52 protein-coding genes and 1 tRNA gene (1 of these 53 running past the window's edge) are annotated in these 57671 nt (G+C 34.2%); 28 read left to right on the top strand and 25 right to left on the bottom strand.

What is annotated here, in order from left to right; genetic code table 11:
* Window positions 1–124: 124 nt before the first annotated feature.
* Window positions 125–1537 carry a hypothetical protein gene (locus ACM55I_RS08220; protein WP_416846286.1) on the bottom strand — a complete coding sequence of 471 codons (1413 nt, stop codon included), beginning with the start codon at window positions 1535–1537 and terminating at the stop codon, window positions 125–127.
* 117 nt (window positions 1538–1654) lie between these two features.
* Here ACM55I_RS08220 and ACM55I_RS08225 point away from each other — a divergent pair, with 117 nt between their 5' ends.
* Window positions 1655–2719 (top strand): sialidase family protein, encoded by a 1065-nt coding sequence (locus ACM55I_RS08225; RefSeq protein WP_416846287.1) that lies wholly within the window; start codon window positions 1655–1657, stop codon window positions 2717–2719.
* Window positions 2720–2783: 64 nt separating this feature from the next.
* Here the strand turns inward: ACM55I_RS08225 and ACM55I_RS08230 are convergent, their stop codons facing one another.
* From ACM55I_RS08230 to ACM55I_RS08245, 4 genes are all read right to left on the bottom strand, one after another.
* Window positions 2784–3242: a sensor of ECF-type sigma factor gene (locus ACM55I_RS08230; protein ID WP_416846288.1), complete on the bottom strand. Its 459-nt coding sequence runs from the start codon at window positions 3240–3242 to the stop codon at window positions 2784–2786.
* 49 nt (window positions 3243–3291) lie between these two features.
* Window positions 3292–3705, bottom strand: coding sequence for a hypothetical protein (locus ACM55I_RS08235; RefSeq protein WP_416846289.1), 414 nt, complete (start codon window positions 3703–3705; stop codon window positions 3292–3294).
* Between the two features lie 33 nt (window positions 3706–3738).
* Entirely contained in the window at window positions 3739–4281 is a 543-nt protein-coding gene (locus tag ACM55I_RS08240) for an RNA polymerase sigma factor (protein WP_416835659.1), read from the bottom strand.
* A 62-nt stretch (window positions 4282–4343) separates the two neighbouring features.
* The gene (locus ACM55I_RS08245) at window positions 4344–5588 is read right to left on the bottom strand and encodes an SRPBCC family protein (protein ID WP_416846290.1); all 1245 of its coding nucleotides are present in this window, start codon (window positions 5586–5588) and stop codon (window positions 4344–4346) included.
* A 291-nt stretch (window positions 5589–5879) separates the two neighbouring features.
* On the opposite strand from ACM55I_RS08245, the gene ACM55I_RS08250 reads away from it, so the two are divergent.
* Window positions 5880–7916, top strand: coding sequence for a dipeptidyl-peptidase 3 family protein (locus ACM55I_RS08250; protein WP_416846291.1), 2037 nt, complete (start codon window positions 5880–5882; stop codon window positions 7914–7916).
* A 340-nt stretch (window positions 7917–8256) separates the two neighbouring features.
* A complete protein-coding gene (locus ACM55I_RS08255; RefSeq protein ID WP_416846292.1) occupies window positions 8257–8640 on the top strand; it encodes a pyrophosphohydrolase domain-containing protein in 384 nt (127 codons plus the stop codon).
* A 176-nt stretch (window positions 8641–8816) separates the two neighbouring features.
* Here ACM55I_RS08255 and ACM55I_RS08260 read toward each other — a convergent pair whose 3' ends face one another.
* On the bottom strand, window positions 8817–9884 hold the full coding sequence (locus tag ACM55I_RS08260; protein ID WP_416846293.1) for a branched-chain amino acid aminotransferase: 1068 nt from the start codon (window positions 9882–9884) through the stop codon (window positions 8817–8819).
* Between the two features lie 306 nt (window positions 9885–10190).
* On the opposite strand from ACM55I_RS08260, the gene mnmC2 reads away from it, so the two are divergent.
* Together mnmC2 and ACM55I_RS08270 are read left to right on the top strand one after the other, a co-directional pair.
* Entirely contained in the window at window positions 10191–10853 is a 663-nt protein-coding gene (gene mnmC2 / locus ACM55I_RS08265; protein WP_416846294.1) for a tRNA (5-methylaminomethyl-2-thiouridine)(34)-methyltransferase MnmC2, read from the top strand.
* A 150-nt stretch (window positions 10854–11003) separates the two neighbouring features.
* Window positions 11004–11201 (top strand): hypothetical protein, encoded by a 198-nt coding sequence (locus ACM55I_RS08270; protein WP_416846295.1) that lies wholly within the window; start codon window positions 11004–11006, stop codon window positions 11199–11201.
* 32 nt (window positions 11202–11233) lie between these two features.
* On the opposite strand, the gene ACM55I_RS08275 is transcribed toward ACM55I_RS08270, so the two are convergent.
* Window positions 11234–12175 (bottom strand): LysR substrate-binding domain-containing protein, encoded by a 942-nt coding sequence (locus ACM55I_RS08275; protein WP_416846296.1) that lies wholly within the window; start codon window positions 12173–12175, stop codon window positions 11234–11236.
* 96 nt (window positions 12176–12271) lie between these two features.
* Here ACM55I_RS08275 and ACM55I_RS08280 point away from each other — a divergent pair, with 96 nt between their 5' ends.
* Window positions 12272–12751: a Dps family protein gene (locus tag ACM55I_RS08280; RefSeq protein WP_416846297.1), complete on the top strand. Its 480-nt coding sequence runs from the start codon at window positions 12272–12274 to the stop codon at window positions 12749–12751.
* Window positions 12752–12862: 111 nt separating this feature from the next.
* A complete protein-coding gene (gene can / locus ACM55I_RS08285) occupies window positions 12863–13498 on the top strand; it encodes a carbonate dehydratase (RefSeq protein WP_416846298.1) in 636 nt (211 codons plus the stop codon).
* 25 nt (window positions 13499–13523) lie between these two features.
* On the opposite strand, the gene ACM55I_RS08290 is transcribed toward can, so the two are convergent.
* From ACM55I_RS08290 to ACM55I_RS08300, 3 genes are all read right to left on the bottom strand, one after another.
* Window positions 13524–14726, bottom strand: coding sequence for an LETM1-related biofilm-associated protein (locus tag ACM55I_RS08290; RefSeq protein ID WP_416846299.1), 1203 nt, complete (start codon window positions 14724–14726; stop codon window positions 13524–13526).
* Between the two features lie 86 nt (window positions 14727–14812).
* A complete protein-coding gene (locus ACM55I_RS08295; protein WP_416846300.1) occupies window positions 14813–15382 on the bottom strand; it encodes a YdeI/OmpD-associated family protein in 570 nt (189 codons plus the stop codon).
* A 16-nt stretch (window positions 15383–15398) separates the two neighbouring features.
* A complete protein-coding gene (locus tag ACM55I_RS08300; RefSeq protein WP_416835647.1) occupies window positions 15399–15926 on the bottom strand; it encodes a superoxide dismutase family protein in 528 nt (175 codons plus the stop codon).
* A gap of 234 nt (window positions 15927–16160) precedes the next feature.
* On the opposite strand from ACM55I_RS08300, the gene ACM55I_RS08305 reads away from it, so the two are divergent.
* From ACM55I_RS08305 to ACM55I_RS08315, 3 genes are all read left to right on the top strand, one after another.
* Complete coding sequence (locus ACM55I_RS08305) at window positions 16161–17075, top strand: YihY/virulence factor BrkB family protein (protein ID WP_416846301.1); 915 nt, start codon at window positions 16161–16163, stop codon at window positions 17073–17075.
* 143 nt (window positions 17076–17218) lie between these two features.
* Entirely contained in the window at window positions 17219–17647 is a 429-nt protein-coding gene (locus tag ACM55I_RS08310) for an META domain-containing protein (RefSeq protein ID WP_416846302.1), read from the top strand.
* 98 nt (window positions 17648–17745) lie between these two features.
* Window positions 17746–18261: a DUF4251 domain-containing protein gene (locus ACM55I_RS08315; protein ID WP_416846303.1), complete on the top strand. Its 516-nt coding sequence runs from the start codon at window positions 17746–17748 to the stop codon at window positions 18259–18261.
* A gap of 83 nt (window positions 18262–18344) precedes the next feature.
* Here ACM55I_RS08315 and ACM55I_RS08320 read toward each other — a convergent pair whose 3' ends face one another.
* The 10 genes from ACM55I_RS08320 to ACM55I_RS08365 all read right to left on the bottom strand — a co-directional run bounded on the left by ACM55I_RS08320 (window position 18345) and on the right by ACM55I_RS08365 (window position 35810).
* Window positions 18345–20135, bottom strand: coding sequence for an acyl-CoA dehydrogenase family protein (locus ACM55I_RS08320; protein WP_416846304.1), 1791 nt, complete (start codon window positions 20133–20135; stop codon window positions 18345–18347).
* Window positions 20136–20311: 176 nt separating this feature from the next.
* Window positions 20312–21493, bottom strand: coding sequence for an acetyl-CoA C-acyltransferase (locus tag ACM55I_RS08325; RefSeq protein ID WP_416846305.1), 1182 nt, complete (start codon window positions 21491–21493; stop codon window positions 20312–20314).
* Window positions 21494–21559: 66 nt separating this feature from the next.
* Window positions 21560–23950, bottom strand: a complete 2391-nt coding sequence (locus ACM55I_RS08330; protein ID WP_416846306.1) for a 3-hydroxyacyl-CoA dehydrogenase/enoyl-CoA hydratase family protein — start codon at window positions 23948–23950, stop codon at window positions 21560–21562.
* 133 nt (window positions 23951–24083) lie between these two features.
* Entirely contained in the window at window positions 24084–24596 is a 513-nt protein-coding gene (locus ACM55I_RS08335; protein WP_416846307.1) for a MarR family winged helix-turn-helix transcriptional regulator, read from the bottom strand.
* A gap of 136 nt (window positions 24597–24732) precedes the next feature.
* Window positions 24733–25125 (bottom strand): hypothetical protein, encoded by a 393-nt coding sequence (locus ACM55I_RS08340; RefSeq protein WP_416846308.1) that lies wholly within the window; start codon window positions 25123–25125, stop codon window positions 24733–24735.
* 326 nt (window positions 25126–25451) lie between these two features.
* Window positions 25452–26504 (bottom strand): proline iminopeptidase-family hydrolase, encoded by a 1053-nt coding sequence (locus ACM55I_RS08345; RefSeq protein WP_416846309.1) that lies wholly within the window; start codon window positions 26502–26504, stop codon window positions 25452–25454.
* 24 nt (window positions 26505–26528) lie between these two features.
* On the bottom strand, window positions 26529–28304 hold the full coding sequence (locus ACM55I_RS08350; RefSeq protein WP_416846310.1) for an AMP-dependent synthetase/ligase: 1776 nt from the start codon (window positions 28302–28304) through the stop codon (window positions 26529–26531).
* Window positions 28305–29423: 1119 nt separating this feature from the next.
* Window positions 29424–30329, bottom strand: coding sequence for a class A beta-lactamase, subclass A2 (gene bla / locus ACM55I_RS08355; RefSeq protein WP_416846311.1), 906 nt, complete (start codon window positions 30327–30329; stop codon window positions 29424–29426).
* Window positions 30330–30524: 195 nt separating this feature from the next.
* A complete protein-coding gene (gene purL / locus ACM55I_RS08360) occupies window positions 30525–34199 on the bottom strand; it encodes a phosphoribosylformylglycinamidine synthase (RefSeq protein WP_416846312.1) in 3675 nt (1224 codons plus the stop codon).
* Between the two features lie 84 nt (window positions 34200–34283).
* Window positions 34284–35810: a hypothetical protein gene (locus ACM55I_RS08365; protein ID WP_416846313.1), complete on the bottom strand. Its 1527-nt coding sequence runs from the start codon at window positions 35808–35810 to the stop codon at window positions 34284–34286.
* A 139-nt stretch (window positions 35811–35949) separates the two neighbouring features.
* Between ACM55I_RS08365 and ACM55I_RS08370 the strand changes: the two genes are divergently transcribed.
* From ACM55I_RS08370 to ACM55I_RS08395, 6 genes are all read left to right on the top strand, one after another.
* The gene (locus tag ACM55I_RS08370; RefSeq protein WP_416846314.1) at window positions 35950–36387 is read left to right on the top strand and encodes a PaaI family thioesterase; all 438 of its coding nucleotides are present in this window, start codon (window positions 35950–35952) and stop codon (window positions 36385–36387) included.
* The gene (locus ACM55I_RS08375; RefSeq protein ID WP_416846315.1) at window positions 36387–37463 is read left to right on the top strand and encodes a chorismate-binding protein; all 1077 of its coding nucleotides are present in this window, start codon (window positions 36387–36389) and stop codon (window positions 37461–37463) included. The genes ACM55I_RS08370 and ACM55I_RS08375 overlap by 1 nt, the downstream gene beginning before the upstream one ends.
* 34 nt (window positions 37464–37497) lie before the next feature.
* A complete protein-coding gene (gene bshB1 / locus ACM55I_RS08380; protein WP_416846316.1) occupies window positions 37498–38214 on the top strand; it encodes a bacillithiol biosynthesis deacetylase BshB1 in 717 nt (238 codons plus the stop codon).
* A 74-nt stretch (window positions 38215–38288) separates the two neighbouring features.
* Window positions 38289–38364, top strand: a tRNA-His gene (locus ACM55I_RS08385).
* Window positions 38365–38674: 310 nt separating this feature from the next.
* Window positions 38675–39871 (top strand): PAS domain-containing sensor histidine kinase, encoded by a 1197-nt coding sequence (locus ACM55I_RS08390; RefSeq protein WP_416846317.1) that lies wholly within the window; start codon window positions 38675–38677, stop codon window positions 39869–39871.
* 239 nt (window positions 39872–40110) lie between these two features.
* Window positions 40111–40995: a sulfurtransferase gene (locus tag ACM55I_RS08395; RefSeq protein WP_416846318.1), complete on the top strand. Its 885-nt coding sequence runs from the start codon at window positions 40111–40113 to the stop codon at window positions 40993–40995.
* 182 nt (window positions 40996–41177) lie between these two features.
* Here ACM55I_RS08395 and ACM55I_RS08400 read toward each other — a convergent pair whose 3' ends face one another.
* The 3 genes from ACM55I_RS08400 to ACM55I_RS08410 all read right to left on the bottom strand — a co-directional run bounded on the left by ACM55I_RS08400 (window position 41178) and on the right by ACM55I_RS08410 (window position 43818).
* Entirely contained in the window at window positions 41178–42191 is a 1014-nt protein-coding gene (locus ACM55I_RS08400; protein WP_416846319.1) for a M28 family peptidase, read from the bottom strand.
* Between the two features lie 290 nt (window positions 42192–42481).
* The gene (locus tag ACM55I_RS08405) at window positions 42482–43255 is read right to left on the bottom strand and encodes a dienelactone hydrolase family protein (RefSeq protein WP_416846320.1); all 774 of its coding nucleotides are present in this window, start codon (window positions 43253–43255) and stop codon (window positions 42482–42484) included.
* Between the two features lie 110 nt (window positions 43256–43365).
* The gene (locus tag ACM55I_RS08410) at window positions 43366–43818 is read right to left on the bottom strand and encodes an Lrp/AsnC family transcriptional regulator (RefSeq protein ID WP_416846321.1); all 453 of its coding nucleotides are present in this window, start codon (window positions 43816–43818) and stop codon (window positions 43366–43368) included.
* Window positions 43819–44051: 233 nt separating this feature from the next.
* Here ACM55I_RS08410 and rocD point away from each other — a divergent pair, with 233 nt between their 5' ends.
* Entirely contained in the window at window positions 44052–45302 is a 1251-nt protein-coding gene (gene rocD, locus ACM55I_RS08415; RefSeq protein ID WP_416846322.1) for an ornithine--oxo-acid transaminase, read from the top strand.
* A gap of 10 nt (window positions 45303–45312) precedes the next feature.
* Window positions 45313–46275 carry an arginase gene (locus ACM55I_RS08420; RefSeq protein WP_416846323.1) on the top strand — a complete coding sequence of 321 codons (963 nt, stop codon included), beginning with the start codon at window positions 45313–45315 and terminating at the stop codon, window positions 46273–46275.
* 170 nt (window positions 46276–46445) lie between these two features.
* Here ACM55I_RS08420 and ACM55I_RS08425 read toward each other — a convergent pair whose 3' ends face one another.
* Both ACM55I_RS08425 and ACM55I_RS08430 read right to left on the bottom strand, forming a co-directional pair.
* Complete coding sequence (locus tag ACM55I_RS08425; RefSeq protein ID WP_416846324.1) at window positions 46446–47246, bottom strand: ferritin-like domain-containing protein; 801 nt, start codon at window positions 47244–47246, stop codon at window positions 46446–46448.
* A 28-nt stretch (window positions 47247–47274) separates the two neighbouring features.
* Window positions 47275–48051 carry a ferritin-like domain-containing protein gene (locus ACM55I_RS08430; RefSeq protein WP_416846325.1) on the bottom strand — a complete coding sequence of 259 codons (777 nt, stop codon included), beginning with the start codon at window positions 48049–48051 and terminating at the stop codon, window positions 47275–47277.
* 627 nt (window positions 48052–48678) lie between these two features.
* Here ACM55I_RS08430 and ACM55I_RS08435 point away from each other — a divergent pair.
* The 10 genes from ACM55I_RS08435 to ACM55I_RS08480 all read left to right on the top strand — a co-directional run.
* Window positions 48679–49851, top strand: a complete 1173-nt coding sequence (locus ACM55I_RS08435; RefSeq protein WP_416846326.1) for a molybdopterin molybdotransferase MoeA — start codon at window positions 48679–48681, stop codon at window positions 49849–49851.
* A gap of 10 nt (window positions 49852–49861) precedes the next feature.
* Complete coding sequence (locus ACM55I_RS08440) at window positions 49862–50605, top strand: sulfite exporter TauE/SafE family protein (RefSeq protein ID WP_416846327.1); 744 nt, start codon at window positions 49862–49864, stop codon at window positions 50603–50605.
* A gap of 18 nt (window positions 50606–50623) precedes the next feature.
* Window positions 50624–51187 (top strand): molybdenum cofactor guanylyltransferase, encoded by a 564-nt coding sequence (locus tag ACM55I_RS08445; RefSeq protein WP_416846328.1) that lies wholly within the window; start codon window positions 50624–50626, stop codon window positions 51185–51187.
* A 5-nt stretch (window positions 51188–51192) separates the two neighbouring features.
* Entirely contained in the window at window positions 51193–51990 is a 798-nt protein-coding gene (gene cobA, locus ACM55I_RS08450; protein ID WP_416846329.1) for a uroporphyrinogen-III C-methyltransferase, read from the top strand.
* Window positions 51987–52223, top strand: a complete 237-nt coding sequence (locus ACM55I_RS08455) for a MoaD/ThiS family protein (RefSeq protein WP_416846330.1) — start codon at window positions 51987–51989, stop codon at window positions 52221–52223. Before cobA ends, ACM55I_RS08455 begins: the two co-directional genes overlap by 4 nt.
* Before the next feature lie 96 nt (window positions 52224–52319).
* A complete protein-coding gene (gene moeB / locus ACM55I_RS08460; protein ID WP_416846331.1) occupies window positions 52320–53399 on the top strand; it encodes a molybdopterin-synthase adenylyltransferase MoeB in 1080 nt (359 codons plus the stop codon).
* Between the two features lie 186 nt (window positions 53400–53585).
* On the top strand, window positions 53586–54023 hold the full coding sequence (locus tag ACM55I_RS08465; protein ID WP_416846332.1) for a molybdenum cofactor biosynthesis protein MoaE: 438 nt from the start codon (window positions 53586–53588) through the stop codon (window positions 54021–54023).
* The gene (moaCB, locus tag ACM55I_RS08470; protein WP_416846333.1) at window positions 54024–54938 is read left to right on the top strand and encodes a bifunctional molybdenum cofactor biosynthesis protein MoaC/MoaB; all 915 of its coding nucleotides are present in this window, start codon (window positions 54024–54026) and stop codon (window positions 54936–54938) included. It abuts the gene before it with no gap.
* Window positions 54925–55932 carry a GTP 3',8-cyclase MoaA gene (gene moaA / locus ACM55I_RS08475; RefSeq protein ID WP_416846334.1) on the top strand — a complete coding sequence of 336 codons (1008 nt, stop codon included), beginning with the start codon at window positions 54925–54927 and terminating at the stop codon, window positions 55930–55932. The genes moaCB and moaA overlap by 14 nt, the downstream gene beginning before the upstream one ends.
* A 503-nt stretch (window positions 55933–56435) precedes the next feature.
* A protein-coding gene (locus ACM55I_RS08480) for a hypothetical protein (RefSeq protein ID WP_416846335.1) crosses the window boundary here: on the top strand, window positions 56436–57671 show its 5' portion. Its footprint extends 870 nt past the window's final position; 1236 of the gene's 2106 nt are visible here — the first part of the coding sequence; it begins with the start codon at window positions 56436–56438; its stop codon lies beyond the right edge, outside the window.

Consider the following 57671-nt stretch of genomic DNA (forward strand, 5'->3'; position numbering starts at 1 on the left):
AATTAAAATGAGAACCTATAAAACAAAAAACAGTAGTAAACCGGAGCTTACTACTGTTTAAAAATTGTACTTTTATTTTTTATTAATCCTGTATCGTTTTTTCAGGACTAGACAATAGTGAGTTTTAAGATCTTCTGTTGTCATTTCTTGATGAAGAATTTCCTCTTTGTTGTTCCATTCTTTGTGGAGCTGCTTCTCTTGAAGAATTACCTCTTTGTTGTTCCATTCTTTGTTGTTCCATTCTTTGCGGTGCTGCTTGTGGAGCTGAATTCCCTCTATTTTGAGAATAATCTCTTTGTTGTTGCGCTCTTTGTGGAACGTCTTCTCCAGAAGAGTTACCTCTGTTTTGAGAATAATCTCTTTGTTGTTGCGCTCTTTGTGGAGCGGCTTCTCCAGAATAGTTCCCTCTATTTTGAGAATAATCTCTTTGTTGTTGCGCTCTTTGTGGAACGGTTTCTCCAGAAGAATTTCCTCTGTTTTGAGAGTAATCTCTTTGTTGTTGCGCTCTTTGTGGAACGGCTTCTCCTGAAGAATTCCCTCTGTTTTGAGAATAATCTCTTTGTTGTTGCGCTCTTTGCGAAGTGGCATCATTTGATGAATTCCCTCTGTTTTGAGAATAGTCTCTTTGTGGTGTACCTTCTCTTGAAGGATTATTTCTGTTTTGAGAATAGTCTCTTTCTCTTTGTTGTCCCATTCTTTGTGAAGGGGATTCTCTATAAGGATTAGTTCTGTTTTGGGAATAATCTCTAGATGGACTCGTTCTGTTTTGAGAATATCCATTATCATTTCTTGACCCTCTTCTTTGCTCTAATTCATAACGATTTGTTACTTGTGCATTTCTTCTTGAAAAAGCATAATTTGGATGTTGTCTTTCATATCCATTGGAACGTCTGGAACTATATAACTCAATTGCTATGCTACTTCTTCTATTGTTTACATAATTGTAATTGTTATTTACATTCAAGCAAATGTTGATGTTGTTTCTATATCTAAATACAGGGAATGGGTTCCAAGTGTAATAATAAGATGGATAATAACCCCAATTCCATGTTGAATAATAAGGGCGGTAATTAGAAGCCCAAAATGAAGCATAAATAAGAGGAGTGTTGTAATACACAGGCTCGTAAATGTAATTTTGACCATACATATACACATCTCCTACAACTTGTACATGAACATTGTTGTATCTGTCTTTCTCAACATCGATTGTGGCTACATCTTGATATACATCTTGATCGATAACAGATTGTATGATAATTACGTGGGTTCTATTTTCTACAGATTCTATTACTCGTAAATAATCAACTTCATCATCGTTATTCAAATCTAAATTTGATATTTGAAGTTTTGGATCGTTCAATCGTCTTTCAAAATCCTGAAGATCTCTCGAATCTCCAAAAATGGATGCAACAGCTCGTAAATCTAAGTTGTCACTAATTTCAGTATTCATTGCATTTACTGTAGTTCTATCCTGCGCATTTATTTGTGTGGCGAAAACAGAAGTCAATAGACTTAAAAGGAGTAGTTTAGTTTTCATGATTAATGCTATTAAGTTTAATATTTTTTGATTACCCAATTACTGTGCCAATAAATAAAGAGGCTAGTTTGTATTTATATTTTTAATTGTAAATTAGCCTTTAAAATTTATATATAAATGAGAAGTTTTTTTTTAATTTCAATGAGTTTTGTTTTGTTTGTGTCTTGTAAAACAGTTAGTAATATTGGTATCGATGACAATAACATGGGTTTTAAAGCGGTTAAAATCGATACGTTATTTCAAGATAAAATAAGTATTAGGGCCATTTTGATTGATGCAAATAAAATTTGGTATGCTGCGGATAATTCCAGATTTGGGTTTTATGATTTGACTCAAAATAAAAAAAAGGAAAGCATTATTAGTAATGATAGTTTAAAGTTTGAATTCAGAAGTATTGCGCAAACTTCGGAGGCTGTTTTTATTCTAAACGTTTCCAATCCTGCATTATTATATAAAATCGCCAAAGACGGTTCAGAAGTACGATTAGTGTATCAAGAAAATCATAAAAAAGTATTTTATGATAGTATGCAATTTTGGAATGATAAAGAAGGAATTGCCATCGGTGATCCTATAGAGAATAGTCTTTCAGTTATAATTACTCGTGACGGCGGAAATTCATGGAATAAAATTGCATCGGATAAGTTGCCTAAAATAATTGATGGGGAAGCAGCTTTTGCGGCAAGCAATACTAATATTGTTATTAAAGGAAATAAAACCTGGATTGTTTCCGGTGGAAAAAAAGCAAGTGTTTTTTATTCATCTGATAAAGCAAATACTTGGAAAGTATATAATACACCAATAGTTCAAGGAAAAACTATGACTGGAATTTTTACGGCTGATTTTTACGATTCGAAAATTGGATTTATAGCTGGAGGGAATTATGAATTACCTAACCAAAAATTCGGGAATAAAGCAGCTACAACTGATGGAGGTAAAACATGGAAACTTCAAGCCGAGAGTCAAGGTTTTGGTTATGCTTCTTGCGTGCAATATGTTCCTGATAGTAATGGAAAGGAACTAGTTTCAGTAGGTGCATCCGGATTGTATTACTCATCGGATAGTGGTAAATCTTGGAGGCAAATGGCGCTAGATTCCAGTCTTTTTACGATTCGTTTTTTAGATAATCATACTGCAATTGCTGCTGGAAAAAACAAAATAGTTCGTGTAAATTTTAAAAAATAAAACACCCTAAATAATAGCATGAACCATTAAATAGGGTGTTTTATTGAATTAATAAATCTTAATTTTATCTTCTCGGACCTTTGTCGCGGTATTGTTGCAATAGTTTTCTATTGAAATCTTCTTCGGATTTTCTTAGTTTTATGATTTTAGTCGCAGGAATAACTCCTTTGAGATTTGCGGTAAATTTTTTTCGTAAAAGAAATAATTCTTCATCATTACTTTCCATTTGAGCAAGAAAAGCACTGGCTTCTTTTTCGGTCATTTTATCTAAACCTCCATCATCCATTCTTTTCATCAAAGTTTTCATTTTTTGATGTCTCAATTCAAATTGCTTATCATCAAATGTGTTATAGAGGGGCCAAAATTTTTCGGCTTCACTTGTAGTCAAATCTAGTTCAGTAGTCAAGAAAGCCACTTTCAGCGCTTTAATTTGTTCCTTTTTTTCTTTCATTCTTTCGCCTTGAGCGTAAAAATTAAAGGATAATAGTAAAAAGAGTACGGGTAAAAATTTTTTAATGTTCATTTTTTTATTTTTTTTATTCAATTTTAATAGAAAGAATTCAAATGTATATTTATTCTAATATAAGATGCTCTAAATTAGAGTTTGTAGCTAATATATCTTCTACAGTCTTGTCTTCCAGAACTACTGTCGTTTTCATTTTATTAATATCTTCAGGTTGTAATTCACTGATCAAATCGTATTGTGTCATATTAGATTGTTCCGTCAGATAATTTTCTAAAGTGGCTGAATCTAATTCTTTTGTTTTGGTAGAATGCGTATTTAGAATTGGAACCATCAATGCAAGTATTAAAATAGCCGCTACCATCATAATTACAATTTTATTTTTTTGAAAAATCGAAATTACTTTTGGTTCCTCTTTTGGCAATTGTTGTAAAACTTTTGCTGAAAAATTTTCAAAATAATGGTCTGGAGTTTTAAATCCAGATTCAATTTTTGGTTCGTTTTCTAATTTAAATGCTTTCATAATGTTCATTAGACTTAATTAAACACAAAAGGTTTAATTTGTTGTTACAAATGCTTCAATTTTTTTGACTGCATGATGATAGGATGCTTTCAAAGCACCAACGGATGTTCCTAAAATCTCTGAGATTTCCTCATATTTCAATTCCTGAAAATATTTCATTTTGAAAACTAATTGTTGCTTTTCAGGTAAAAAAGTTATGGCTTTTTGCAGTTTTATTTGAATTTCATTTCCATCAAAGAAAACATCTGCTTTTAGATTATCTATGGTTTTGTTTTGTAATGTTTCAGAAGAAATACCGTTGGTTTTTGCTTTTTGATTCAAAAAAGTTAGTGCTTCATTAGTTGCAATACGATACATCCAAGAAAAAAGTTTGCTCTCGCCTTTGAAGTTTTTCAAATGTTGAAATACCTTTATAAACGTATTTTGCAAAACATCATCAGTATCATCATGACTCAATACTATATTACGAATATGATTGTACAACGGTTTTTGATACTCTTGCAAGAGTTGTTGAAACGCTTCATTTTGCGTTTTTGGGTTCAATAGTTTTTGAATGAATTCCTTTTCCTCTTGCAAAGCTATTATTTATCAGTTAGAATGGGATTTATCAAATAGGTTTAATCTGAAGTGGAAAAATATTAAAATTCAGATTGGTCTTCTTCTTTTTTTGTAGGAGTTGCTTTTTTTACAATTGGTTCTGCTTTTAAGACCGGTTTAGTTTTTACAACAGGATTCGTTTTTACGACAGCTTTAGTTTTTGTAATGGGTTCTGTTTTTGTAACTGGAACAGTATTTACTGCGGGTTCTGTTTTTATCGCTTCATCAGTTTTTATAACTGCTGGTTTGTAAATTTTTACTGCTTCCACTTTTGGTTTTATTGGATAATAAATTTCAGTAACCCATTTTGATGGGTTTTTCACTTCGTTTTTGCTGATTGAATAAATTTCCAGATACGAAATTGTAGCGTCAGGTGCGAGACGATTAGTATTAAGGTATTGTGTAGCTTTATCCAAAGCTTTATCTCTATGGGAATAATCACCCGTTAAAGTCGTTTTTACGGCTTCAAACGCTTCTAATTTTCCTGAATAAAGATCACTTCCTTCACTTGTATAAATTTGATTTTTAATTGGTACACAAATAGATATTTTAGTGAGTTCATTTACAATGTCATAAGTGTGATAAATTATAAAAGGCTTTCCTGTAATTAGAAGGTTGTTTTTTTTACAAAAAGCTATAATTTTTGGAACAACGATTTTAAAGTTCTTAGAGACGTTAGCAATTTTACTGGTAAAAGTTTGATGTAAATAAAACGTTTCCGGTTTTTTTACCAAACCATCTACTTTTACTGAATAGGTATTTATTTCATAATCTAAGGTTTTATCTAAGTTGGCCAAGCTTTTTTCGTACATGCCGCCTATGATTTTTTCAACACCTCCATTAAAGGCAGTATAAATTTTGAAAAGAAAACTCATTTTTCCTTTTGTTCTCCAAGTTACTTTTGTACCTCCAACAGTGTCTTTAAAACTCCAAAAAACATCAGATAAAGTTCCATTATAATTCATTTTTTGAGAAATACTGTCGTTTTCTTTTACAAAAATTGTTTTCATATCACCATTGTCATCTTTTCCTTCCCAAGAATAAGATCCGCCTTTTCCAATCGTGTTTTGAGGATAAGTTATTTTCATTTCAGGATTCTCAACAGCCCAAGAACCAAATTCGCCCCAATTTTTAAAATCATTTACATAATTAAATACTGCTGGTTTTGGAGAATTTATGATTTTACTCCTTTCGACAGTAAAATCTCCTTTTTGTGTAGCGATGAAAATGGATAATGCAACTAAGCTAAGTAATAGTAAAAGAAAGATATATTTTAAAATCCTCATGATAATACGGGTGTTTAGACTTGTAAAGTTAGAAATTTAATTAATATTGTAAAGTAACTATTAAAAAATTATAAAACTTGGTGTTTGAGTTCGCTATAATAGGAACAATTTTGAATTTTAATTTCTATTTTATTTAACCTTGAATAAAAAATAGTGACAGGAAAGCGGAATTATTAGTACATTTATTTATTTTAAAACTGAAACAATAGTCGGGGCGTGTTTTATTATTTATTTAAAGAATATGTATATTTGTTGAATAATAATTTATTAAACATCTAAATAATATTAATAATGAAATTACTTAAAATTGCTGGAATTTTTACGATTCTCGCGGTTTCTGTTATTTGTAATGCGCAAGTAACAAAAAACACAGCAGTAAAAAACACCGAGAAAGCTCCTTTTGATTATGTTGTAGAACAATTCGCCGACATTAAAGTACTGCGTTATCAAATCCCAGGTTGGGAAAATCTAACGTTGAAAGAACAAAAATTAGTTTATTATTTAACACAAGCCGGAACTTCTGGACGCGATATAATGTGGGATCAACATTATAAATACAACCTGAAAATCAGAAAAGCATTAGAAAATATTTACAAAAATTACAAAGGTGATCAAACATCTGGAGACTGGAAAAATTTCGAAATATACCTCAAAAGAGTTTGGTTTTCAAATGGAATTCACCATCATTATTCCAGTGATAAAATTAAGCCAGGATTTTCTGTTGCCTATTTTAACGGTTTGTTGAAAGCTACAAAAACAACTTTATCACCAACGATTGAAGCCATTATATTTAATAATGTCGATGCTAAAAGAGTTAATCTTGACGAATCTAAAGGGTTGTTGGAAGGTTCAGCCATTAACTTCTATGACAAAGGAATTTCGTTAAAAGAAGCGGAAGATTTCTACGCTAAAAAAATAAGTCCAGATCCTAAAAAACCCTATTCTTATGGTTTGAATTCTAAATTAATTCGGAATGCTAAAGGGCAATTAACAGAAAAAGTTTGGAAAAGTGGCGGTATGTATGGAGCCGCAATTGATAAAATTGTTTATTGGTTAGAAAAAGCTAAAACTGTTGCTGAAAATAAAAAGCAAGCGGATGCTTTGGGATTGTTGATCAGTTATTACAAAACAGGAAGTTTAAAAACTTGGGACGATTATAATATTGCTTGGTTGCGTGCAACCGAAGGGAATATTGATTACATCAATGGTTTTATTGAAGTATATAATGATCCATTAGGTTACAGAGGTTCTTATGAAGGGATTGTGCAGATAAAAGATTTTGATATGTCGGCAAAAATGGAAGTGGTTTCTAAAAACGCGCAATGGTTTGAAGATAATTCTCCGCTGATGCCAGAGCATAAAAAGAAAAATGTAGTTGGAGTTTCCTATAAAACGGTTATTGTCGCAGGTGAATCAGGGGATGCTTCACCAAGTACGCCTATTGGAGTAAATCTTCCAAATGCGGATTGGATTCGTGCAGAACATGGTTCAAAATCAGTTTCTTTAGGGAATATTATCGATTCGTATGCGAAAGCTGCCGGAAAAGGAAAATTAGAGGAATTTGCAAATGATGAGCAAGAAATTGCATTGGCAAAAAAATATGGTGAAATAGGAGATAAGATGCATACTGCTTTACATGAAGTGGTGGGGCATGCCTCAGGACAAATCAACCCTGGTGTAGGAACTCCAAAGGAATCATTAAAAAGTTATGCTTCGACACTTGAAGAGGGTAGAGCAGATCTAGTTGGACTATATTATTTATACAACCCGAAATTACAGGAATTAGGCTTAGTAGATGATTGGAAAAAACTTGGGATGGAGTCTTATGATAGTTACATCAGAAACGGATTGATGACTCAGTTAGTGCGTTTAGAATTGGGTGCCAATATTGAAGAAGCACACATGAGAAACCGTCAGTGGGTGAGTTCGTGGGTTTTTGAAAAAGGGCAAAAGGATAATGTTATAGAGAAAATCACTCGTAACGGAAAAACGTATTTCAATATTACGGATTATGAAAAATTACATGACTTATTTGGACAATTATTAAGAGAAGTACAACGAATCAAATCAGAAGGAGATTTTAATGCAGGCAAAGCATTAGTGGAAAATTATGGTGTGAAAGTAGATCAAAAACTGCATGCTGAAGTTTTAGAGCGCAATAAGCAATTCGCTTCGGCTGCTTATAGTGGGTTTGTAAACCCAGTATTGGTTCCAAAATTAGACAAAACGGGTAAAATTATTTCGATTGAAGTACAACAACCAAAAACATTTGCAGAACAAATGTTGAAATACTCTAAAAACTTTGGGTTTCTACCTTTGGAAAATTAGAAGTATAATTTCTAAAAAAAAAATGCCCACTTTTTTAATGGGCATTTTTTTATTGCAAAAAATAAAGGTCTTAACGTTTGAAAAATATTTTTATCATAAACAGAAGTCCAATAAAAATTAAGAAACCTATTAATATTTTGTAATTTCCCTTGTAATACTCTTTGTGTATTCCTAAATCTTTTCGGTAGGAATAAATTGCTGCAATAACAAAAGCAATAAAAAAACAGCCTGCAAATATTAATTGTCCCTGACTAAACATAGTTTAAATTATTTCGGGCAAATTTAGTTAATAGTTTAGAAATAGTTGCTAATTTGCCATTTCATTTAATAAAATAAAAAGATGCAAAAACAAATAGACTCCGTTAAAGAATTTCATACTGCATTTAAAATAGGTCACAAAGAAATTCCAACAGCAGATTTAGGTGAAAATAAACATACACTTCGTTATAATTTAATGAAAGAGGAAAACGAAGAATATCTGGAAGCAGTTCAAAATAATGATTTAATAGAAATTGCGGATGCGCTTGGCGATATGATGTATATTCTATGCGGAACTATTATTGAACATGGTTTGCAGCATAAAATAGAAGCAGTTTTTGATGAAATTCAACGCAGTAATATGAGTAAGTTGGACCAAGATGGGAAACCTATTTATAGGGAAGACGGAAAAGTGATGAAAGGGCCTAATTATTTTAAACCGGATTTTTCGAAAATACTAAAATAGTATTCGTTTCAAAATGCTTTCTATGATTTTGACATCTTTGTCAAAGTTCAAAACTTTGACAAAGATTATTCAAAGGTATGTTTTACCAAATTTAGTTTTTTAGTATTCAGTTAGGCACAAAAAAAAGCGATTTTCAATATGAAAATCGCTTTTTTTATAAATCTAAAATTAGAAATTTATACTTTAACAGTCCATCCAAAAGTATCTTCAGCCAATTTATTTTGAATATTGGTCAATTTATCTTTTAGTTGTAATGCTACTGGATTTTCAAGTTTTGGTAATTCGTAATAAACATCTTGATAAGAGAATCCAGAAATAGGACTAACTACTGCAGCTGTTCCAGCTCCAAAAATTTCTTTTAACGTTCCGTTTTTAGAAGCTTCAACAAGTTCAGAAACTAAAACTGGACGAACGTCTACATTTACACCTTCGCTTTTAGCTAAATCAATCAAGGTTTTTCTAGTTACACCATCAAGAATTCTTTCGCTAACTGGAGCAGTCAATAAAGTGTCATTGATTCTAAAAAAAACATTCATTGTACCCGCTTCTTCTAATTTGGTATGCGTTGCATCATCAGTCCAAATTACTTGTTGGAATCCTTCTTTATTAGCTAAGTTAGTAGGGTAAAATTGTGCAGCATAATTTCCAGCTGCTTTTGCAGCTCCAATTCCACCATTGGCAGCTCTACTAAAATGCTCCGCAATAAGTACTTTTACATCACCAGAATAATAAGCTGATACAGGAGATAAAATAATCATGAATTTATAATCGTCTGACGGATTTGCAATTACTCCAGTACCTGTAGCAATCATAAACGGTCTAATGTACATGGAATTTCCTTTTCCTTTTTTTACCCACGCTTCATCTAATTGTAACAATTGATTTAAACCATTCATAAACACTTCTTCAGGAACTTCTGGCATAGCCATTCTTACTGCTGAAGTATTGAAACGTTTATAGTTTTCATCAGGTCTAAAAAGCCAAATGTCATTATTGTCATCTTTGTATGCTTTCATTCCTTCAAAAATAGCTTGGCCATAATGAAAAACTCTTGTAGATGGGTCTAACAAAAAAGGTGCATAAGGCTTAATGACCGGTTTTTGCCATTCACCATTTTTAAAATCACATTCGAATAAATGATCTGTAAAAACAGAACCAAAGCTTAAGTTTTCAAAATCTACTTCATTTATCTTTGAAGTAGGAGCTTTAATTATTTCAATTTTGCTAGTTTGAGTTGTACTCATAATAAGGTATTGTTTATTTTTATTTTTTATAAGTGATATGCTAGAGTATTAAAATCGTTGTTTTTTACAAAACGAAGTTTAATGTTTGCAAAATTAAATAAAAATCACTGAAATACTTATGATTATTCCATTAATTATAGCATTTAACTGTGATTTATTTATATTTTAAAAAATGGAAATAAATAGAGCCAATTTATATGAAATTTATAAAAAATATAGATTTTTTGAGACTATTACATTTTAGTTTTGATTAAATTTGACCATCTGGGACAACTATAAAATAAAGAATAACCTCAAATTGTAATTTTGAAAAGAGAAATAATCCAAACACTCGACGGTTCTACAACAATCTATTTACAGGAATGGGATGAATGCTATCATTCTAAACACGGAGCAATTCAGGAAGCGCAGCATGTTTTTATCAAAAATGGGTTGTCTTTATTTCAAAACAAGCAAATTTCAATTTTAGAAATTGGTTTTGGAACGGGTTTAAATGCATTTATTACTTTTTTGGAAGCATCCAAAATGAATCAATCAATCGATTATGTAGGAGTGGAGGCCTATCCAATATCAGCAGAAGAAGTGGTATCGATGAATTATGTTGATGAACTGAATGCCAGTAATGAAAGTCCTGTATTTAAAAAAATGCATGAAAGTAATTGGGAAGAAAAGATTGTTTTAAAGGATGATTTCACTTTAACTAAAAGGAAACAATTTTTTAAAGAAATAGATGATTTTGAAAAATTTGACTTGATCTATTTTGATGCTTTTGGTTATCGGGTTCAGCCTGAATTATGGAGTACAGCTATTTTTAAAAAAATGTATAACGCACTTAAGCCCAATAGTGTACTGGTTACTTATGCTGCGCGAGGAGTTGTTAAAAGGAGTATGATAGAAGTGGGTTTTACAGTGGAGAAATTAGCAGGACCTCCTGGGAAAAGAGAAATGTTTCGTGCAACTAAAAAATAGAAAAACAGAAATTTTAGAGTTTAAAAGAGATACTTTTTTTGAAGTAAAATAAAATACTAAAAAGAACGTTAATTTGTTATGTTGTCTGTTTTAAAAATGTACTTTTACTGCAGTTAATAATATTTGATAACCTAAAAATCTTAATTTATTATGTCGAAAATCATGTTTGATTACACAAAATCAGTGCTTGAAAGAGTAAGTTTCGATCCGATGCTTTTTTGCAAAGAATTAGAAAAAGCAATTAAAGCGTTATTACCATACGAAATGGAGCAATTAAGAGAATGGTTATTAAATTTCACGATTGGAAAACCAGAATTAAAACAATGTTTACTGATCGTAAATTCATAAATAAAAAAGGAACCTTAAATCGGTTCCTTTTTTTATTTTTTCTGAATTGGACTAATAATTTCAACATTTTGAAAAACAATAGCTCCTTTTACAACACCTGCAATAGTGCTTCGAAGCGCATCAATTATCTGAATTTTTAATTCACTTTTAGGGAAAATCAAACTGACTTCGCGTGCTGGTTTTGGCTCCTTGAAGTGGCGTAGCTTTATTTTGTCAGATTCTTTCAAATCTAAGGTATGTAAATAAGGAAGCAATGTGGTTCCCAAACCTTCATCGGCCAATTTTATTAAAGTTTCGAAACTTCCACTTTGTATTTGAAAGTGATTCATTTCATTCTTACCGGCACTTTTACATAAGTTTAAAATCCCTTCTCTAAAACAATGTCCGTCTTGCAATAATAGGATTTCATCTAAGTTCAAATCGGAGACTTCTATTTCTTCCTTCTGAAAATTATGATGGCTCTCCGGAATGTAAGCGACAAAAGGTTCAAAATACAAAACAATTTCCTTGATTTTTTCTTCCATCAAAGGAGTTGCTGCAATCGCTGCATCGAGATGACCGTTATTTAGTTTTATAATAATCTCTTCGGTATTTAACTCTTCAATAATGAGTTTTACTTTTGGGTATTTTTTGATGAAATTATTCAAAAACATCGGCAATAAGGTGGGCATAATAGTAGGAATAATTCCTAATCTAAATTCACCTCCAATAAAACCTTTTTGTTGCTCTACAATATCTTGAATTCTATCGGCTTCGGTTACTATATTCTTAGCCTGATTGACGATTTTTTGTCCAATATCCGTAAGCTGAATTGGTTTTTTTGTTCTGTCAAATATTTGAATGCTTAACTCTTCCTCAATTTTTTGAATTTGCATGCTCAAAGTAGGCTGAGTTACAAAACATTTTTCGGCAGCAAGAGTAAAGTTTTTATGTTCGGCTACGGCTAAAACATATTTCAGTTGAGTGATTGTCATTTTTTATAGTAATATCTAATACAAATATAAAAACAATCAATTTAGTTATAGTGTAAAATATTATTTTGTTGTTTAAATTTGTCAAAAAGAACTATCATGAAAACAAATATTTTAGGATTACCCGTTAAAGAAACCGAATTAATTGTAACCGAATTAAATATATTACTTTCTAATTTTCAAGTTTATTATCAAAATTTGCGAGGAATTCACTGGAATATCCGTGGTAAGCGTTTCTTTGACTTGCATATAAAATTTGAAGAATTATACAACGATTCCCAATTAAAGATTGATATGATTGCTGAGCGTGTCCTTACTCTTGGAGGAACTCCGCTGCATACTTTTGAGGATTATATTAAAAACAATCAATTAACTGTTGGAAAAAATATTTCTATTGATGAGAAAGCAATCCATTTAATTGTAAACTCATTGTCTCATTTGTTAAAAATCGAAAGAGAAATCCTTAACAAATCTTCAGAAATTAATGATGAAGGGACGAATTCTATGATGAGTGATTTTATTGCTGAGCAAGAAAAGACCATCTGGATGATGCAGGCTTGGTTAGAAGAAGAATTGTAACAATACTAGAGTTTATGTGAAATAATCAATAAAAATGGCAATGATTTTTTTTAGCAAATAAAACCATTAATTTTTATTTTACATTTGAATGAACTAAGACTGTAATTCTTTATGAGCGATTTTTATAAAAAAATATTAGAAAACAATAAAAAATGGGTAGAAACTTCTCTGGCTAGCGATCCTAATTATTTTGCGGATTTAGCCAAAGGACAAACGCCACCTTTATTGTGGATTGGTTGTTCTGATAGCAGAGTTCCTGCTAATGAAATTGTTGGTGCAAAACCAGGTGAGGTATTTGTTCATAGAAATATTGCTAATATGGTAGTACATTCTGACATGAATATGTTAAGTGTTCTGGATTATGCAGTCAATGTTTTGAAAGTAAAACATGTACTTGTATGTGGTCATTATGGTTGTGGAGGTGTGAAAGCAGCTATGGGAAATGAATCTATTGGAATTATTGACAACTGGATACGCCACATAAAAGACGTTTATAGACTACATCATGAATATTTAGATTCTATTGTAGATGAAAATGAACGGTTTAATGCTTTTGTAGAAATTAATGTAAAGGAACAAGTATTTGATTTGGCTAAAACATCAATCGTACAATCCGCATGGAAAAACGGACAAGAATTAACATTACACGGTTGGGCTTATGGATTGAATTCTGGATTTGTAACGGATTTGAATGTCAATATCAGTTCAGATAAAGATTTAGATAACGTATATCAGTTAAAATTTTAAATTAAATCGCTCTCGGGCGATTTTTTTATTCGATTTCTTCTAGATTTTCATTGAAAGCTGAAGGTAATAGGGTAGGGATGAATTTTATCAAAATAGGTAATAATAAACTTCCGCCTGGTAGTAAAAATATGGTCAAAGAAGGAATAGTTTTACAAATATCCAATAATTGTTTTTTTACTTTTTTCTTTTCTTTTTCATCCAAATCTCTTCGGGTAGAATAGGCTAACAACAGCATTAATTCTTTGCTTTGAACGATTTCCTTTATCAATCTACTTTTATTACGGCTGACTAAAGTAACAACACTTTGGGTGGTCTGGTCGTAAAAGTGTTTGACAGGATTCGAGTAATTGAAGTAGGGAATTTCTTTTTTATGTTTAGTAATGAATTCATTAGTACTGTTTATGCTCTGATTAACAAAATCATCGGGTATAGATAGTGTTTCAGCTAATGAATGTAAAAAATAGGCTTCATTATTTTCAATTATTCCATCACTCCACAGCGCCATTCCGGCAATATCTATTAAATAATATTTTTCTAATTCATTTGTAAAATAATCTAACTGAAGTGTTTCCAGACTTTGAACAGAAACTTTCGAAAATTTGCTGTAACGAATAGAAGCTTCAAAAAGTTTAATTAACAGATCATCATATTGAGATTTGTTTGACTTAATTTTTAGAGCCAATGTGACAAGATTAACAATCGTCTCTTCAATTTTCTTCAAGTATTTCTCAGGAATTACTCCATGAATTAAATATTGGCGAAAAGCAGCAACATCAATAAACAAAAGAGCATTCGTTACAAGATGCGAGAAATTTTTACTGATGATGGTGTCATTGGTTTGAACGCGTTCATCAATTATTTTTTCCAGTGTTAAGGAAAGAGAATTTTTAGGAAGTATTTTTTTGAATAAATTAAATCCTTGAGGATTCATTTGGTTGTAAAAAGTAACCGCTTCTTTTATGAAATTTTCAGGGTTAATTTCTTCCTTAGTAAGGCAAAAAACATCGTATAAAGTATTTAATAACGCAACTTTAGAAATCTCTTCTTTAAACCAGCCTTTGGTTTCTATAGTGTTTACAGTCTCAAAAGTAATGATGTGACCGTATATAAAACCTGTATTTCTAACTTTTTGATAAAATGAATCAGTAGTTTTAGAAACAGTTTTGTTTGAAAATTTTTGTTCAATAAAAAATTTATCTATCCAACCTGATGCCGAAGGGTTAATCATTACTTTAATTTGAAGCTACAAAGCTATGTTTTTTTATGGTTGTCTAGAAAAATTTAGGTTAAGTTTTAATTATTTTAGTGAAAATATTAATCTCTGGATTTTTTATTTTGAGAACAAAGATTAATGATTTCGGCTATCCTATTATTTCTAGTTTCCTCTCTTTTAGCTTGATTGAGCCAATAAAGATAGCTTTTCCTATACGAGGGACTAAAATTTTTGTAGTTTTCGATTGCAGCGCTATTTTGGTTAAAAGCCATTTCAAGATCTGTTGGTATAATCAAATCCTCCACAGCATCTAATGAAGTCCAGGAACCATTTTTTTTAGCAGTTTTAATTTTGGCTAATCCACTTTCATGCATCAAATTTTCTTCGATGAGTTTTTCGATATATGTTTTATTGAGTTTGCTCCAAACGCTTTTATCTTTTCTGGGAGAAAAGACTTGTTTTCTGCGGTCTTCATCCATTTTTCTTACTGTTGAATCGATCCAACCAAAACAAATGGCAACTTGAACTGCTTCTTCCCATCGCATACTTTCAAATTCACTATTTACCTTATAAAAAATAAGATACACCTCTTTTGAAGAATGATGATTTTGGTGCAACCAATCACGCCATTCTTCTGTGTTTTTAAAATAGAGGTGCTCTTTATCTTCCAATTGAAATCTTAAAAAACTACTTAATAATAGCGGAACATGCTACTCTTGCACCAGCATTACCTGCGGGTTGAGAAACATAATCATCAGTTCCTTGGTGAACTATTAGTCCTTTTCCTAAAATATCCTTTGTCGCATCGCCACAACCTATACACCATTCATCAGTTGTTAATGTAATGGTCCCATTTCCTTTTTCATCAGCTGTAAAATTACCTATGTCACCTTTGTGATATTCACCAACGCCCCATTTTCCATGTTTTTTGAATGTTGGGTTCCAGTGTCCACCTGCAGAACTTCCATCAGCGGCAGTACAATCTGATTTCTCATGGATGTGTATCGCATGAATACCCGGTTTTAGCCCGGCTAATTTTGCTACAAAAGTTACTTTACCATTTTTTTCTTCAAAAGTTGCAGTTCCGGAAACGGTACTGTTACTTTTAGGTTCAAAAACAATGTTCAGTTTTTTTGAATTACTTGAATCGCTGCTCGTTTTACAACCTATAATCACAACAACAATTAGGACAATGGATAGAAATATTTTTTTCATGACTCGTTTTATTTCAAAGGTAAGAAAATTTTGGGTTGTACATAATAGAATTAGATTTTTATAATCCAATTTAGTAGGAATTATACAATATTCATTTTAAATTCTTAATCTATTTATTTGTAGTTTTGAATGCAGTGGCAATTGATCTAAAAGTGATTACGAACGATGCTTTCGAATCTAATAAAAGCAACAACCTGAAATTTTCTTATAGAAGAATATAAAATTAGTTTTAAAATGAAGCACAAAGAATTAGCTATTATAAGTTGGAGTTTATTAAAACGAACGTATCAGGAATTTAATGATGATAATGCTATAAAACTTAGCGCCTCATTATCGTATTACACTATATTTTCATTACCACCATTGTTAATTATTATTTTATCTATTTTTAGTTTTTTCTTTGGAAGAGATGCAGTTACCGGAAGGTTTTTTGGACAAATTAATGGAATGGTTGGGAATGAAGCTGCGATTCAAATTCAGGAAACCATTAAGAATATTGAATTGTCTGACAGTATAACATTTGCAACAATACTTGGAGGGATTATGCTGCTAATAGGTGCTTCGGGTGTATTTGCCGAAATACAAAGTTCCATTAATTTTATTTGGGGATTGAAAGCTAAACCTAATAAAGGAATTATGAAATTCATTAAAAACAGACTGATGTCATTTTCTATGATAGCTTCAGTTGGGTTTTTATTGATGGTCAGTTTGATGGTAAACACTGTAATGGATGTTATAAATACTCGATTACTCGTTTATTTTCCTGATGCAATGGTTTATATATTTTATGTTTTTAATATCTTGGTTTTATTTGCAACCACAACCATGCTGTTTTCCATTATTTTCAAAACACTGCCTGATGGCAATATCGCTTGGAAAGATGCTTTGATAGGTGCTAGTTTTACTTCCTTTTTCTTTATGTTTGGTAAATTTGCCATTGGTTTTTATTTAGGAAGTTCAACGGTAGCAACTGTTTATGGCGCTGCAGGTTCAATAATAATAATTTTAATTTGGGTATATTATTCGGCTATAATCTTATATTTTGGAGCTGAATTCACTAAAGTGTATGCCAATGCACATGGAAAAAAAATCATTCCAAATGGGTATGCCGTTGAAATTAAGGTGGAAGTTATAGAGATTAAAAAATAATAAATTGGAGATACTAAATTTTTAGATTTTAAAAGTATTCGATACGATTTTCATAACTCTTTATTTTTTGTACTATTTTTTTAAAACCTGAAAATTGGCAATATTTTTGTTCTATTCTAAAATATAAAATTAAAAACACTTATATGAAAAAAAATATTTTGGCACTAACCGTTTTATGTTTGGCATTTGTTTCTTGTAATTCAGCTAAAACAGCAATGAATAATACGACTTCTCTTGAGGGAACTTGGGAGTTAAATTATGTTACAGGACCAAGAATAGCTTTTGATGGATTATATCCAAATACAAAACCGACAATCACTTTTAACTTGAAAGAAAGTAGTGTTTCAGGAAGCAACAGTTGCAACCGGTATTCAGGGAAATTAAATGTTGAAGGCAATAAAATCAGTTTCAAAGAACCGATGGCTATGACTAGAATGTTTTGCCCCGGAGAAGGTGAGAATATTTACATGTCTACACTTCAGAAAATAGATTTCTATTCCATTTCAGAAGATGGGAAAACATTGAATTTCATCATGGGTGACATCGCAATGATGCGTTTTGAGAAAAAATAAATTCAATTTTTTTAGATTTAATTTTAGAAATTTTGAAAATATATTAAAATGATTCGGAATTATTAAGTCATTATCGTTTACTATTAAAAATAGGTATTATGAAAAAGAAAACAGCAATTTTAGTAATTTTTATTTCACTACTTCTTACAGCAACTTATGCTCAGGAAAAAAGTAAAAAACAAGTAAGAGAAGAACGTAAAATTGAAAAACAAAAACAGATTGCCGCTTTGGTTGATTCTAAAGCGTTTGTTTTTATTGGGCGGACAGCTTTGCCTCAAGGATTCAGGACTATGGATTTGACCACTAATCCTAATTATGTACAATTTGAGCCAAATAAAATTAAGAGTGAAATGCCTTTTTTTGGTACAGCTTATAGTAGTGTTGCTTACGGTAGGGATGGAGGATTAAATTTTGAAGGAAGTCCACAGGAATTTACTATTGAAAAAAAGAAAAAAGCATATCAAATAGAAACTGTTGTTAAGGGAGAGACTGATATATTCACACTGTTTCTTTCCGTTTCTTTTGGAGGTAGCGCAACGCTTACCATTAATTCTAACAATCGAAGTTCGATTTCCTATAATGGAGAAATTAGACCTATAGAAAAAAAGAGGTGAAGTAATTAAAATAAAAAAACCGCGTTGTTTCTTGAAACAACGCGGTTTTTAACAAATAAATAAACTAAAAACTATTTTCTATTTTAGAAACAATATCCATTTTCTACCACTAATTTGGTAGTGATTATTTCTCTTAATCCTACAATATTGGGCATATTCGTATATTTTGTAAAACGGCGTAAACCCATTAACATCATACGTTGTTCATCACCTTCAGCAAAAGAAATTACACTTTCTTTACCTTTTTGAGTAACGGTATCTACTGCTTTATACAAATATAATTTAGCCATGGCAATTTGCTCTTGTACTTTGGCTTCGCCTTCTTTTTTGGCTAATTTTTCAGTTCTAAGAATAGTGCTTTCTGCCATGTAGATTTCAATTAAAATATCTGAAGCAGCCATTAATAACTGTTGGTGTGCATCTAAATCTGGACCGTATTTTTGAACAGCTCCACCTGCAACCATTAGGAATGCTTTTTTCAATTTGCCAATCATTTCCTTTTCTTCTGCAAATAATTCAGAATAATCAGGTGTATCAAAAGAAGGAATTCCCATTAATTCTTCTTGTACTTTTGATGCGGGTCCCAGTAAATCAACGTGGCCTTTCATAGCTTTTTTGATTAACATTCCTACAGATAACATTCTGTTAATTTCGTTAGTTCCTTCGTAAATGCGAGCAATCCTGGCATCTCTCCATGCACTTTCCATTGGAGTATCTTCAGAAAATCCCATTCCTCCAAAGATTTGAATTCCTTCATCCGCACAATTTTGAATATCTTCAGAAACAGCCACTTTTAGAATTGAACATTCAATTGCATACTCTTCAATCCCTTTTAATTCTGCTTCCTGATGGGTAGCTCCTTCAGTTTCACGTGACGCAATTCGATCTTCAATATCTTTTGCTGCACGATAAGTAGCACTTTCTCCGGCATAACAGGAAGTTGCCATTTCGGCTAATTTTGCTCGGATGGCTCCAAACTGAGAAATAGCGGTATTGAATTGTATTCTTTCGTTAGCGTATTTTGTTGCGTTTGAAATAACTCTGCGTTGTGCATCCAAACAGGCTGCAGCCAATTTAATTCGACCTACATTCAAAGCATTCATCGCTATTTTGAAACCATTTCCTCTTTCGGATAACATGTTTTCAACAGGAACTTTTGTATCTGCAAAGAAAACTTGACGCGTAGAAGAGGAGCGAATTCCTAATTTATGTTCTTCTTCGTTCATGGAAATACCATTACTTGGATCATTTTCTACGATAAAGCCAGTTATATTTTTATCATCTCCTATGCGGGCAAAAACAATAAAGACATTACAAAATCCTGCATTTGTAATCCACATTTTTTGTCCTGTAATTTTATAATGCGTTCCATCATCAGATAATACCGCTTTTGTTTTTCCGGAATTGGCATCACTACCAGCGCCTGGTTCAGTCAAACAATAGGCTCCAAACCATTCGCCAGAAGCTAATTTTGTTACGTATTTTTGCTTTTGTGCTTCAGTGCCATACAACGTAATTGGCATTGTTCCAATTCCGGTATGTGCTCCAAAAGCAGAAGAAAATGAACCTGTTGCTCCCGAAATATAATCGCAAACCAAAACAGTATTTACAAATCCCATTCCCATTCCGCCATAAGCTTCAGGAACTGCGATACTTAAAAATCCCATTTCAGCCGCCTTTTGCATACTTTCTACCGTTAAGGCAAAATCTCTTTTTTCAAAACGATCTTTGTTAGGCCAGATTTCTTTGTCTACAAACTCTTTTACAGAGTCACGCATCATTAATTGTTCTTCATTAAAATCTTCAGGAGTGAAGACATCTTCGCACTTTGTTTCTTTTACGAGGAATTGACCTCCTCTTGTTTTGTCGCTCATGACTTATTATTTTGAATTTTAAATTATTTTGTGTTTCCTTCCTGCGAAGTTTTTATTATTTATATTTTTTCCTTCATCTTGTCATTCCGACGAAGGAGGAATCTCATAATATATTGGAAAATTGCTTGATGGGGGATTCCTCCTTCGTCGGAATGACAAAAAGAAGAATGTTTTGTTTACATCAACTCGTAAATCCCCGCACTTCCTTGTCCGGTTCCTACACACATAGAAACAATTCCGTATTTGCTTCCTCTGCGTTTCATTTCGTCAAATAGTTGAACAGAAAGTTTAGCACCTGTACAACCCAGTGGGTGGCCTAATGCAATCGCTCCACCATTGACATTGATGATATCAGGATTTAGGTTTAGTTCTCTCGTTACTGCTAGTGCTTGTGATGCAAAAGCTTCGTTAAGTTCTATTAAATCAATATCATTCAAGGTTAAACCGGCTTGTTTCAATGCTTTTGGAATTGCTTTTACAGGTCCAATTCCCATGATTCTTGGTTCGACTCCAGCCGAAGCAAAGTTGACCAAACGGGCAATAGGAGTAAGGTTGAATTCTTTTACCATTTCTTCACTCATGATTAGAACAAAAGCGGCTCCATCGCTCATTTGGGATGAATTTCCTGCAGTTACGCTTCCGTTCGCTTCGAAAACAGGTCTTAAACCAGCCAAAGCTTCTACAGAAGTTCCTGCTCTTGGACCTTCATCTTTATTAACGATATAAGATTTAGTTTCTTTTTTACCATTTTCATTGATAAACGTTTGTTCTATAGTAATTGGAACAATTTGTTTATCGAATCTGCCTTCAGCTTGTGCTTTCAAAGCTTTCATATGCGATTGGTACGCAAACTCATCTTGGTCCGCACGAGATACATTGAATTGTTTGGCAACCGCTTCTGCAGTTAGTCCCATTCCCCAATAATAGTCTTCGTTTCCTGCTTTTGCAACAGCATAATCCGGAGTAGGTTTGTAGCCTCCCATTGGAATAAAACTCATGCTTTCGGCACCACCGGCAATGATGCAATCGGCCATTCCGGATTGGATTTTGGCTGTAGCCATCCCGATTGTTTCTAATCCTGAGGCGCAATACCGGTTTACGGTTACACCCGGAACATCTTCAATTTTTAATCCCATCAAAGAGATCAATCGTCCCACGTTTAGTCCTTGTTCTGCTTCCGGCATGGCATTTCCTACCATCACGTCATCAATACGTTTTTTGTCGAAATCAGGCAACTCATTCATCATAAACTGAATGGTTTCTGCCGCCAATTCATCGGGTCTTTTAAATCTGAACACTCCTTTTGGGGCTTTCCCCACGGCGGTTCTGTATGCTTTAACTATATAGGCTGTTTTCATAACTATTATTTTGAATTTTGAATTCTAAATTTTAAATGAAGCTCATTCTTAATTTATAATTTAAATTTAATTGCGTAACGGTTTTCCTTTGGTTAACATAAACTGAATTCTCTCCAATGTTTTTCTTTCTGTACACAACGACAAGAAAGCTTCCCGTTCTAAATCCAATAAATATTGTTCGGATACTAATGTTGGCTCTGATAAATCACCACCGGCCATGACATACGCTAGTTTGTTGGCAATTTTTTTGTCATGTTCCGATATGTATTTTCCGGCAACCATTTGGTCCGTTCCCACAAGGAACATTCCTAATGCTTGTTTTCCAAGAACTTTTACATCGGTTCTGAGAATCGGTTGTGTGTAACCCGCTTCCGCCATTAGTAAAGCATGTTTCTTCGCTTCGGCAATTTGACGGTCTTTGTTTACCACGATGATGTCTTTTCCATGTTGTAAAAGTCCGGTATCAAAAGCTTCGTAACCAGAAGTGGATACTTTTGCCATAGCAATAGTCAAGAAATATTCTTGTAATACGTTCAATTCCACATCGTTTTTATGGAATAAATCAGCTGCACGCAATGTCATTTCTTTCGATCCACCACCACCAGGAATTACTCCGACACCAAATTCCACTAGTCCCATATAGGTTTCAGCTGCAGCAACAACTTTGTCAGCATGTAAACTCATTTCGCAACCACCACCAAAAGTCATTCCGTGGGGTGCAACCACAACCGGAATCCCAGAATAGCGTACGCGCATCATCGTGTCTTGGAACATTTTGATCGCCATGTTCAACTCGTCGTATTCTTGCTCCACTGCCATCATAAATATCATTCCGATATTGGCACCAACAGAGAAATTCGCTGCTTGATTTCCAATAACCAATCCTTGGTATTCTTTTTCAGATAAGTCAATTGCTTTATTGATGGCTGCCAAAACATCGCCACCAATCGTATTCATTTTAGATTGGAATTCTAAATTCAAAATTCCGTCTCCTAAATCTTGTATAATCGCTCCGCTGTTGCTCCACACTTTTTTGCTTTCGCGAATGTTGTTCAAGATGATAAATGCATCTTGACCGGGAACTTTATTTTGTGATTTTGTTGGGATATTGTAGAAAAAAGTTGCTCCTTCTTTTATAGAATAAAAACTAGCACTTCCAGAAGCCAACATATCATTTACCCAAGCAGCTGGTTCAAGACCTTCGGCTTTCATGATTTCGATTCCTTTTTCGACACCAATGGCATCCCAAATTTCGAAAGGACCATTTTCCCATCCAAAACCGGCTTTCATAGCATCGTCAATTTTGTATAATTCATCTGAGATTTCAGGAATTCTGTTTGAAACGTAAGCAAACATTCCTGCAAAACTTTTTCGATAAAATTCTCCCGCTTTGTCTGTTCCTTTTACCAAAATTTTAAAACGATCAATTGGTTTGTCAATCGTTTTTGTTAATTCTAAAGTGGCAAATGATGCTCTTTTTGCCGGACGGTATTCTAAAGTGTCCAAATCCAAAGACAGAATATCCTTGTCTACTTTTTTGTAAAAACCTTGACCTGTTTTGCTTCCGAACCATTTGTTTTCCATCATTTTGTTGACGAAATCTGGTAATTTGAACAAATCGTGTTGCTCGTCATTTGGGCAGTTTTCGTAGATTCCGTTGGCTACATGCACCAAAGTATCTAATCCAACAACATCAACCGTTCTGAAAGTAGCGGATTTTGGTCTTCCAATTACTGGACCGGTTAATTTATCCACTTCTTCAATTGTTAATCCCATTTCTTTTACCAAATGAAACAAACTCTGAATCCCGTAAATTCCAATTCTATTTCCGATGAATGCTGGAGTATCTTTGGCTACAACCGAAGTTTTGCCTAAAAATTTTGAACCATAATCAGTAAGGAAATCTAAAACTTCCGTTGCAGTTTGTGGACCAGGTATGATTTCGAATAATTTTAAATAACGCGCAGGGTTAAAAAAGTGGGTTCCACAGAAATGCTTTTGAAAATCGTCACTTCTTCCTTCGCTCATAAAGTGAATTGGAATTCCAGAAGTATTTGAAGTAACTAAAGTTCCCGGTTTTCTGAATTTTTCAATTTGATCGAAAACTAATTTTTTGATGTCTAAACGTTCTACCACCACTTCAATAATCCAATCTACTGCGGCGATTTTCGCCATGTCATCCGTTGTATTTCCCGTAGTAATTCTGCTGGCAAATTTCGAATTGTAAATAGGGGAGGGTTTCGATTTTAGGGAATTAGCCAAATGCTCATTTACCAATCGGTTTCTGATAATTTTGCTTTCTAAAGTAAGCCCTTTTTTAACTTCGGCTTCGGTGAGTTCTTTTGGAACAATGTCCAAAAGTAAAACTTCAACTCCAATGTTGGCAAAATGGCAAGCAATTCCTGAACCCATAATTCCGGATCCAATTACTGCAACTTTTTTAATTGTGCGTTTCATACGTAGTTATTATTTGTTTTTTAAAGGAATGTGGTATCGCCAAGTGTTATTGTTTTTCTATGATATTGATTCATGGCGATTTCATACGTAGTTATTATTTGTTTTTATAGAAATATGGTATCACCATTTTTAATTATTGATTGTTTTTTTGAATCGTGGCGATGTCATTTTCTGGTTTTTCAGTTTGCTCCGTCAGTTCGCTGACGCTCGTGTGATTAAATATATTTTTATCTTGAATTAATTCGTTTATCGTTTCTGCCACTTCAATAAAATGTTGCAGCTTTTCCTCAGAAATGTGGTTTCTCACAGTTTCATTGAATTTCAAAACGGTATTTTTTGACAATTCTCTTTTCTCTTTACCAAAATCGGTCAGGTAAATCAAAACACCACGACCATCATAAGGATTTTTCTTCCTGATAATTAAGCCTTTATCTTCCATTGATTTTAAGGTTCTGGTAAGACTTGTTGCTTCCATACCCATTTTTGGACCTAAGGCGGTAGAAGGTGTGCCTTTTTCCTTATCCATGCTCAGCAGAGCAAAACCCGTTGCCATAGTTGCACCATATTTAGAGGCTTCTTCATTGTACATTCTGGAAACTGCTTGCCAGGTTGCTCTTAATATATAATCTATCGTTTTATCTTTCATAATCTCTAACTATATCGTTTTCAAATATAATAAAAAAATACTATGCATGCATAATAAGTTAAATTATTTTTCAATTTTTTTGTCTAAACTAAAAAACTCCCCATAAAATGAGGAGTTTTTTTGTAAGAATTTGCGTTTATTTTAGTTTTCCATTGACAAGTGCGATGCTAGCACCAGTCAATGCTGACATTACAACAGTGATTGCAATATCCAATGCCATAATCTGAAAGTCAATATTGGGTGTTAATTTCATTGAATTGGCAAAGAAATCCATATAAAAAGCCATAAACAATCCAATGATGGCACCGGCGGTAAAACCAGTTATCCAATTTGAAATCCCTGCCCATTTTGTAAAAATATAAGCTGTAAATAATCCAAATGTAAGGCATCCCAAAAAAATCATTACATAATTTTCATTCCCATTGGACGGAAATGCTTCTTTAAATAGAATCCCGTAAAACAACCATCCATAAAGGAAGTAGATTATACCGCCTACACTACCTGAAACTAAAAAGTTTTTCACATTCATAATGTTTGGTTTTATGGGTTGACACAATAAAGGTATTAAAAAATAATAAAATAACAGATAAAGTGTTAAATAACAATTAAATACATTGTTTCGGATATGGTAGTAAGGAATGTAATCGTTTTGACCTGTTTCTATTTAAGATTTTTTAAAAGCACCTTTATCCACATCCTAAATTGCTGTAAATTCGTGTTTTTCTATAATTTTAGATGTTATTGCCTTGTATTTTTGTGAAAAAGAACACATTATTGCCTTGTATTTTTATCATTTCCCAATAAAACAGAAAAACCACGAACATGAATTCGTGGTTTTCATTTTAAATTATTCTTTTACCCTTTCTTAAACTCCCCATTATCCACATCTTTCAAAAACTTGATCACGCCAGTAAAATAATTTTTAGGATCATCGTATTGCGAAAGGTGGCTTCCGTTAGGACAAAACAAGAAGCGTCCGTTTTGAACTTCGTGGGCAATCCATTTCATGTGTTCCGGATCCATCGTGTCGTATTTAGAACCAATACTCAAGGTAGGAACCGTCAGGGTTTTTAGTCGCGCTTTGACATCCCAATTTTTTAAGGAAGCGTTTCCGGTGATGCCAAATTCACTGTGACCTTGCATAAACACATACACATCTGGATTGATGTGTTTGAAACATCTGTTGATGGATTCTGGCCATTGGTCCAGTGGTTTTCTTAAAATGTGTTCCGTGTAGTAATATTTGAACAATAATTCGCTGTATTTTGGATTATCAAAATCATTGTTTTTCTCGATATCCTGCAATTGCTTTAGGATTTTCGGATCCATCTGTGGTGCCAGAACGTCTTTTGCGTAAGCGTTATATTCCTTAGCACTCGCCATCATATTCGAGATAATCAAGCCTTTCAGGTTTTTTTGATATTTCAAAGCGTATTCCATTGCCAGGATTCCGCCCCAAGATTGTCCCATCAGGTAAAAATTAGAACTGTCTAAGCCTAATGCAATGCGCACTTGCTCGACTTCCTCCACAAAACGTTCGTTAGTCCATAAACTATTGTCTTTGGGCTGGTCACTGTAATACGAACCCAATTGATCGTAATAGATATATTCGATGCTTTCGTTAGGGAAATACCCGTCAAAACATTCATACAATTCATGTGTCAATCCAGGGCCGCCGTGAAGCAGCAATACTTTTATTTTTGGATTGTTACCCACAGTTTTTGTCCAGACTTTAAAAGTTCCTTTCGGTGTTTTAATCGGAATCATTTTGATGCCGCCAGTACTTTGGTCGTCCCGTTGTGAGAAATCTAAATAATTTGCTTTTATGGCATTGTCTTTCGGTTTTTCTTGACAATTAGAAAAAAAGAATATACTTATAACGGAGTAAATTAGGATTTTTAATTTCATGTTTTGGTTGGGGTTTATCAAATGTTAACCGTAGATTTTATGGAATAAATCGATATATTTCTCCATTACTATTTTTCGTTTCAGTTTTAGGGTAGGGGTAAGTTGTCCACCTTCAATGGACCAAACGTCCGGTGTCAATTCAAAGCGTTTGATTTTCTCCCAATTCCCAAATTTTTCATTTAAGGTATCAATCTCGGCTTGAATTCGTTCGATTACTTTTTCGTTCGAAATAATCTCTTCATTGCTTTTTCCAAGATCAATTCCATGAATAACAGCCCATTCCTTAATGAACTCAAAACTCGGCTGAATAATTGCGGCCGGCATTTTTTGTCCGTCACCAATTACCATTATTTGTTCAATGAAACGGGATTGTTTCATTGTATTTTCAATTAACTGGGGGGCAATATATTTTCCTCCGGATGTTTTGAACATTTCTTTTTTGCGATCGGTAATTTTCAAGAATCCGTCTTCATCAAATACTCCAATGTCTCCTGTGTGGAAATAACCGTTTGTAATGACTTCGTTGGTCAATTTTTCATCTTTGTAATAGCCGATCATCACGTTAGGTCCTTTGCAAAGGATTTCCCCATCTTCGGCAATTAACACTTCTACATTATCGATTACTTTGCCCACAGTTCCCACTTTGAAACCGTGATTTCTCATGTCGTTAACGGAGATTACAGGAGACGTTTCGGTCAAACCGTAGCCTTCCATTACGGGAATTTCGGCAGCAGCAAAAACTCTGGCTAATCTGGGTTGCAAAGCGGCACTTCCGGAAACCATCAAATCAAGGTTTCCACCCAAACCTTCTTTCCATTTACTGAAAATTAATTTACGTGCCATTTTGAGTTGGAACTCATACCATAATCCATTTTTTCCATAAGGTTCGTAGATTAATCCCAAATCAATTGCCCAAAAGAACAGTTTCTTTTTGATTCCGGTCAGTGCGGTACCTTTGGCGTAGATTTTATCATATACTTTCTCCAAAAGTCGGGGAACAGCTGTGATAACCGTAGGTCTTACTTCTTTGAGATTATCACTAATTTTATCGATTGATTCCCCAAAATAGATTGAAACGCCATAATATTGGTATAAATACAAAATCATTCTTTCAAAAATATGACAGACCGGCAAGAAGCTCAAGGCACGAGTTTTTCCCGCTTCAAAAGGAATTCTGGAAGCGCTGTCTAGGACATTCGAGACAATATTTTTGTGCGAAAGCATAACTCCTTTTGGTTTTCCTGTTGTCCCGGAAGTATAAATAATAGTCGCTAAATCGTCTGTTTTTATGCTGTTTTTTCTAGCTTCAACTTCATTTTGATTGCTTTGGTCTTCGCCAAGAATTAGCAGTTCTTTCCAATTTTTGCAACCTTCAATTTCGTTGAACGAATAGACTTCTTTAAGTGTTGGTACTTTAGTTTTAATCAAATTTACTTTCCGAAGCACTTCCGCATCAGAAACAAAACAATACATGGCACCGGAATGATTTAAGATATATTCGTAATCATCTTCAGAAATCGTAGGGTAAATAGGAACCGTTTGCGCCCCAGTTTGTAACACCCCAATGTCTATAATATTCCATTCGGTTCTATTATTAGAGGAGATGATAGCAATCTTATCGTCTTTTTGAATGCTTAATTTCATTAATGCTCTTGATACAGCATTGGCTTTAGCAATATATTCTTGGGTAGAAGTTTTTATCCAAACTCCATTTTGCTTTGTTGTTAAAGCATCTGGAATTGAAGTATATTTATCTTGCTGATAATAGGGAAAATCAAAAAGTCTGGTTATAGAAGTCATTATTCGAATGTTGAATTGACTCGCAAATTAAATAAAAATTAATAATAATTATTATTTTTCAAAAATTAAATGGAAAATTAAACTAGAATTATTCCATTTTACGAAAACGTTTTCTTAAAATAAAGTTTAATAGACTGATTTTAAGCTAAAGTGTTTGTGCCGCATGAATTTTGGATTAATAGATTACTCTACATAATCTTTGCTTCTATCTCCTAAAATGAATATTATATTTTGTTAATACGATTGTTTTTGATTGATTAAAGTCCCAAAAATATAGCTTTTTATAAAGCTAAGTTGTAAATTTACAATAGAGTAGGCTACCGTTGTAAGGCAGTTTTTTGAAAGTGATTAATGGTTTGTATTGTGTTTTAGAATATATAAATTCTGTTTAATACTATTGTTACTAATTTGATAGGTTGGCACAATGGCATCAAGTACATAGGGGTTTTCCAACCTTCCGTCTATGACCAACGAAATGGTACACGAGTTTGATACCCATTGATTAGTAGTATAAAAGGATAGTATTAAACAGAATTTTTTTTCCCTGAATAATGTTAATGCAAACTTGCAATCCAAGTGACCCATAAAAAAAGCGCTCCTTTTTAGGAACGCTTTAGTAAAAGCTATAAAAATATTAATTATTCTTTATCCAGATCGCTCGTATTTACTAAAATCGTTAGTGCAGTTTTGAAAACGGTGCCCATTCCAATTAGCAACTAAAATAGATCTAATAAAACCAACTCTAATTTATTTTCTAATCTGGTCTTCGGTTATAAAGGCTTTACTCTTAGCTGACGTTTTTTGTTTTAAAAACAACCAAAAGGCATAATTGCTCATAGTTTTGGTATTATTTGCTCACTATTGTGGGCACAGTTTGAACGATTTTGGTATATCAGCGGGGTCGGGGTAAGGGGAATTGTGTTCAAAAGTGAAGGAAAACATGAAAAAAACCAAGCTGAAACAACTCCACAAAAAAAGAGGAACAAAATCCTCTTGAAAATACCTCTACAATCTTTACGATAACTCCATAGTGTTGACGGCAGGTATTCGGTTCCGTTCAACACGGGCTTCATTGTTCGTGCTACGCACACAACGAAACCCTAGCTGTTGGTAGCAGTTTTATTTTGCTTGGTTTATGAAATAATCCCAAGTTATTTTTGAAATATCAGAAATTATATTTTCGTTTGTTTCATTGTTTTCGCTTGATTTCGTCACAAATACACTAATAAAATAATGTTGTCCATTGGGCAAAAATATAATTCCAATGTCGTTTACGGCTTCTGTTAAACCTTCTTTGTTTGCTCCTGAAGTACCGGTTTTGTGTGCAACAATAGTGCTTTTGGGTAATTGTCCCTTTAGTCTTTCTTTACCCGTTTCGGTTCCTTTCAAAGTTTTCCAAATAAAGTCGTAACTTTTTTTAGACAGCAGCTTTGTTTTGTTATAATAAAACTTTGATAAGACTTCGTTTGCTGCTTTTGGTGTCGTCCAATTTTCAAATTGCAAATCCCAATTCGCTTGCATTACCTCTTCAGTGATTTTTATTGATACGTCTTTAAAATTATTATTTATGAAGTATTCTTCCACTACTTGCGGCCCTCCAATTAGCTTTAGTAATAGGTCGCATCCAACATTGTCACTTTGAGAAACAGTATAATCCAAAATTTTTGAAATTGGTAAAGTCGTTCCATTTGGGTATTTGTCTCTGATAGGGCTATAAAGATTTGGGATCAGGTCTTTCTTTTCAATTTTAATTTTTTGATTTAGGGAAAAGTTTCCTTGGTCAATTTGGGATAGGACTGCAAGTGCAATATGAAACTTAAATACACTTTGCAAGGGGAAATGCCTGTTGCCATTTATCGATAAAGTGTCTTTTCCGTTGTCGCCAATAATTGCAACACCAACAATAGCGTTCTTTGTCGAAACAATTTGTTCTATTTTTTGTCTTAATGAATCTATCGTTTGAGCAGATGTATGGCAAGAAATAAATAAGAATAGCACAGCTGTTAAGTGAAATGTTTTAATCATTTTTGTTTGTTTGAGTATGTTTTAGGGTGTCCGCAAAATTGCCGCCAACTTGTATATAAGCGCTAATGCGTAGCGTATTACTTTCAAATATACACTTTAATTAATATCTTACAAATCATCAAAATGACTTTTAAATTAATTCCATAAAAAAAGCGGTCCTTTTCAGGAACGCTTTCTATATAGTAAATCAAAAAATTATTTTTTATCCATCCATTTTCTGGCATTGACAAACGCTTCATGCCAAGGCGAAACGTCATCGTCACGGTCTTTTGGATAATGCGCCCAGTTCCATTGAAACGTAGAACGCTCAATGTGTGGCATCATAACCAAGTGACGTCCTGTTTTGTCGCAAAGCATCGCAACATCAAAATGGGAGCCGTTTGGATTAGCTGGGTAGCCTTTATTGGCATATTTAGAAACAATATTATAATTTTCTTCACCCATTGGTAAGTTAAATTTTCCTTCTCCATGCGAAACCCAAACTCCTAGTGTACTTCCTGCTAAAGAAGAGAGCATCACTGAATTGTTTTCCTGTACCGTTACCGATGTAAAAATACTTTCGTGTTTGTTACTTTCGTTGTGTAACATTTTTCCGTGTACTTCATGCTCTGGATTAATGATTTCCAGTTCCATAAACAATTGGCAACCATTACAGATTCCAACAGACAACGTGTCTTCTCTTTTGAAGAAATTGTCTAAAGCGGTTTTTGCTTTTTCATTGTATAAAAAGGCTCCGGCCCATCCTTTGGCAGAACCCAATACATCTGAATTAGAGAATCCACCAACAGCTCCAATAAATTGAATGTCTTCCAATGTTTCACGACCTGAAATCAAATCGGTCATGTGAACGTCTTTTACATCAAATCCGGCTAAGTACATCGCATTTGCCATTTCACGTTCGGAATTGCTTCCTTTTTCACGGATAATAGCGGCTTTAGGTTTTGGCTTAGAGTTGTCAATAACTGGTTTTTTTCCTGTAAAATGTGTTGGAAAAGTATAGTGTAACGCTTGGTTTTTGTAATTGTCGAAACGCGCTTGAGCCGTTCCGTTTTTCGATTGTTTTTGGTCTAATAAAAAGGAAGTTTTATACCAAATATCTCTGTATTTAGCAATGTCTAAGGTACAAGGACCAAAGTCTAAAGTCGCTTCATTGGTAGCTGTTCCTAATTTATAGAAAGAAACGGCATTGGCGTTTAATTTAGATTCGACTTCAGCATCCGATTTTGTTTGGAAAACAATTCCAATATTTTCAGCAAAAAGATATTTGATAATGTCTTTTTCTTCGAAAACAGAGAAATCTATTTTAGCTCCCAAATTCACATCGGCAAAACACATTTCCAATAAAGTAGTAATCAAACCACCACTCCCGATGTCGTGTCCTGCAAGAATATTATTGTCAAGAATTAATTCTTGAATCGTATTGAAGGCTCTTTTGAAAAAAGCAGCGTCTTTAATCGTTGGTACTTCCTTTCCAATAGTATTCAAGGTTTGTGCAAACGAAGAACCGCCTAATTTGAAATCATCTTGCGATAAATTGATATAATAAATAGAACCGCCGTCTCTTTGTAAAACAGGTTCTACTACTTTTCTAATGTCGGTACAATTTCCACCTGCTGAAATAATTACCGTTCCCGGCGCGATTACTTCTTCATTTGGATATTTTTGTTTCATGGAAAGCGAATCTTTTCCAGTTGGAATATTGATTCCCAATTCGATTGCAAAATCCGAACAACCTTGTACAGCGGCGTACAAGCGCGCGTCTTCCCCTTCGTTTTTACACGCCCACATCCAGTTAGCAGACAATGAAAGTCCGTCTAAACCATCTTTTATTGGCGCCCAAACAATGTTAGACAATGCTTCTGCAATAGCCGTTCTGCTTCCCGCAACAGGATCAATTAATGCTGCAACAGGAGAGTGACCAATTGAAGTCGCAACTCCTTCTATTCCTTGATAATCCAAAGCCATTACACCACAATTGTTCAAGGGTAATTGCAAGGGACCCACACATTGTTGTTTGGCTACTTTTCCACCCACACAACGGTCTACTTTATTGGTCAACCAGTCTTTACACGCCACCGCTTCCAGTTGAAGCACTTGCTCTAAGTAGGTGGAGATATTTTTCTTGTCGTATACTAAATCAGTATAGTTTCTTTCGATTGTTTTGTCCGTCATCACCACTTTTGGAGAACTTCCAAAAAAGTCTTCCAACGCAAAATCCATTGGTTTAGCACCAGTTGATTTTGATTCGAAAGTAAAACGGTGATCTCCGGTTACGTCACCCACCTGATACATTGGAGAACGTTCCCGGTCAGCAATTTTTTGCAATAAATCGATGTTTTCCTTCGCAATAACCAATCCCATTCTTTCCTGAGATTCGTTACCAATGATTTCTTTTGCCGAAAGGGTAGGATCTCCCACAGGCAATTTATCTAAATCAATTAATCCACCGGTATCTTCCACTAATTCCGAAAGACAGTTTAAATGTCCTCCAGCGCCGTGATCGTGAATCGAAACAATTGGATTGATATCACTTTCTACCAAACCACGAATGGCATTGGCAGCACGTTTTTGCATTTCTGGGTTCGAACGTTGGATCGCATTCAATTCAATTCCTGAACTGAAAGCTCCGGTATCTGCCGAAGAAACTGCAGCGCCACCCATTCCAATTCTATAATTTTCCCCACCAAGGATAACAATTTTATCGCCTGTTTGTGGTTTTTTCTTAATCGCCTGATCTAATTTTCCGTAACCAATTCCACCCGCTTGCATGATCACTTTGTCGAAACCTAGTTTGCGAGCGTCTTCTTCGTGTTCGAAAGTCAGGATAGAACCTGTAATTAACGGTTGCCCGAATTTATTTCCAAAATCAGAAGCTCCGTTGGACGCTTTGATCAAAATATCCATTGGCGTTTGATATAACCATTTTCTTTCGGTCATCCCGTTTTCCCATGGTCTGCTACCCTGAGCGGAGTCGAATGGGGCTTCTAAACGAGAGTAGGAAGTCATGTAAACTGCCGTTCCTGCCATTGGCAACGAACCTTGTCCACCTGCTAAACGGTCGCGGATTTCTCCACCTGAACCCGTTGCAGCTCCGTTGAAAGGCTCTACTGTTGTTGGGAAATTGTGCGTTTCTGCTTTTAATGAAATAACCGAATCAAATTCTTTTACTTCATAAAAATCAGGTTTGTCAGCACTTTTTGGAGCAAATTGTTGTACACGCGGCCCTTTTACAAAAGCAACGTTATCTTTGTAAGCCGAAACAATATCGTTTGGGTTTTCCTGAGATGTTTTCTTGATTAATTTGAATAAAGAAGATTCTTTTTCTTCTCCGTCAATGATGAATTTTCCGTTGAAAATCTTGTGACGACAGTGTTCTGAATTGGCTTGTGAGAAACCAAAAATCTCAGAATCAGTTAGTTTCCGTCCTAATTTAAGCGCTAGATTATCTAAATATCCCACTTCCTCAGGACTCAAAGACAATCCTTCATGTTTGTTGTAGGCAGCAATATCATCGATGTCCAAAATGGCTTCCGGAAGTACGTTGATAGTGAAAATATCTTGATTTAACTCGGCGTATTTTTGCGAAAGCATCGGGTCAAAATCAGAAAAATCAGCGGTTGCTTTCTGAAATTCTTCGATTCTAATGATTCCGGAAATTCCCATGTTTTGAGTGATTTCCACCGCATTAGTGCTCCAAGGCGTTATCATTGTGGCGCGAGGACCAACAAAAAAATCCGTCAGTACGGATTTTTCTATTTTATTTGAATCGGCAAAAAGCCAGTTGAGTTTTGAAATGTCTTGAGCCGAAATTTCGTTTTGCGTGTGTACTGCAAAAACAGTTTTGCTTTGGTTTTCAAAGAAATGGATCATTGTTTTTTAGTTTGTTGTATTGCGATGCAAATTTAGTTTAAATAAATAGTACGAGCAAATGTGAAAAGCAAAGACTTTGAAATATTATTTTGGAAATGGTTTGTTTTGATACGCCCCTAAATCAGGAGGTAAAGTTCTCGTGTTCCCTATAATATCCAACGGAATCAGATAGGCCGAATTCCCTTTTGCGAAAGCGGCGGAAGTCTCGTCAATGTTGAATTTGTTTAGGGAAACCTTCAGGAATTTAGGATCTTTATTTAAAATAATTGCGTTGTAATGGGCTGCGTCCGTTTCAAATTGATAGTCTGGATTAGTCGTAAATTGATTGGAAGTATTGTCAAATTTTAAGAGACAATTATTGAATTGGTATACAAAAGCAGCGCTTGTTTTTTTATTTAAAATCATTTCATTCGAGTACGAACCGTAAATAATACAATTATTGAATGTTGCTTCGGTCAAGTCTTTTACTTCTGGGATTGCTCCCAAAATGTAGTTGCTCACCAAAACCGCCGCCTGTTTAGAACTGTTCCAATTGTTATTGAAAGTGCTGTGGCTAAAGTGGTAATTCCCGCCGTAAACGCAAGCTAGACTGGCTTGTCCCGCATTATTGATAACCAGATTCTCTCCATTGATTTTTGCGTTCTGCGCCAAAAGACCATAATTGGCAGAATTGTAGATTTGCGTATTTTTTATTGTTGTAGTTGTTCCGTCGTTGTTTTGAATCAGTAATCCGATAGTTCCATTTTTGATGGTTGCATGATTCAACTGATTGTTGGTGCTGCCATTGGTAAGCCAAATTGTTCCCCATTGTCCCGGAACATCTGAATATTCGGGTTCTAATCTATCCCCTTCAAAAATGACTTCTTTTTCTAATTTATCCGTTGTAGATGTTGCACCATTTACATGTATCGAAGCATTATTAGACACAATAAGACCTGAATTTGCATGAAAATAGACTCTGGCTCCCGCATCAAAAGTTACCGTTTTCCCAGAAGGAACGGCGGCGTAACCATAAATAACATACGGTTTTTTATTGGAGAACTGTAATTCATTGCCATTTACAGGATCATTTTCATCGAGATAAAAACCATCAATTTTTTCATCGCCAACAGGGAGCGTTTCCGTTGTTCCATCTGCAAAACGTTTCGGATATAAAAAAACAGCATCCTGAATGAGCGTCACCAATGCTACTTTTTGCAAATTTTCGCCGCTATCAAACTGAATTTGGTCTGTGTATAAAAAGTCGGTTGGGTTGGCATCTGCAATAGTAGCGGTGGTTTCTATGAAAATATACAAACTGTCTTTGGCGAGAAGGTCAACATTGGTGAATATTTTTCCATTTGTTCCCTGCATTCCATCCACTGTCATTCTGTATTTAGAACTCAATCCTTTTCCTAATTGTATGGTTGGAATGGTAATGTCATTTTTACTGTGATTGTACACTTTTAGTCGGTAGGTACTGGAACCTATGTTTGTAAAAACGGTGTCTAAATATATAGTGTCTCTAGAAAAGGTCAAATCGCCAGTGCTCGCTACGGTCTCAAAATCAGAACGACAAGCGGAAAAAGACACCAATATTCCAATAAAAAACAGTAAAGTTGTAGGACGCATTTCGGTAGTTTTTTTGTAAAAATAAGGAAAATCTTATTTGGATGAGAAACGATTTTCAAATTTGAATTTAGAATAACACTTGCATTTGCTATTTTGTAACTCATCTTTTATTTAATTTTACATTTTTAAAGCCAAAAACATGACATTCGACAAAGAAAAAATCCTTCAATATTGCAATAAAATCTCAGAAAACACATTGATGCGAACCCTGAATATTGAATATACGGATGCAGGAGAAGATTATTTAGTGGCAACAATGCCCGTAAATCCATCGGTGCATCAGCCTATGGGATTATTACACGGAGGCGCTTCGGTGGCTTTGGCCGAAAGTGTGGGAAGTGCTGCATCGATGTTGTATATAAATTCAGACCACAGTGAAGTACGCGGAATTGAAATATCAGCGAATCATTTGAAAGCAAAACGAGACGGTATCGTAACGGCAACCGCAAGAATCGTTCACAAAGGGAGAAGCATTCACCTTTGGGAAATACGGATTACGGATGAAAAAGATAATTTGATTTCGCTTTGCAAATTGACGAATATGGTTTTGCCAAAAAGAAAAAGTGAGGACAAATAATGGACGCAATTTTAGATAAAGCCCAAAATCAATTACAACAAAATTTACCCTTTGTATTGTATTGCAAACCCAATTCGGATATGGTAATTGGACTTTTTCAGCAAAATGATGAATTGTATAAAGTAGAAGATTTTACCGAAAAAGGCTTTGTTTTTGCTTCTTTTGATGGTAATCAAACCTATTTAATCCCTGAAAATCAATCTGAAATAACTGGTGTTATTTGGGATCAAAAAAAAGTTGACGTTCTGGAAAAGGAGTTTAAGGAACCAAGTGCGGCTGCCAAAAATAATTTTGAAAGATTGGTTGCCAAAGGAATTCAAGCCATTGAAAAGGACGAATTCCAGAAAGTGGTTTTATCCCGAAAAGAAACAGTTGATTTGGTTGATTCTGATTTGGCTTCGGTGTTCGAAAAGTTGGTTCGCTTGTATCCAGCTACTTTTGTGTATTGTTTTTTTCATCCAAAAGTGGGAATCTGGCTCGGCGCTTCACCCGAGCAATTATTAAAAGCCAATGTAAATGTATTTGAAACAATGGCTTTGGCAGGAACTCAAAAGGATAGTGGTTCGGATGAAATAATTTGGGATAAAAAAGAGAAAGAAGAGCAGCAATATGTTACGGATTATATAGTTTCAGCTTTGCAAGGCGTGGCTTTGGAAGTTTCGGTTACTAGGCCCTACAGCGTCAAAGCGGGAAATATTTGGCATATAAAAACGGATATTTGGGGGGTATTGAATTCGAACTCCAGTTTGCGGCAAGTAATCCATTTATTGCATCCTACGCCAGCAGTTTGTGGTTTGCCAAAAGAGGAATCTAAAGTTTTTATTTTGGAAAATGAAAATTATGACAGGAGTTTTTATACTGGTTTTTTAGGGGAGTTGAACAGCAGTTTTGCAACAGATTCGGTAAGTTCTAATTTGTTTGTAAATCTGCGTTGTATGCAAATTGAGATTGCTTCGGAGCCGGCAATGACCAAGGCGTATTTGTATATGGGCTGCGGAATCACAAAAGACAGCGTACCGGAAAAGGAGTGGAGCGAAAGTGTCAATAAAGCAATGACGATGAAAAAGGCATTGTAGATTAAATATTATAGATAACAGAAAAAAATAAATAATGAAATTAGACATACTTGCTTTTGGTGCGCATCCTGATGATGTAGAATTGGGTTGTGCGGGAACTATTCTAAAAGAAATCTCCTTAGGGAAAACAGTGGGAATTGTTGATTTGACTCGTGGCGAGTTAGGAACGCGTGGTTCAGCAGAAATTAGAGATCAGGAAGCAACTGCTGCCGCAAAAATTCTAGGTGTTTCGGTACGCGAGAATCTGGAAATGCGCGATGGTTTTTTTGTAAATGACGAAAAACACCAATTGGAAATCATAAAAATGATTCGCAAATATCAACCCGAAATTGTATTGTGTAACGCTATTGATGATCGTCATATTGATCATGCTAAGGGAAGCAAATTGGTTTCGGATGCTTGTTTTTTATCAGGATTGAGAAAGATAGAAACTACAGTTGATGGAGAAAGTCAAGCTGCGTGGAGACCCAAATTAGTATATCATTACATCCAGTGGAAAAACATAGAACCTGATTTTGTTGTCGATATTACAGGTTTTACCGATAAGAAAATCGAATCTATTTTGGCGTATCGTTCCCAGTTTTATGATGCAAATTCCAAAGAACCGGAATCGCCAATCACTAGTAAAAACTTCTTAGAAAGTCTGAATTATCGTTCTAGAGATTTGGGAAGGTTAGTAGGGGTTGAATTTGGTGAAGGTTTTACGGTTGAAAGATATTTGGCAGTCAATAGTTTAGGAGATTTGATATAAATTTGCTGTAATTTTTTAAAAAAAATATTTGCAAAAGTAAACTTATGTTGTATATTTGCCACCGCTAAGCAAATGGTGGTTGTAGCTCAGTTGGTTAGAGCATCGGTTTGTGGTACCGAGGGTCGCGGGTTCGAGCCCCGTCTCCCACCCAGAAAGCAAAAGCTTCGAAGAAATTCGAGGCTTTTTTTGTGGGATAAACTTTCGTGGGATTTGCCCGATTTTATTTATTGGCTTGAATATTGTAAAAGGGAATAGTATCACAGTGAAATCAAAGAAGTTATTTAGGATTTCACAATCGAAGAAATTAAGGCAATAACTTTTCGACCATACATTCCTGGTTTTGGAGATGTATTATTTGTTTTACTTTCATCGTATTTTTTTTGTGTATCTTTGGAAGCATTATATAGATAAATCAACCGAAAATAAGTTTGAAAATTTTAAATATTATTTACATAATTTAATGGAAAACGAGCAAATTAATTCTAAAATTCTTAAAAGTAATTACATTCCTACTGCTGAGTTTTATAGCCAGATCATAGACAGCTTACAAGATTACTCCATTTTTACTATTGATAATGAATTTGTAATAAACAGCTGGAGTTCAGGGGCAACAAAAATTTTTGGTTATGAATCAGATGAAATTATTGGAAAACATTTTGATATAATTTTTACAGCAGAAGATATAGAAAAAGGTATTCCTAAAAATGAAATTGAAACTGCATTAAAGGAGGGAAGAGCAACGGATAACAGATGGCACATTTGTAAAGACAAGAGTGAATTTTATGCGTATGGTTTGGTTTTTCCGCTTACCGGAATAGATGGAGAAATGTTAGGATATGTTAAAATCCTACGCGACTTAACGGAAAGAAAGAAATCAGAAGATGCCATAAAAAAATATGTAAAGGACCTTGAAGATTTAAATACGCATAAAGAAAGTGTTCTTGCCATACTTTCGCATGATTTGAGAAGTCCATTATCGAGTATTATTGCTACTACTGGATATTTAAAATCAAATTTTGAAAGAATGCAGCCAAATACAGTTAAAGAAATGCTTGAGCTTCTTTACAAAGCATCAATAGATGAGTTAAATATGTTAGACTATTTAGTGGAGTGGGCGAGAATAAAATACGCAGCAGAAGTATTTTCTCCTAGAAAAATTGAGCTTGTTGATTATGTTCAAAAAGTTTTTGAGACTTTAAATGATACTGCGTCTTTAAATACAATAAATCTTCATCATGAAATTAAAGAAAATACCAGTGTTTTTGCAGATGGAAAAATGCTACTCTCTGTTATTCAAAATATAGTTTCTAATGCGATTAAGCATTCACTACCTGGAGGGGAAGTTAGCGTTTCAGCAAAAATTAAAGGAGATAAAATAATCGTTCAAATAAAGGATTCCGGTGTTGGTATGTCTAAAGAAATCCAAGACAAACTTTTTACACCACAAATGAATATACTTTCAAAAGCAAGGACAGAAAATAAAGGTGCAGGGATAGGATTATTATTAGTGAAAGGGTTTTTAGAAAAAAATGGTGGTGAAATATGGGTAGAAAGTATAGAAGGCGAAGGTTCCTCTTTTTATTTTACACTGCCAATGGAGGAACCATTACACAAAATAGATAGTGCTGATAAAATTGAGTTTGATGAAAGCGCTTAAAAAATAATTCTAAGGTTGAAACATAAAGTTTTGTAACAGCTAGTGAAATTCAATAAAAGATAACTTTAAAGCCCACATTAGTGGGCTTTTTTATGGAGTGAATAATTTCTCTAGTGTGTTTTTGTGGATTTAATTGCTGTTTTGGTGATTGTAAATAATAGTATAAATTAGCAGTACTTAAAAGCTATTTTTAATTTGTATCTGATATAAATTTTGTTGTTTATAAGTAAAAAATAATAATGACACTAATTGTAAAATTAAGAAATATGGCTCAAGACATTTCACCAATTATAAAGCCTGATGCACTAATAGCACTGAAAGATAAAAGTGAATTAGTAATTATTGATGCCAGTAACGGTAATGGTGCTAAAGAAAATTATAGCGCCGAACATTTAGATGGTGCGTTGTATGTTGATTTAAACTCGCAGTTAGCCAATATAAAAGCGGATGTTTCTATAGGAGGTAGGCATCCTTTGCCTAGGCTTGAACAATTTTCTGAAACTTTAACGAGTCTTGGCATAACGCCTACGAGTCACGTAGTGGTTTATGATGATAAAAATGGTTCGAATGCAGCTGCGCGGTTTTGGTGGATGCTAAAATCTGTTGGGCACCAGAAAGTTCAGGTGTTGGATGGCGGATTTCAAGCGGCTATTAAAGCTGGATTTCCATCAAGCTCAAAAATAGAAATCTCATTGAAAACGGAACCGTATAAAATTGAAAATTGGTTGTTACCGTTAGCTGATATTGAGGAAATTGATAAAGTAGCACAAGACACGGATTTTCTAATTGTAGATGTGCGGGATGAAGAAAGATATAATGGGGAGAACGAACCTATCGATTTAGTTGCAGGACATATTCCGGGTGCCATAAATATTCCTTTTACCACTAATTTAGATTCTAATGGGTTTTTCTTATCACCTGAAGAATTGAAGAATAATTATTTGAAAGAATTTGGAGATAGAGCAGCTGAAAATGTTATCGTTCATTGTGGTTCCGGTGTAACAGCCTGCCATACGCTTTTGGCACTAGCTTATGCAGGTCTTGAAATTCCAAAACTGTATGTTGGTTCTTGGAGTGAGTGGTCTAGAAATAATAGACTTATAGCGACTACGAAGAAAGAGTAAAGGTTGGTTTTTCTTTATGTGTAAACAAAACAAGAGCTTTGAATTCCTTCAAAGCTCTTGTTGTATTGGGTTTGCACAAGGGATAGCAGTGGAAATCCTTTTTTGTGATTTTTCATCACAAAAAAGATTGCAACGGATAGCCCGACCCGCTTTTTTCAGCGGGATGTGCCCTAATGCTAAAACTATTTTTTATCGACTACAGGGCGATTTTCTCTGTTTGCCAATTCCCAAGCGATTACAAACGCAAGTTGGGCTCTTTTGGCCAAAGCATCAAATTCAATTTTATCAACTTCATCAGTTTTTTGATGGTAATCAGCATGTACGCCATTGAAAAGGAATACGGCCGGAATTCCATGTTTGGCAAAATTATAATGGTCAGAACGCTCATAAAAATGATTTGGATCTTTAGGGTCGTTGAATTTATAATCTAAATCCATTTTGATATACTTGGCATTTGCGATGGTACAAATGTTACCTAAATCCGTTGATAAACGATCAGCACCTATTAGATATACATAATTGTTTGTATTTGCATGTGCCTCGTCACGACGACCAATCATGTCAATGTTGATGTCGGTAATTGTGTTTGCGACAGGGAACAAAGGATTTTCCGAGTAATAACGGGAACCATGTAATCCATGCTCTTCACCTGTTGCGTGAAAAAACATAATAGAACGTTTTGGACCGTGACCTTCTTTTTTTGCAATTTCGAATGCTTGTGCAATTTCCAGTAAAGCAACTGTTCCGGAACCGTCATCATCGGCACCGTTGTATACTTCGCCATCTTTAATACCTACGTGGTCGTAATGAGCCGAAATAACGAGTACTTCTTCTGGTTTTTCGGAACCTTCGATGAATGCCCAGATATTCTCTGAATCGCCTAATTTTTCTCCGTATTTTTTGTTCATGAATTCAGCAGGAACTTTTTGGTAATACGATGTAGCCCCTTTAGGGAAAGGAATGTTGTTTTTCTTGTATTGATTGATAAGATAAACACCAGCCTTTTTCTGACCGACTGAACCTGTTTCACGTCCTTCCATGGAATCGGCCGCTACAATATAAAGATGTGTTTTTAAATCACTTGCCGTGATGGTATTCATGTATTTTGTAGGCTCAACCGCAGTTACACTCTTTTTTTGAGTAGTACAACTGATGATTAAAACCAAAAGCAAACTTAATAGGGATATTTTTTTCATGTTATTTAATGTAAATTAATAAAGGTATAAACTGCAAATAGGGTAAGTATTATGAAAACAAAAAACATATTAATGAAGAACATAACGATTCCCTTTGTTATTGAAATTATTTTGGAATGTCCATAAAAACGATGGTGCGCCGGGAAAAAAGAATACAACATATAAAGGACTGCAATAGCTCTAAAAGTATAATCTATTACGGAAAATAATGTGTATTCATTTAAAAATCCAAGGAAGTAGTTTTCTAATTTTAGTATTAACAATCCTAATAATAAGGTAGAATCTAAAAATTATTTTTTCAAAACTTCATTTAGGAAAATTTTGAAATGTTCAAAAGAACGTTTGTCTGCTTTTTCATTATAGGCAGCTCCTTTTGAATTGTCATTTCCTGCATCCGGGTCTGTAAAAGAGTGAACCGCATTAGCATAATAAATCATTTGCCAATCTGCTTTTGTGTCTCTCATTTCTTGTTGGAATGCGGTGATTTCTTCTTTAGATTCATACGGATCATCAGCACCGTGGCAAACTAAAACTTTAGCTGTAATAGGTTCTGTTGTACGAGAAGCATCTCTTCCTAATCCGCCATGGAAAGAAACTACTCCTTTTATATTCAAGTGGGCACGAGCTGTCTCAAGTGCTCCTGTTCCACCAAAACAATATCCCATTACGACAATGTTGTTAGGATTTGCGCCGGATTTAATCAATTGTTCTAATGCTAACGAAATTCGTTTTTGGTATTCCTTGTAGTTTGTTTTGTAAAATCCTGCTTTTTGACCTGCTTCAGCATTGTCTTTCGGATAATTTCCAGCTCCATAAATATCAGCTACAAAGGCGTAATATCCCAGTTTAGCCAAAGTTTCTGCGGTAGTTTTTGCATGTTTATCAATTCCTTTCCAAGCTGGAAGAATTAGGATGCCCGGTTTTTGAGGGCTTTTTTTCATTGGTTGAATTTGGAATCCATTCAAAACCTGAGCGCCATCATTATATTTTACTGGTTTCAGCTGTGCAAAGGAGGCATTTGAAAAGAGTGCTATTCCTAAAATAAACAAGGCTATATTTTTCATAATGTTTTATTTTTTAAACAAATATCTAAAATAAATTGTGATTTTTCTGTATAAATAGACTCTTTTTGGTTTTTTTATAACATAAAACTGCAAAAAAATAATTTTGGTAACTATAGAGTGATATTTCGTTTGAAAGCGCAGCCTAATTCTATGATGGAATCCGTTTTGGAAATTCCCGGAATATTATCAATTTTTTCATAAAGGATTTTTCTCATGTGTTCGTGATTCTGGGCCACTATTTTGATATAAAGTGTGAAAGAACCGGTAACATAATAGCATTCCGTTATTTCAGGAATATTCTTTAATTCCTCTATAATTCTGTTTGAATCTTGGTCTTTATTTAAGGTAATACCGGTAAAAGAAGCCCAGTCATACCCAATTTTTTTTTCGTTTATAATGGGTTTTATTCCTACCAGAATTCCTTGTTCCGTCAATCGATTTACTCGCTGATGAACCATTGTATTTGATATTTTTAGTGTAGTGGCAATAGCTGAAAATGCCATACGGCCATCTTTTTCTAATTCTTTTATGATATTGATATCAAATTCATCTAATGTGTCCATGGAGTTTATTTTAAATTGAAAAGGTATTTTCTACTATTTATAAAAGTAACGATTATTTCTCATCTAATTGAAAGTAAAAATCATAAGTCTGTATTGTATAATGACTTATTTTCGTACAAATAAAAGTGATTATTTGTTTTTAAATGATTAAATTAAGTCAAAATTATCATTTTTTGTTGTAAAATAAAAAATATTATATATTTTTGTTTAAAATTTTTATTAAATAACAAGTCATGGAACAATCACATCAAGCACTTTCTTCAAAATCTGAAGCATTTATAGAAAAAGAAAATAAGTATGGCGCTCATAATTACCATCCTTTACCGGTAGTTTTAGAAAAAGGGGAAGGCGTGTATGTTTGGGACGTAGACGGAAAAAAATATTATGATTTCTTGTCGGCTTATTCGGCGGTAAATCAAGGGCATTGTCATCCAAAAATTGTGGGTGCAATGGTAAAACAAGCGCAAACATTGACGTTGACTTCACGTGCTTTTTATAACGATCAATTAGGATCTTACGAAGAATTTGTAACTGAATATTTTGGTTTCGATAAAGTTTTACCAATGAATACCGGTGCCGAAGCAGTAGAGACCGCTTTGAAACTATGTAGAAAATGGGCGTATGAAGTAAAAGGAATTCCAGAAAATCAAGCGCAAATCATTGTTTGTGAGAACAATTTCCATGGAAGAACGACTACGATTATTTCGTTTTCGAATGATGAAAATGCGCGTAAAAGTTTTGGTCCTTTCACAGCAGGATTTATCAAAATACCGTATGATGATATTGAAGCATTAGAAAACGCCTTAAAATCAACTAATAATATTGCCGGTTTCCTAGTGGAACCTATTCAGGGAGAAGCTGGAGTTTATGTTCCAGCCGATGGTTATTTGGCGAAAGCCAAAGCGCTTTGCGAACACTACAATGCTTTGTTTATTGCTGATGAAGTACAAACAGGAATTGCACGTACCGGAAAATTGTTAGCCGTACATCATGAAAATGTTCAACCGGATATTTTAATTTTAGGAAAAGCGATTTCGGGTGGTGTTTATCCAGTTTCGGCAGTTTTGGCGAATAATGCGATTATGAATGTCATCAAACCAGGGCAGCACGGTTCTACTTTTGGAGGAAATCCAGTGGCAGCAGCGGTTGCCATTGCAGCACTTGAAGTGGTTCGTGATGAAAATTTATCACAAAATGCAGCTTACTTAGGCGTTGTTTTAAGAACTGGACTTAACGAAATCGCTTCTAGGAATCCTCTGATTACATTGGTTCGTGGTAAAGGATTGCTAAATGCTATTGTTATCAATTGTGATGAAAACTCCGATTTAGCTTGGGATATTTGTATGAAATTCAGCGAATACGGTTTATTGGCAAAACCTACACACGGAAATAAAATACGTTTGGCACCGCCATTAGTTATTACTGAAACTCAAATTCATGAGTGTCTTGGAATTATCGAAAGAGCATTAAATGATTTCAGATAATTTAATTGTCATGAAAAAAGCAATAAAATTAATCAAAAATCGGTCTGATATCGGTGCAGGAACCCGAGGTTCAGATTTAGGGATTGATGCTATCGAAATAGCGGCTATTAATAGAGATAGCAACTATTTTAATCAATTTGAGTTTGAAGATGTGAAAACGCATAATGAATCCATTTATGATAAAAACCGAAGCACTTCTGCCAAAAGAATTGAACACGTTGTGGAGCAATGTACCAGAGTTTGTCATGCTGTAAAGAAAAATCTGGAACAGAATTATTTCCCTATAGTTTTATCAGGAGATCATTCCTCGGCGCTAGGAACTATAAGCGGTATAAAAGCGGCTTATCCGGAACAGACATTAGGAGTGATTTGGATTGATGCCCATGCTGATTTGCATTCGCCTTATACATCACCTTCGGGAAATATTCATGGCATGCCATTATCGGCGGCTCTTGCTGATGATAATTTAAGTTGTCAGAATAATGAAGTGCCTCTTGAAACGCAACAGCATTGGGAGAAAATGAAAAATATCGGTAGTGATGGTGCTAAAGTACTGGCCGAAGATATTATTTATTTTGGTGTTCGCGATACCGAAGAAGCCGAAGACAAGCAGATTGAAAAGTTGTATATTCGGAATTATAAAGTTCATGAAGTACGTTATAGAGGACTTCAAACTTGTGTGACCGAGGCTTTGGCTGAGCTAACGAATTGTGACATGATTTATATTTCTTTTGATGTGGATTCTATGGATTGTGATATGATCTCTTATGGGACGGGAACTCCGGTACCAAAAGGATTTGATCAATACGAAGTCATTGCCATTATTAACCAGATTATCGAAAGTAAAAAGGTGGTTTGCCTCGAATTTGTAGAAATAAATCCACTTTTGGACACTAAAGGAAATAAGATGGCTGAAACGGCTTTTGAGGTTTTGGAGGCTGTTACTTCAACACTTATTTTACCTATCGAATAACATTTATCTAATAATTAAGGTATGCAAAGAAGCCCAAAATCTACAATTAGATTTTGGGCTTGTTATTTTTTTAATAAAATTTAAAGCAATGTAAATCTCAAAGAATAATAGAATAAACTATGATTTTTTTATATCAGTATACATTAAATTCTATTTTACAATATTCATATTTACACAATAAATAATCCCGCAATAGCAACTGCCTGATCTGTAGTCAAAGGTTCATCGTAGGATTCTGATCCTGCGTTTGCACCAAATAATGATGATGTGTCGTAACCTGCTTGAATGATGTTTTCCTCACCATTGTAGACTGCTTGAGTTGCCTCAGGCATTCCTGCTCCTCTTTGATTTAATGTAATCCATCCTTTTAGACCTCGTAATCTCCTTACCTCAGAGGCGTGGCGTGCTTCAACAGAATGAATCTGTAAAGCGGCGGTTAACAAATCTGGAGCAGATATTAAATTAGTAGCCTGACCTTTATAAGCTCGTACGCCGGTATCTTCGAAAGCCTGAGCTAAAGCTAAAAAGGTCGGATAATTATTAAACGGGTCAAAAGCACCGCCAACTGTAAAATCAAAAGTAGGTTTCTCGACAAAATTGGGGCTTCCAACCCCTCCTAAACCATTTATCAAAAAAGTAACATGATCGGTCTCATGAGCTGAAATCTGCATGAAAACTTTCTCATCTCTTCCTCCGGTAGGAATAACTCCGGAATTTAATCCCATGATGTAGTATTCTTTTTCAAGATATTCCAATGTCAGTGCTAGCTGTAATGCGCCAATAGGATTGCTGGGTGTAGGCTTAATTTTTCCATAAGCAACATTTGTCAGTGATGAAAGTCCAAATGGAATTGACGCTAGTGCTAAATTTTTCCCTAATTGACTTATTTTTCCAAAACTATCTCTCCGCGAACCTTTACTTTGCATTAAATCGTCATTAGCAAAAGACGCTATAAATTTTAATATGTTCATAATTTCTATTTTTTTTAAATGTTATGTATTACGGTAAGTATAAAGCGGTGAAAGTTGTTGCGATAAATCCACTTGCAATTGCAATAACTTCAGAAGGATTTTTCTTTGCATCAAGTCCTGTAGTAGTATCAACAACATCATCTCCTGCAAAATCTTTAGAATTTGGATTTATTAAACTCCTAATCGCAGATGCATGCCTTGCTTCTACAGAAACGATTTTACCTGCCAGAAGTAAATAGTCCGGATTGGTAATTAATCTTCCTGCACCATTGTAGGCTGCTACACCTGTGTCTTCTAGTGCTTTGGCAGTGGCTAATACCTGAGAACGACTACTGAAGTTTAAACTTCCATAATTAAATTCTAAGTCAGGGAGTAACTGTTTTTTTGGATTAGGAAGAGCTCCAGTCAACGCTGTTTTAAAGAATTCGCGGTGGATAACTTCATGATAGTACAAATCCTGAAGCACTTGTTGATCTTCAGCGGTAAAATTGGTTGTGAATCCACTTGCATTTACAACTTTGGTATAAAAATCTGCCTCTAATTGTTCAAGAGCATAGGCATATGTCAATACACCTAAGTCGCCTGCACCTAAATCAAAGACACCATCTTTTATTCCTGGAAAATGACCTTGTCCATATTTAGATGTAAGGCCGGTACTATTTGGACTGAGAATTAAATCGTCGTTGTTGTTACAACCAGATAATAATAAACCAGTACTTAAAACGGTAAGCCCGCTAATTTTGAGGAATTCCCTCCTGTTTTTGATAGAAGAATTTACTTCTTTAATCTGTACTACATTTTTCATAATTTAAACATTTAAAAAGTTATTAATTGTGTTAATAAATGATTTAGTAGGTGTATTAAATTTGAGAAAATTTGCTGATATAAGAGCTGTATATAAGTTTTATGTAATAAGTATTAGGCAATTTCGATGAACAATCCCAGTCACATAATAATTGATCAAGATTGGTCACACTATTTAATCGAGTAGGTGGGGTATTTTTAAAACGAGTATTTTTTTGAGGGGGGATAAAATTAGTAAAAATAAATCAATATATTGTGCTTAAGTAGCTTAAATTCAAAAAGTTATATTTTATTAAAGAAAATGCTTGCCAATTTATTCAAACCTCTTTTGTTGCTGTAAGTTTTATGTTTTTGGATTTAAAATAAGGTTAAGTTTAGAGTATTTAAGTATCCTATATCTGGATGGGTTAAAAATTTTAAAATGGTAACTCAAAATATTTTCTAGATTCGGGATCTCCTTTTACAGATTTTACAGATTTGGTATTGTTTTGTTCGTTTTTTAATAAATAAAACCGTTTAAATCTTGGTATATGCATTTTACAAGTAATTATAGGTAATTGTTGGTTCAATTTCACATATTTACGTATATTTGCAATAAGTATTTTTACTTAGTTTTATTCAACATCCTATGATACAAGTGGACCAAGCCTTATCGATTATTGCAGAAAATAGTTGCAAGATGCCTATCAGAAAAATTAAAGTGGCCAAATCACTTGGTTTTATTTTGGCGGAAGCAATTTATTCTCCAATGGATATGCCGCCTTTTCGTCAATCAGCGATGGATGGTTACGCTTTTACGCATGGTGAATTGCAACAGTTTAATGTGGTTAGTATTTCACAAGCGGGTGATTTTTCGAATAAAAAAATAAAGAAAGATCAGGCAATACGCATATTCACCGGAGCGTATGTTCCAGATAATTTGGATACCGTTGTCATACAGGAGCATACTACGATTGAAAATAAAATACTTGAAATTACCCAAATGCCTGTTCTTTTTGCGAATGTCAGAAACAAAGGCGAGCAAATAAAAGAAAACGAACTGGTACTTGAAAATAATGCCGTGATTACTCCTGCAGCAATCGGATTTTTAGCGTGTTTGGGAATTACGGAAATAACAGTTTATGCCAAACCTAAAGTAGCAATTGTGGTTACTGGTAACGAATTGGTAAAAGTGGGTAAAAAATTATCTGAAGGGAAGATTTACGAGAGTAACTCGATTATGCTGGAAGCTGCTTTGCAGGGAATTGGGATAAAAAAAATAGAAACATTTCGGGTAAAGGATAATTTGAAAGCGACAAAAAGAGTTTTAAAAAGCTGTCTTGCTGCTTTTGATGTTGTGCTTGTTTCGGGCGGGATTTCGGTTGGGGATTATGATTTTGTAAAAGAAGCGCTTTTGTCCAATGGAGTAGAAGAGTTGTTTTATAAAATTAATCAAAAGCCTGGAAAACCGTTATTTTTTGGAAAAAAAGACAAAACAATTGTTTTTGCCTTGCCAGGAAATCCAGCTTCAACATTGACCAGTTTTTATATCTATGTTCATCCGGCGCTAAAAATAAATATGGGTTTTGAAGCGATTCATTTGCCAAAAATCAAACGAAAAATAACTACCCAATTTGAAAATACATCAGGAAAAACCTTATTTTTGAAAGGTTTCTATGATGCGGGAAAAGTTACGGTTTTAGAGAGTCAAAGTTCAGCTATGTTGAACACTTTTGCAGTAGCCAATGCTTTAATTTGTTTGCCTTATGATGCTGTAAATATTGAAAAAAATCAGGAAGTACTGGTTATACCACTTAATTAATAGCGTAAAGATGTCAATAGTAAATAATGATTTTTTGATTTTATTCGGCGTATTACTAACGGTAGTTGCGTTTTTGTATTCCAGCGTAGGACATGGTGGTGCATCGGGATATTTAGCGTTGATGGCTATTTTTGCATTCCCTGTTTCGGTGATGAAACCTTCTGCCTTATTGCTTAATTTGTTTGTTTCAGGAATTTCTTTTTTCTTTTATTACAAAAAAGATTTCTTCAAACCCCGACTGTTTTATCCTTTCGCGATAACTTCGGTACCGGCTGCTTTTATTGGCGGAATGATTCCGTTAGAAAATAGTTTTTATAAAATATTGTTGGGAATCGTATTGATTTTGGCAGCATTTCGACTGTTGGATTTTTTTAATTCGAAAGAAACAGAAAGCACTAAGATAAATATTCCGCTAGCTTTGGGAATAGGTTTTGGAATAGGTTTATTATCCGGAATGTTAGGCATTGGTGGCGGTGTTATCCTGAGTCCAATCATTTTATTACTGGGTTGGGCAACGTTAAAAGAAACAGCGGCCATTTCAAGTTTATTTATTTTGGTGAATTCTATTGCAGGACTTTCGGGCTATTTTATGGGAGACAAAACGTTTCCAACAGAAAGTTTTTATTTAGTTCCAATAGCTTTTTTCGGAGGAATGTTAGGTGCCTATTACGGGAGCGGATATTTTTCCAATAAAGTGTTGAAATATGTGTTGGCAACAGTAATCTTATTAGCGAGCGTGAAGTTGATTGTTTAAATCAATAAATTATAAAGTATGCAAGTATCGATTCTTTGTGGAGGAAAAAGCAGCCGAATGCAGTCGGAAAAAGGCTTGGTTTTGTATCAAAACAAACCTTTTATCGAGCATATTATTGAAGCGGTTTTGCCAATATCAAGTAACATTCAATTGGTTACCAATACAAACGATTACGATTATTTAGCATACAGGAAAATAAAAGATATAATAGCAGATAAAGGACCTTTGGGCGGAATATACACGGCACTGGTTCATTCGGAAACGGAGATGAATTTGATATTGAGTTGCGACATTCCATTAATTTCTACCGAAATACTATTGGAATTGATTGAAAATCATGGTACAAATTTTGATGTTTCTGTTTTTAAAGATAATGATCGGATTCATCCTTTGATAGGAATTTATCCAAAAAAAATACTTCCTGTTTTAAAAGAAGCAATTGATGTAAATGAGTTGAAAATGATGCGCTTCATTTCAAATGTAAAACATCAATTGATTCCGATTACGGATGCCAAAAGAGATCTGTTTAAAAATATAAATTCTGTTGCCGAGTTAAACGAATTGAATACCAATTTATCCTAGTTAAAATGAAAAATTCAAATACACCAAAATTGACAATCGTAGGCGCAGGTCCCGGCGATGTAGAGTTAATCACTTTAAAAGCAATTAAAGCACTGGAAAATGCTGATGTTGTCTTATACGATGCGCTTGTAAATGAAGAATTACTACAGTATGTGACCCATGCAGAAATCATTTTTGTTGGAAAGCGTTTTGGTTGTCACGCGTACAGTCAGGATCAAATTAATGAATTAATTGTGTCGATGGCAAAACGTTCTGGACATGTCGTTCGGTTGAAAGGCGGTGATCCATTTGTTTTTGGAAGAGGAAGCGAAGAGATAGAATATGCTCAGAAATTTGATTTAGAGACCGCTATTGTTCCTGGAATTTCATCTGCTTTAGGGGTACCGGCGTCTAATGGAATAAGTTTGACACAAAGAAGAGTTGCCGAAAGTTTCTGGGTAATTACCGGAACGACATCAGATCATAAATTGTCCAAAGATGTGGCTTTGGCTTCTCAATCCTCAGCAACGGTGGTTATTTTGATGGGAATGAATAAATTGGACGAAATTATTTCGATTTATCAAAACAATAGAACCGATGATTTGCCTGTTGCCATCATTCAAAATGGAACAAAAGACACGGAGAAAAAAGTGGTGGGAACCATAAGTTCTATCGCTAAATTAGTCGCAGAGCACCAACTTTCGTCTCCTGCAATTATTGTGATTGGTGAAGTGGTGCGAAATGCTTCAAAATTAACGACTTATTTTCAAGAAGAATTATCCGAAGACGAGTTCATTTTTCAAAACTTAAATTTAACGGCATGATTGCAGTAAAATATTTTGGCGCAATAGCCGAAAAAACCAAAATTCAAGGAGAAGAAATTTCTTTTTCTGATTTACCTTTACATCAATTATTAGCATCATTAGAAAAAAAGTACCAATTAAATGCACTTTCTTTTAGTGTTGCAATTAACCAAAAGATAGTACAAGATAAAGCAAATTATATTCTGAAAAGCAATGATATTGTTGCTTTGTTACCACCATTTGCTGGAGGTTAAGATTTTTGATTGCTGATTAACGATTTTTGATTTTAAAAAAAACTCAGCATCAGTAATAAATTTTTTGATTTTTTTTACTGTTTAAAACCTAAATTTATGGAAACAGCACGATACAACCGACAAATTATACTTCCTGAAGTAGGTATTGATGGGCAACAAAAACTGCAACAAGCCAAAGTCTTGATTATTGGTGCCGGCGGATTGGGTGCGGCTGTTTTACCGTATTTGGCTGCAGCCGGAATAGGAGAAATTGGTATTATTGATGATGATAGAATCGAAGTGAGCAATTTGCAACGCCAAGTGATTTACAAAAGCAGTTCGGTGGGGAAAAGTAAAGTGCTGGAGGCGGTAGCAATGGCTTTGGAACTCAATCCTTCTATAAAAATAAATGCAATCACTGAAAAATTAGACTCTAAAAATGCAATTTCGTTATTCGAGCAGTATGATATTATGGTTGATGCCACGGATAATCTGAATACTAAATATTTGATTAATGATGCGTGTTGCGTAACCAATAAACCGTTTGTTTACGGTTCTATTTATAAATTTGAAGGGCAGGTTGCTGTTTTTAATTATAAAAATGGACCTACATACCGCTGTTTATTTCCCAAGGAAGCCAATGACGTCAGGAACTGTAATGATGTGGGGGTTCTGGGAATATCGGTTGGAATTATCGGTATGTTTCAGGCTAATGAAGTATTAAAAATGGTTTTGGGAATAGGGGAGTTGTTGTCTGGAAAATTATTGGTTTATAATATGTTGCATAACGAACAACAGAAGTTTGATTTTTCAAAAACAGATACAAATTTGATCGATAGCGTAGCTTTCGAGAATAAATATACTTCAGTTGAAAGTGCAACTATTGAAATCGATGCTGCTCTTGCATTGGAACAAATGCATCATCCGGAAGTTGTTTTTCTAGATGTTCGAAATTCAGAGGAGTATCCAAAAATAACAATCAAAAATGGGCTTCAAATTCCGTTAGACCGTTTAGAATTCGAACTACATCAATTGGATATTAATTCAACATTATTTGTTTTTTGTCAATCTGGAATTAGAAGTAAAAAGGCAGTAGAAATCCTTAGAAATAATAATTTTGCGAATGCCAAAAGTATTGCTGGAGGCGCTATTGCATTGGATGTAATACTGCATAAAGGAACGGTTTCTGTTTCCTGAAATATAAAATAATATGACAATCTGTAAATAATAGTAAAGAAAAATTTCGCCACGAATTCCACAAATTTGACACTAATTAGCGTTTTGTTTTTTATTTCAATATGAAAATTCGTGACAAATTTGTGTAATTCGTGGCCAAAGAAAAAACTATAGTCCGCTTAGCGGACATTCATAAAAATAAAGATCATGAGTACCAAAACTGTTTTCATTCAGGGGCCAATTTCTTCGGAATTTATTGGGCAGTCGATTGCGAAACACCAATCGAAAACGACTATTGGTGCGCACAATATTTTTTTAGGTCAAGTAAGAGCCGATGCAATAGAGGGGCAAACCGTAGCTGCAATTGATTACACCGCTTACGAAGAAATGGCAGACGAAGCCTTGAACGTGATTAGAGAAAAAGCGTTCGCGCAATTCGATTTGATTTGCATGCACATTTATCACAGTTTGGGCGTTGTTAAAGCGGGTGAAATCTGTTTGTTTGTCTTTGTTTCGGCAACCAGAAGAAAGCAAGTGTATGAAGCCACGGAAACGATTGTGAATTGGATAAAAACAGATGTGCCTATTTTTGGTAAAGAAATATTCGAAAACAGTACTTTTACTTGGAAGAAAAACACGTTATAAATGGTTGATATCACACATAAAATAAGTACGCTCCGTACCGCAACAGCAAAGGCAACAGTGATTGTGAGTCTTCAAGCCACAATTGATGCCGTTGTAAATAATCTGGTTCCAAAAGGAAACGTACTGGAAATGGCAAAAACGGCGGGTTTATTTGCAGTGAAAAACACGCATTTATCCATTCCGGATTGCCATCCTATTCCAATTGAATTTACATCGGTGGAATATGAAATCAACGAATTGAGCATTGATATTATTTTCAACGTAAAAACGGTTTACAAAACCGGAGTTGAGGTCGAGGCGATGCACGGTGCTTCGATTGTGGCGCTTACGATGTATGACATGCTGAAACCAATTGACAAAAATATTGAGATTTCGACCATTAAATTAATCAGTAAAGAAGGTGGAAAATCGTCTTTCAAAAATAGATTTCCATCCGCTATTACAGCGGCGGTTTTTGTTTGTTCCGATTCTATTTTTGCTGGAGATAAAGAAGATCGTTCCGGAAAAATAATTGTTGAAAAATTGGAAATTAGCGGAGTCGAAACGACGCATTACGAAATCATACCCGATGAAATGGATGTGATTCAAGAGCGAACTAAAGCTTTCGCAAAAGAAAATCAACTGATCATTTTTACCGGTGGAACAGGGCTTTCGCCAAGAGATGTTACGCCGCAAGCATTGGAACCGTTATTAGAAACCAGAATTCCGGGAATTGAAGAAGCAATACGAAGTTATGGACAACAACGCATGCCGTATTCGATGCTTTCCAGAACCGTTGCGGGAACTTTAGGAAATTCGTTGGTATTGGCTTTGCCGGGTTCAACCAATGGCGCAAAGGAATCCATGGATGCGATATTTCCTCATGTGTTGCATGTTTTTCATATTTTAAAAGGCAAAAATCATGACACCAAATAATACTGTTTTAACGGATGATTTTGGACGTAAACACAACTATTTGCGTATTTCTCTAATTGAGAAATGCAATTTGCGTTGTACCTATTGCATGCCAGCCGATGGAATTGTATTAAGTCCAAAAGCGAGCTTGATGACCGCTGACGAAATTCACGCCATCGCCCAAACCTTCGTCAATAATGGTGTTGATAAAATAAGATTGACCGGCGGAGAACCGTTGTTACGAAAAGATTTTCCTGAAATTATAGCCAAACTGGCTTCGCTTCAAACCGAGATTTCCATTACTACAAACGGAATTCTGATTAACAAACATATAGACGTTTTAAAGCAGTTTAACGTCAAGAAAATCAATTTGAGTTTAGACACTTTGGTGGCTTCCAAATTCCATTCGATTACGCTTAGAAACCAGTTTCAGAGTGTAATTGATAATTTGCATTTATTGGTGAACAATGATTTCAAAATCAAAGTCAATGTGGTTTTGATCAAAGGGTTCAATGACGATGAAATCATTGATTTTATTAAGCTCACCGAGTTTTTACCCATTTCGATTCGGTTTATAGAATTCATGCCTTTTGCAGGAAATGAGTGGGACAAGAGCAAAATGGTTTCTCAAAAGGAGATTCTGGATCTGGTAACAAATAATTTTCCAGAATCCCATTTAGAGAAATTAGAAGACGATAAAAACTTCACCGCCAGAGAATTCAAAATAAAAAACTACTTGGGCAGTTTTGGGATTATCAGTTCGATAACCAATCCTTTTTGTGACGGTTGCAACAGAATTCGCCTTACGGCCAACGGCAAAATAAAAAACTGTCTGTTCTCCAACTCCGAGACAGATTTACTGACGCCTTTCAGAAATGGCGAAGCGATAGAAGACTTGATTGCTTTTGCCATTAAAAACAAAAAGAAAGTACGCGCAGGAATGACTACTATCGAGGACGTAAACAATCCCGCTTTAAATCAAGACAACCGCAGCATGATTGCTATTGGCGGTTAATTTTCTACAATTTTTTTTAGGAGCTAATCCCGTTATTCGTTACAACCCATTTGGTCTCAAACCCTTTTTCTAGGCGCCGGCAGGAGCTTCCTGCGGTCGCTCTGCCACCACCAGAAAAAGTGGTTCTCTACCTGCATGGTGTTTTCACTGCTACCGGGGCTAGGGATTTTGTAAAAAAAGAACGTAAATGAGGTTTCCCGTAAAGTTTACAATTAAGAAGGTATTATTTTTGAAGACAAGTTAATTGTCAAATTTTATTTTATTAAGATTTTTCGGTAATTAAATAGTACATTTGAAATAAGTAAGCACTGATTCTAATAAGACTTATTTACCCAATTTAGGAGTGATAAGTATTATAACGTCAGGCCTATATGCAAGTTGTAGGCAAGACTACCAAAAATGTGCACAAAAAGATAAAAATATTAATAAATTCAAAATCACAAATAGTTTTAAACGTATAAATATGTGGTTCAAAAATAAATCTTAAATATCTTCCAAATTAAATGAATGAAAATAAAGCAATTACATATAGTTTATTAGCGCATATTAGAAATAGTGGTACTTTAATGAAAGGTCCTGTTGATGTATTTGTTCCATTAATTAAGCGAACATTAAATCAAATAAATAGTAAAGGAATTTTAAAAGGGGAATCAATTTTAGAAATTCAAAATGAGGCAAATCTAATGTACTCAATAGATTTTCCAATTCCTGTTCTTAAAATTATTCTGAATCAAATTGCTAACGAAGTTAATATTGGTGATGAACAAAATTTTATAATAAATAAAGATAGCTCATTCATATTAAAAGCATTTTATTTTGAAGATTTTGAAGAAAAAATTCAAGAAAGTAAGAGAGATGCTGAAAATTTAGAAAAAATTTTTATAGATTTTTGTAAATTAAAAAATATCGAAGTTTCAAATAAAACTTCCATTTTTGACTTTATTGACAAAAATAAAATTTCAATTTCAAAATATTTATCGAACAACCAAGATCCTAACGGTATCGATTATACAATTGAAGCTCAATTTGTCGAATTTTTCAAAAAAATCCCAAAAGTATTTGATGTAGTTCGAAGAATTTATCTAGGCTCTATTATTTCTAGTTTTTTAGAGTATAAAACTGAAAATTTCACACAAGACGTAGAATTACTTTTTGACACAAATTTCATAATAAGTTTAATAGATTTAAACACACCAGAATCTACACATACATGCAAGAAATTAATAGAAGTTGGAAAAAATTTAGGTTTTAAACTAACTATTTTATCAGACACAATTGAAGAAACAAAGGCATTAATTAAGAAAAAGGCAGAAAATTTCACTAATACGTTTTTAACTAGAAAAATAAATCCTGAAGACCTTTACAATGCTTGTGAACGAAGAGATTTAAATTCAAGTGATTTAGAAAGAATTATTGACAATTTAGATGATAGTGTTAAGTCGTTTGGTATTTCAATTTACTCTTTTACAGAAAGATTAAAAACATCTGCAAAAAATTCAACAGAATTGGAGAAATTTAAGAAAATTAGAACAAACCATTTTTCTGCACTTCATGATACAATTGCAATATTATACGTAAAAGAGAAACGTACAAAAAAAATTAGAGAATTTGAAAAAGTAAATTGTTGGTTTGTTAATAATTCAAGCTCGCATGAATTAGAGGATTTTAAAGACTTTGAAAAATATAGTTACGAATATCAAAAGGAAACTATTCGTGTAGATGAATTATTAAATATTTTA

The organism is Flavobacterium algoris, assembly GCF_048158525.1.
Classification (GTDB): domain Bacteria; phylum Bacteroidota; class Bacteroidia; order Flavobacteriales; family Flavobacteriaceae; genus Flavobacterium; species Flavobacterium algoris.

Excerpts from the sequence above, each read along its gene's own strand:
- ACM55I_RS08220 (WP_416846286.1), bottom strand. The coding sequence starts at position 1,537 with ATGAAAACTAAACTACTCCTTTTAAGTCTATTGACTTCTGTTTTCGCC.
- ACM55I_RS08225 (WP_416846287.1), top strand. The coding sequence starts at position 1,655 with ATGAGAAGTTTTTTTTTAATTTCAATGAGTTTTGTTTTGTTTGTGTCT.
- ACM55I_RS08230 (WP_416846288.1), bottom strand. The coding sequence starts at position 3,242 with ATGAACATTAAAAAATTTTTACCCGTACTCTTTTTACTATTATCCTTT.
- ACM55I_RS08235 (WP_416846289.1), bottom strand. The coding sequence starts at position 3,705 with ATGAAAGCATTTAAATTAGAAAACGAACCAAAAATTGAATCTGGATTT.
- ACM55I_RS08245 (WP_416846290.1), bottom strand. The coding sequence starts at position 5,588 with ATGAGGATTTTAAAATATATCTTTCTTTTACTATTACTTAGCTTAGTT.
- ACM55I_RS08250 (WP_416846291.1), top strand. The coding sequence starts at position 5,880 with ATGAAATTACTTAAAATTGCTGGAATTTTTACGATTCTCGCGGTTTCT.
- ACM55I_RS08255 (WP_416846292.1), top strand. The coding sequence starts at position 8,257 with ATGCAAAAACAAATAGACTCCGTTAAAGAATTTCATACTGCATTTAAA.
- ACM55I_RS08260 (WP_416846293.1), bottom strand. The coding sequence starts at position 9,884 with ATGAGTACAACTCAAACTAGCAAAATTGAAATAATTAAAGCTCCTACT.
- ACM55I_RS08270 (WP_416846295.1), top strand. The coding sequence starts at position 11,004 with ATGTCGAAAATCATGTTTGATTACACAAAATCAGTGCTTGAAAGAGTA.
- ACM55I_RS08275 (WP_416846296.1), bottom strand. The coding sequence starts at position 12,175 with ATGACAATCACTCAACTGAAATATGTTTTAGCCGTAGCCGAACATAAA.
- ACM55I_RS08280 (WP_416846297.1), top strand. The coding sequence starts at position 12,272 with ATGAAAACAAATATTTTAGGATTACCCGTTAAAGAAACCGAATTAATT.
- can (WP_416846298.1), top strand. The coding sequence starts at position 12,863 with ATGAGCGATTTTTATAAAAAAATATTAGAAAACAATAAAAAATGGGTA.
- ACM55I_RS08290 (WP_416846299.1), bottom strand. The coding sequence starts at position 14,726 with ATGATTAACCCTTCGGCATCAGGTTGGATAGATAAATTTTTTATTGAA.
- ACM55I_RS08300 (WP_416835647.1), bottom strand. The coding sequence starts at position 15,926 with ATGAAAAAAATATTTCTATCCATTGTCCTAATTGTTGTTGTGATTATA.
- ACM55I_RS08305 (WP_416846301.1), top strand. The coding sequence starts at position 16,161 with ATGAAGCACAAAGAATTAGCTATTATAAGTTGGAGTTTATTAAAACGA.
- ACM55I_RS08310 (WP_416846302.1), top strand. The coding sequence starts at position 17,219 with ATGAAAAAAAATATTTTGGCACTAACCGTTTTATGTTTGGCATTTGTT.
- ACM55I_RS08315 (WP_416846303.1), top strand. The coding sequence starts at position 17,746 with ATGAAAAAGAAAACAGCAATTTTAGTAATTTTTATTTCACTACTTCTT.
- ACM55I_RS08320 (WP_416846304.1), bottom strand. The coding sequence starts at position 20,135 with ATGAGCGACAAAACAAGAGGAGGTCAATTCCTCGTAAAAGAAACAAAG.
- ACM55I_RS08325 (WP_416846305.1), bottom strand. The coding sequence starts at position 21,493 with ATGAAAACAGCCTATATAGTTAAAGCATACAGAACCGCCGTGGGGAAA.
- ACM55I_RS08330 (WP_416846306.1), bottom strand. The coding sequence starts at position 23,950 with ATGAAACGCACAATTAAAAAAGTTGCAGTAATTGGATCCGGAATTATG.
- ACM55I_RS08335 (WP_416846307.1), bottom strand. The coding sequence starts at position 24,596 with ATGAAAGATAAAACGATAGATTATATATTAAGAGCAACCTGGCAAGCA.
- ACM55I_RS08340 (WP_416846308.1), bottom strand. The coding sequence starts at position 25,125 with ATGAATGTGAAAAACTTTTTAGTTTCAGGTAGTGTAGGCGGTATAATC.
- ACM55I_RS08345 (WP_416846309.1), bottom strand. The coding sequence starts at position 26,504 with ATGAAATTAAAAATCCTAATTTACTCCGTTATAAGTATATTCTTTTTT.
- ACM55I_RS08350 (WP_416846310.1), bottom strand. The coding sequence starts at position 28,304 with ATGACTTCTATAACCAGACTTTTTGATTTTCCCTATTATCAGCAAGAT.
- bla (WP_416846311.1), bottom strand. The coding sequence starts at position 30,329 with ATGATTAAAACATTTCACTTAACAGCTGTGCTATTCTTATTTATTTCT.
- purL (WP_416846312.1), bottom strand. The coding sequence starts at position 34,199 with ATGATCCATTTCTTTGAAAACCAAAGCAAAACTGTTTTTGCAGTACAC.
- ACM55I_RS08365 (WP_416846313.1), bottom strand. The coding sequence starts at position 35,810 with ATGCGTCCTACAACTTTACTGTTTTTTATTGGAATATTGGTGTCTTTT.
- ACM55I_RS08370 (WP_416846314.1), top strand. The coding sequence starts at position 35,950 with ATGACATTCGACAAAGAAAAAATCCTTCAATATTGCAATAAAATCTCA.
- ACM55I_RS08375 (WP_416846315.1), top strand. The coding sequence starts at position 36,387 with ATGGACGCAATTTTAGATAAAGCCCAAAATCAATTACAACAAAATTTA.
- bshB1 (WP_416846316.1), top strand. The coding sequence starts at position 37,498 with ATGAAATTAGACATACTTGCTTTTGGTGCGCATCCTGATGATGTAGAA.
- ACM55I_RS08390 (WP_416846317.1), top strand. The coding sequence starts at position 38,675 with ATGGAAAACGAGCAAATTAATTCTAAAATTCTTAAAAGTAATTACATT.
- ACM55I_RS08395 (WP_416846318.1), top strand. The coding sequence starts at position 40,111 with ATGACACTAATTGTAAAATTAAGAAATATGGCTCAAGACATTTCACCA.
- ACM55I_RS08400 (WP_416846319.1), bottom strand. The coding sequence starts at position 42,191 with ATGAAAAAAATATCCCTATTAAGTTTGCTTTTGGTTTTAATCATCAGT.
- ACM55I_RS08405 (WP_416846320.1), bottom strand. The coding sequence starts at position 43,255 with ATGAAAAATATAGCCTTGTTTATTTTAGGAATAGCACTCTTTTCAAAT.
- ACM55I_RS08410 (WP_416846321.1), bottom strand. The coding sequence starts at position 43,818 with ATGGACACATTAGATGAATTTGATATCAATATCATAAAAGAATTAGAA.
- rocD (WP_416846322.1), top strand. The coding sequence starts at position 44,052 with ATGGAACAATCACATCAAGCACTTTCTTCAAAATCTGAAGCATTTATA.
- ACM55I_RS08420 (WP_416846323.1), top strand. The coding sequence starts at position 45,313 with ATGAAAAAAGCAATAAAATTAATCAAAAATCGGTCTGATATCGGTGCA.
- ACM55I_RS08425 (WP_416846324.1), bottom strand. The coding sequence starts at position 47,246 with ATGAACATATTAAAATTTATAGCGTCTTTTGCTAATGACGATTTAATG.
- ACM55I_RS08430 (WP_416846325.1), bottom strand. The coding sequence starts at position 48,051 with ATGAAAAATGTAGTACAGATTAAAGAAGTAAATTCTTCTATCAAAAAC.
- ACM55I_RS08435 (WP_416846326.1), top strand. The coding sequence starts at position 48,679 with ATGATACAAGTGGACCAAGCCTTATCGATTATTGCAGAAAATAGTTGC.
- ACM55I_RS08440 (WP_416846327.1), top strand. The coding sequence starts at position 49,862 with ATGTCAATAGTAAATAATGATTTTTTGATTTTATTCGGCGTATTACTA.
- ACM55I_RS08445 (WP_416846328.1), top strand. The coding sequence starts at position 50,624 with ATGCAAGTATCGATTCTTTGTGGAGGAAAAAGCAGCCGAATGCAGTCG.
- cobA (WP_416846329.1), top strand. The coding sequence starts at position 51,193 with ATGAAAAATTCAAATACACCAAAATTGACAATCGTAGGCGCAGGTCCC.
- ACM55I_RS08455 (WP_416846330.1), top strand. The coding sequence starts at position 51,987 with ATGATTGCAGTAAAATATTTTGGCGCAATAGCCGAAAAAACCAAAATT.
- moeB (WP_416846331.1), top strand. The coding sequence starts at position 52,320 with ATGGAAACAGCACGATACAACCGACAAATTATACTTCCTGAAGTAGGT.
- ACM55I_RS08465 (WP_416846332.1), top strand. The coding sequence starts at position 53,586 with ATGAGTACCAAAACTGTTTTCATTCAGGGGCCAATTTCTTCGGAATTT.
- moaCB (WP_416846333.1), top strand. The coding sequence starts at position 54,024 with ATGGTTGATATCACACATAAAATAAGTACGCTCCGTACCGCAACAGCA.
- moaA (WP_416846334.1), top strand. The coding sequence starts at position 54,925 with ATGACACCAAATAATACTGTTTTAACGGATGATTTTGGACGTAAACAC.